This is a genomic window from Roseinatronobacter ekhonensis (genome assembly GCF_900499075.1).
Lineage (GTDB): Bacteria > Pseudomonadota > Alphaproteobacteria > Rhodobacterales > Rhodobacteraceae > Roseinatronobacter > Roseinatronobacter ekhonensis.
In genome coordinates this window covers 1-55010 of the sequence record NZ_UIHC01000012.1, presented here as the reverse complement: position 1 = coordinate 55010, position 55010 = coordinate 1, and the positions used below count along the sequence as shown (strand labels likewise).

Sequence of the window (55010 nt, the reverse complement as noted above, 5' to 3'; positions counted from 1 at the left end):
CGCAAACCTCGAAGCCCATCTCGTCACGCGCCACTTTCGCCGCGGCCATGACATGGGTGCCGTCGCCGAATATAAAGACACGCTTGCCGGTCAGATAGGTGGAGTCCACGCTTGCGGCCCACCACGGCTGGCGCAGGCGGCTTTCGTCCACCGGAAGGGTGGAGCCGGAAAGCGCGCGCACCTCGTCGATGAACGCCCGGGTTGCATTGGCACCGATGGGGATGGTTTTGGTGAACGGCTGCCCGTGTTCCTTTTCCAGCCAGCGCGCGGCGGACTCGGCGGTTTCCGGGTAAAGCAGCACGTTGAAATGCGCCGCCCCCATGCGTTTGATGTCCGAGGGTGCCGCGCCCATAGGAGCTGCGACATTCACCTCAATGCCCATTTCCGACAGAAGGCCAGTGATTTCGGCGACATCATCGCGGTGGCGAAAGCCAAGCGCGGTCGGCCCGAGGATGTTGCAGGTCACACGCTCGGAGCGGTCCATGGGCTTGGCGAGGGACCGGCAGATTTGCAAAAACGCCTCATCACAGCCGAAATTTTCCTTGCGCTGGTAGCTGGGCAGTTCCAGCGCAATCGCCGGCACGGGCAGACCCATCGTTTCGGCCAGACCGCCGGGATCATCCTGGATCAGTTCGGCGGTGCAGGACGCGGCCACGATCAGCGCTTCGGGCTGGAAGCGGTCATAGGCATCCTGACAGGCGGATTTGAACAGGCCCGCCGTGTCTGCGCCCAGATCGCGCGCCTGAAAGGTCGTGTAGCTGACGGGCGGGCGGTGGTTGCGCCGCTCTATCATGGTGAACAGAAGGTCGGCATAGGTGTCGCCCTGCGGCGCGTGCAGCACCATGTGCATGTTGTGCATGCCGGTGGCGACGCGCATCGCGCCGACATGGGGCGGGCCTTCATAGGTCCAGACGGCGAGCTTCATGGCCGACCTCGTGTCGTGAGTATTTGGGGCAAGATGAAAGGGCAGGTCATTCCGCAGCCTCCATCCGGGCCGGGTGTTGACGGGCGAGCAACTCGCGGCGGCGCAGCGGACGCGCGAAAAGCGAGGCGAGATCGCCCGCCTGCTCGTAGAAATGCACCGGCGTGAACACCAGTTCGATCGCCCATTTGGTGGCCAATCCCTCGGCCTCTAGCGGGTTGGCAAGGCCAAGTCCGCAGACGGTCAGATCGGGGCGCGTGGCATGCACGCGATCAAGTTGCAGGTCGACATCTTGCCCTTCGGAAATGACGGGGCCTTTGGCGATCAGGTCCAGTTCCGGCCCGTGCAGGTCCGCATGCAGGTAGGGGGTGGAGATTTCCACCGCTTCCATGCCGCATTCGCGGGTCAGAAAGCGCGCGAGCGGTAGCTCCAGCTGGCTGTCGGGCATGAAGAAGATGCGCTTGCCACGCAAGGTGGCTGCTGCGGCCGCGATTGCCTTTTCGGCGCGGGCACGGGGTGCGGCGACAACCTCATCGACCTTTTCGGGCGCGATACCAAATTCGGCGGCGACGGCTTTCAGCCAGAGCGTGGTGCCCTCTGCGCCGAAGGGGAAGGGGGCGGTGATGCGCTTGGCGCCACGGCGGGTCAGCGCGGCATGCGTCTCGCCCAGAAATGGTTGGGTCAGGGCGTAGACCGTGTTTGGCCCGATGGCGGGCATGTCTTCGGCACGCCGCGCCGGAAGGCACCGCACAGGGGCAATGCCGATCTGTTCCAGCAGGTTGAGCGCCTGATCCTCGACCACATCGGGAAGCGCGCCGACCAGCAGCAATTCGCGTGCCTGCGTTTGGGGCAGGGCAGGGACGAGCGCGGCGAGGCAGGCATCTTCGCCTTCGGTGAAGGTGGTTTCAATGCCAGAGCCGGAATAGTTCAGCACGCGCACATTGGGCCCGTGTTCCGCGGTCAACCGCTCTGCCGCGCGCGACAGGTCGAGCTTGATCACCTCTGACGGGCAGGAGCCGACAAGGAAAAGCTGGCGGATATCGGGGCGGCGCGCCAGAAGGCGGGCGACTTCGCGGTCCAGCTCTGTATTGGCATCGGCCATGCCGGCAAGGTCTTTTTCCTCGAGGATTGCCGTGCCGAAACGCGGTTCGGCAAAGATCATGACGCCCGCCGCCGATTGCAGCAGATGCGCGCAGGTGCGCGAGCCGACGACAAGGAAAAACGCGTCCTGCATCTTGCGGTGGAGCCAGATGATGCCGGTCAGCCCGCAAAACACTTCCCGTTGCCCGCGTTCGCGCAGGACCGGAGTGTCGCGGCAGCCGGTGGGGGCGGGGGTGTTCATGCTGCGGCCTCCAACGTGCCGCCCAGCCGTGCCATGCGCAGCTTCCACAGAAACTGGCCCGCATTCACGAAATAGGCAATATAGGCGATCAGTGCGAGGATCATCAGGTCTGTCGGGCCCATTGAGCCCGCGAAAAGAGCCACAATGTATATAGTATGCAGCGCGATCACGCCGAAGCTGATGACATCTTCCCAAAAGAAACTTTCGGCGAACAGGTATTGGCCGAACACTTCTTTTTCCCAGATCGCACCGGTGATCATGATGGTGTAAAGCGCGACGGTCTTTACCACGACAGAGGCCGTGGCCAGCCCGTAGCCGTCACCCGTGCTGAGGTAGCGGATGACCAGCACGGCAGAGACCAGGCAGATCAACAACTGCACCGGCGCCAGAATGCCTTGCACCAAGGTCCAGCGCGATGCGTCACGGCGCTTGCGCTGGTCTGCGGTGTATAGCGGTTTATGGGTCCGTGTCCCGCCCATCCGGCGTTCCCCTCTCGATTCCTTGGGATGATGTTACTGCCCTGTTTGGCAAAGTGTCAATTAAAACTTACAACTGTAGCCATGTGCTTTGGAAATAGACACTTGCCCGCATTTTGACGTGCTCAACGCCAAAACCCCTTTATTTATGTATGTTTTAAGAGGCTTGCCCCCGGTTTCGCGGAACGATCGGGATTTTGTGTAAGTTTCTTTTGACATTATGGGGGGCAACTGCGAGACTTGACAGAAGAAACTGCGCAGGCCTGCTCGTGTTGGCAAACGGCCTTCGGCGCAATGTGCGAGGGCGACGTGGACCATCAGGGCCAGACACAGCAGCGGATGCAAGGGGCACCAGATAGGATGCTGACGCAATTCGCGCTGCGGGTCGTGTCTGAACTGCGCTGCAATACCGCGATTGAAACTGGCGTACCGCAAGATGACGTGCTGGATCTGCTGCTGAGCCACACGACAACCGGCGCGACCGAGCCGCTGGGGCTGCTGTACACGGAAATGAAATACCGTGGCATCGGGGCCGAGCAGATCATCGACATCTATTTCCCGGCTGCGATCGGAAAGATCGGCACGGATTGGCATGAGGGCGATCTGGACATTCTGCAAGCGACATTGCGTTTGTCACGCCTGCAAGCGCTGCTGCGCGAATTGGGGCGTGCATGGGTGTCGGACAGTATCGGTAGCCCGATGGGGCCGCGTATATTGTTGGTCTTGCCTGGTGGCGAGCAGCATACCTTGGGCGCCATGCTGGCAGCAAACCAGATGCGGCGCATCGGGGTGTCTGTCTGCGTATGCCTTATTCCCAACGCCACGCTGCTGGCAGAAAAGCTGCAAAATCACCGCTTTGACGCGGTTTTTGTATCTGCCGCGAACCGTTCTTGCCTTGCGTCCTGTGTCGATTTGGTGAACACAATCCGTAGGTTGCCCGCCGGAGGGCTGCCGATAGTATTGGGCGGCGGTATATTGAGAGAATTGCAAAACGACATGGGCTTGAAGGCACTTGCCGACCATGTCGGTGCCGACTTGGCGACTTTGGACGTGACCAGGGCACTTGCGGTATGCGGCTTGAATAACAAGGCGCAGGCCGCCGAATAGGGCCTGGTGTCGGTCTGGGCTTGCAGTGTGCAAGCCGCGTAAAGGAGCAAGTCGCACGTGTCGAACGATGGTGCCAATTTTCAGTCGGATGGCGCGGTCCCTATCCTGAGGGACCCTGTTGTCACGTCTGTTGTGGCCACGCTTTCCGATGTATCGCTCGTCATTGCGCAAGATGGCAAAGTGCGGGCCGCAGTCGCCAAGCCGGATTCGGGTTTTGCCGGGGTGGTAAAGGGCTGGATCGGTCAGGATTTTACCAAGGTTCTGGATGGCGATTCGGGTGAGCGGTTTCGCGCCCGCTGCGAAGATCTGGCCAATCGGGCAAAGTCTGGCGATGCGTCGCCGTTCCGCTGGGTCGAGCTTGTGCACAAAGGCGTGGGTGGCGGCGGCGTGCCGGTGCGGTATGCGATGCACCTTGTCAGCCAAAGCGATGAAGTGTTGCTGCTGGGACAGGACCAGCGCCCCGTCATGGAGATGCAGCAACAGCTCATGAATGCCCAGATCGCGCTGGAGCAAGACTACGAAGCACAGCGCGAACTGGACACACGCTACCGGCTGTTGATGGATTTCACATCCGACGCGGTGGCGCTTGTATCGGCGACGACCGGCACCATCGTGGACCTGAACCACAACGCGGCCTCGCTCTTTGGCACGGCGCGCGCCGAATTGCTGGAAACCCCGTTTGCCGAACGGTTTACCGGGCGCAGGCGCGGAGAGTTGCTGTCGGCACTGTCATCGCCACTAGCCGTCGACTCTCCCAGCCCGATAGAGGTGGAGCTGAAAGCCTCTCAGCGCCAGCTTTTGCTGTCGTCCAAGCTGTTCCGCGCGGCGGGTGAGCAGCTTATTTTCGTCCGGCTCAGCGATCCCGAACTTGGCTCCGTGGCAGATGGCAAGCTGGTCGCAAACCTGCGCCAGTTGTTCTATCGTGGCCCCGATGCGATGGTATTCACCGACCGCGACGGCAATATCCTGTCTGCGAACGAAACCTTCCTGAACCTGACCGATGTGTCCAACCCGTCTGCGGTGCAGGGGCGGTCCGTTGCCGATTTCCTGGCGCGTGGCGTGGTGGACCTGAAAGTGCTGCTGGAAAACGCCCAACGCGCCGGCCAGTTGCGTATGTATGCCACCAAGCTGAAGACCGATTTCGATGCGATGGTCGCGGCGGAAATTTCGGCGACATGGCTGGATGACCGTCTGACGCCGGTTCTGGCGCTGGTGATCCGCAATGCCTCTAGCGCGGCGGCGCGGCGAGGCGAGGCGGGTGCGCAGGATGCCGATATGCGCGGCGTGATGGAATTGGTCGGGTCGAGCACGCTGAAAGACATCGTGGCCGAAACGACCAATGTGATCGAGAAGATCTGTATCGAAACCGCGATCGAGCTGACGCGCAACAACCGCGTTGCCGCCGCCGAGATGCTGGGTCTGTCGCGCCAATCGCTTTATGTGAAGCTGCGCAAATACGACATGCTGTCGCGCGAAGAGGATTGAGGCGCTTTTTGCGCCCAAAACCGTGCCCATCTTGATCTGTGTCAATTCGCATTGCCACCCCATGTGTAAACTTGTGCTTACATATAGGGGAGTCGTCACATGCGGATCGTTTTCATCCACCCGAACTATCATTCCGGCGGCGCCGAGATTGCAGGCAATTGGCCGCCAGCTTGGGTTGCCTATCTGACCGGGGCGCTGAAAAACAACGGCTTTGACGACATCCATTTCATCGACGCGATGACCAACCATGTTGGCCCCGATGAGCTACGCGCCAAGCTGGCGGAGTTGCAGCCCGATGTGGTGGGTGCGACCGCGATCACGCCCTCGATCTATGAGGCCGAGGAATGCCTGCGCATTTCCCGAGAGGTCTGCCCAAACGCCCGCACCATCCTTGGCGGCATCCACGCCACCTTCATGTTCCGGCAGGTGCTGTCGGAAGCGCCGTGGATCGACATCATCGTGCGCGGCGAGGGCGAAGAGATTATTGTCGCCTTGATGAACACGATTGCAGAGGGGCGTTGGCCCGAAGATCGTCACAAGATCAAGGGCTTGGCCTTTGTTGATGATGGCGAGATCGTTGCCACTGAAGCCGCGCCCACGGTCAAGGATCTGGACGGGATCAAGCCCGACTGGTCGATACTGGAATGGGACAAATACATTTACATCCCGCTGAACCGCAAGGTCGCCATCCCGAACATGGCGCGGGGCTGCCCCTTCACCTGTTCGTTCTGTAGCCAGTGGAAATTCTGGCGCGACTACCGCGTGCGCGACCCCAAAAAAGTGGTCGATGAGATCGAGGATCTGGTCGACAATCACGGCGTCGGCTTCTTTATCTTGGCCGACGAGGAACCCTCGATCAACAAGAAGAAATTCATCGAGTTTTGCGAAGAGCTTATCGCCCGCGGCCTGCCCGAGCGTATTCAATGGGGCATTAACACCCGCGTCACTGACATCATGCGTGACAAGGATCTGCTGGGCTTCTATCGCAAGGCCGGGCTTGTCCATGTGTCGCTAGGCACCGAAGCCGCCGCGCAGATGAAGCTTGATGTGTTCAACAAGGAAACCACGGTCGCCGAGAACAAGGAAGCCATCCGCCTGCTGCGCGAAGCCGACATCTTCGTGGAAGCGCAGTTCATCGTGGGCTTGGACAATGAAACCCCCGAAACGCTGGAAGAAACCTACCAGATGGCGTGGGATTGGCAGCCAGACCTTGCCAACTGGGCGATGTATACGCCCTGGCCCTTCACGCCGCTGTTTCAGGAACTCCGCGATCAGGTCGAGGTGTTCGACTATTCCAAATACAATTTCGTGACCCCCATCATGAAGCCAGCCGCCATGACGCGTGGCGCGCTGCTGGAAGGGGTGCTGAAGAATTACCGCCGCTTCTACATGAAAAAAGCACTGTTCCATTACCCGTGGCGCGGCACGGGATACCGGCGGAAATACCTCCTGGGGTGTCTGAAAGCGTTCCTGAAAGCCGGGGTGCAGCGCCAGTTCTACGATCTGGGCAAGACCGACTATTTCAGCATGAAATCTCGCGACGACGTAACGTTCGGCTTCGACATGACCCGCACCATTGCAGATGCGCAGATGTCGGATTGGGAAGATCACGCCGACAAGAAACGCAAGGCGCAGGAACGCCGCGACGCGCTGCGTGCCCAAGGCAAGGCCCGCGCGGTGGAACGCAACGCGGCCAAGGCTTGCGGTGGCGGGACCGAGCAGATGGAAGAGTCGCGCAGCTTCAAGATGCCAAATGGTGCCACGGCCACGCGCACGGAACCGGCGGAGTAACCGGCCATGTCCGCGCTTGCGGCAAATAGGGCAAGGATCGGGCCAAACGCGATTCTGCAACATTTGCCGGTGTTGGATGCGGCCATCGGCGAGGCCTTGCGCGGCGCGCTTTTGCAGCGCGCGGGCGTGGCAGAGCCCCCGCCCGATGCCGGTATGCTGCCCGAAGACGATGTCGCCCGCCTGCACCACGCGGTGCGGCTGTTCCTGCCAGACCGCGCCCCCGCGATCCAGCGGGCGGCGGGGTTGGCAACGGGGGATTACATTCTTGCTCACCGCATTCCCGCGCTTGCGCAACGCTTGATCCGGACGTTGCCCGCGCCTTTGGGCGCGCGGCTTCTGGCCATCGCAATCACCAAGCACGCCTGGACCTTTGCCGGGTCGGGGCGGTTCCGGGTGTTGGGCCACCGCCCCTTGCGTGTGGAAATTCAAGACAACCCATTGGCGTCCGGCCCGGCCGATGCGCCAATCTGCCACTGGCATGCCGCCGTGTTCGAGCGGTTGTTCGGCGCGCTGGTCTGGCCAAACGTGCATGTGGTCGAGGAAGCCTGCACCGCGATGGGCGATCCCGCCTGTATCTTCACCATCGCGCCAATTGGGCGAGTGGACCGCGCCGTCAGCTTGGGCTGACCGGCCAGCGCCGTTCCAGGTCGTTCAGGCCCGCACGGATCAGCTCTTCCAGCGCGGGCATATCCAGCTTGGACAGCGCGCCCAGATACAGACACGCCTTGCCGAGCTTGTGGGGGCCGAGCCGCGCCAGAACCTCGCCGAAATTGGCATAGCCCGGCATGATATACACCACCATCTTGGCCTTGCGCGGGGCAAAGCCGGTGGCCAGAGACACCCCGGAATGCCCGCTGTCATAGGTGTAGCGGTAGCTGCCGTAGCCCAGAATGCCCGCAGGCCACAGGCAAGGCTGCCAGCCTGTCGTCATCCGAAACAGGTCATCCAGCGTGCGTGCATCCGCGCTGCGACGGTCCGGCACAACGCCGTCCAGAAATGCCGCGATCTGTCTTGGGTCATGAACGGGAGGGGTGTCGGTCACGATGCGGCCCTGCACTGCAATCAACTGCGAGGGTAAGGACAGAGCGCCGCGTGTGTCAATCTGTCCCCGGTTGCCGCGCGCGATTTTCGATGTAAACTCAACTTTACACTTGCACGACTCAAGGTTGACAGGCAAGATTTACATATGAGTGTAAGCGATAGTATACAAGCGCGCCTGCCGCATCCTGCCGCCATGTTGGAGCTCATAAAGCCGATCACATGGTTCCCGCCGATGTGGGCGTATTTGTGCGGTATCATCTCGGTCGGGGTCTGGCCCGAAAGCTGGGCGCTTGTCGTCCTTGGTGTGCTGCTGGCCGGTCCTATCGTCTGCGGCATGTCGCAGGCTGCGAATGACTGGTGCGACCGCCATGTGGATGCCATCAACGAACCCGACCGCCCGATCCCGTCGGGCCGCATTCCGGGCCGTTGGGGTCTGTATATTGCACTGGCGATGAGCGTGCTGTCGCTGGGCGTCGGCTGGCTGCTTGGCCCTTGGGGCTTTGGCGCAACCGTGGTCGGCGTGCTTGCGGCTTGGGCCTATTCCGTCGAACCCATCCGCGCCAAGCGGTCGGGCTGGTGGGGGCCGGGGCTGGTGGGCCTCAGCTATGAAGCACTGCCCTGGTTCACCGGCGCCGCCGTGATCGCCGCAGGTGCGCCAAGGTTCGAGATTGTCGCCGTCGCCGTGCTATACGGTCTTGGCGCGCATGGCATCATGACAATCAACGATTTCAAAGCCATAGAGGGCGACCGCCAGATGGGGCTGAAATCCCTTCCGGTCACGCTGGGCCCTGTCAACGCGGCCACGGTCGCGGGCACCGTCATGGTGCTGGCGCAACTGGTGGTCGTCTGCCTGCTGGTGATCTGGGGCAAGCCTTTGCACGCCGCCGCGATCGCCGTGGGCATCGGCGTGCAGATCTGGGCGCTCGGCCGCTGGCGCACGGATCCCGCAAAACTGGCCCCATGGTTCAACGGCACCGGCGTCGGCCCCTATGTTCTGGGCATGATGGTGGCCGCCTTCGCACTTCAAGGACTGCCCGTATGACACTGAGTTGGTTGCAGATTTTCCGTCTTGGGTTGGTGCAGGCCTGCCTTGGCGCGATTGTCGTTCTGATGACATCCACCCTGAACCGCCTGATGGTTGTCGAACTGGCGCTGCCCGTGGTCTTGCCCGGCGCGCTGGTGGCCCTGCATTACGGCGTGCAGATCACCCGTCCGCAATGGGGCCATCTGGCCGACCAAGGCGGCAACCGCAGTCGCTGGATCATCGCGGGCATGGTGCTTCTGGCACTTGGCGGTGTGGGTGCGACCTTGGCCATTCCGCTGCTGGAGAGCAATCTGGCCTTGGGTCTGGCCGTGTCGGTTCTGGCATATGCGGTGATCGGCCTTGGCGTGGGCGCGTCCGGCACTTCGCTTCTGGCGCTGCTGGCGACTGCGACGGCAGAGCGCCGACGTCCGGCGGCTGCAACGATCACATGGCTGATGATGATCGCGGGCATTGCGATCACGGCTATCACGGCGGGCAAATTCCTTGACCCCTACAGCCATGCGCGGCTGCTGGTGGTCGTGGCAATTATTTGCGCCGGTGCCGTTGCGCTGACCATTCTGGCGGTTTGGGGCATAGAGCGGCGCGTCATCGCGCGTGCGGCCCCTGCGCCACAGAGCTTTCGCGATGGGCTCGCCGACATCTGGGCCGATACCCGCGCACGGCATTTCACCTTTTTCGTGTTCCTGTCCATGACCGCGTATTTCATGCAGGAACTGATACTGGAGCCCTATGCAGGGCTGGTCTTTGGCTTCACCCCCGGTCAATCGACATCTATGTCCGGCGCGCAAAACGGCGGCGTATTCCTCGGCATGGTGCTGGTCGGCGTGGCCGCGACAGGGTTTCGCCTTGGCAGCTTGCGGGTCTGGGTCATGTCCGGCTGCGCGGGTTCGGCGGCGATGCTGATCGGCATTGCAGGGGCCAGTTTCTGGGCGCTGCCTTTGGTGCCGCTGGTTGTGGCGCTTGGGTTCTTCAACGGCATGTTCGCGGTCGCGGCCATCGGGTCGATGATGCAGCTTGCAGGCGAGGGGGCGGATAAGCGCGAAGGCGCGCGTGTCGGGCTTTGGGGTGCGTCCCAAGCCATGGCGGCGGGGTTCGGCGGGCTGACAGGGGCCGCGCTTGTGGATGCCGCTCGTAGCCTGATGCCCGTGGCTGACGCGTTCGGTGCGGTGTTCCTGTTTCAAGCTACACTCTTCATCGCGTCGGCTGCCTTGGCCGCGCGCATCATGACACCGCGCGCAGTTGCCGCGCTGGTTCCGGGGGAATAAACCATGACATATGATGTTTTCATCGTGGGCGGCGGCCCTTCGGGTGCCACGGCAGCGACCGATCTTGCCCGCGCGGGCCACAAGGTGGCGCTGCTGGACCGCTCTGGCCGTATCAAACCCTGTGGCGGCGCGATCCCGCCGCGCGCGATTGCGGATTTCGATATTCCAATGTCTCAGGTGGTCGCGCAGATCACGACGGCGCGGATGATCTCTCCCACAGGGCGCGCGGTGGATATTCCCATTGAAAACGGCTTTGTCGGGATGGTCGACCGCGAGCATTTCGACGAATTCCTGCGCGAGCGTGCGGCAGAGCATGGTGCCGAGCGGCTGACCGGCACGTTCCTGCGGATTGAGCGCGACAAGGACGGCACCCATGTCGTCTGGCGCGACAAGGTGTCGAAAGACGAACGCCGCAGCCTGACCAAGCTGGTGATCGGGGCGGATGGTGCGCGCTCGAACGTGGCCCGCGCCGAAGTGCCGGGCGGCGACAAGATCCCGTATGTGATCGCTTATCACGAGATCATCAAAGCGCCACCCGCGAATGACCAATACAACCCCGACCGCTGCGACGTGATCTATGATGGCCGCATCTCGCCCGATTTTTACGGCTGGGTGTTCCCGCATGGCAAAAGCTGCTCTGTCGGCATGGGCACCGAAAAGCCGGAAGCGGACCTGAAAGCGGCTACCGCCGATCTGCGCGCCATGTCAGGGCTGACGGGCTGCGAAACCATCCGCCGCGAAGGCGCGCCCATCCCGTTGCACCCGATGGACCGTTGGGACAATGGCCGCGACGTGGTGCTGGCGGGTGATGCGGCAGGCGTTGTCGCGCCAAGCTCTGGCGAGGGGATTTACTACGCCATGGTCGGCGGGCGCGTGGCCGCCACGGCGGCGCAAGCGGCGCTGGCATCCGGCAAGCCCAAGGACCTGGCACTGGCGCGCAAGCTGTTCATGCGCGAGCATAAAACCGTGTTCAAGGTGTTGCGCTCGATGCAGGACGCTTATTATAAATCCGACGATCGGCGCGAGCGCTTTGTCAGCCTGTGCCATGACATCGACGTGCAGCGCCTGACGTTCGAGGCTTATATGAACAAGAAACTGGTTGCCGCGCGTCCCATGGCCCATCTGCGCATCGGTGTGAAAAACCTGTTGCACCTGAGCGGGCTTGTGCGCCCGAACTTCACATGAGCTGGCTGATCCCCGCATGGGAAGACGGTGTCTTGCGTCCGATTGACAAGCTGGAGGTGCACAGGCGCGGTCTGAAGCACAAGGCGATTTCCGTCTTTGTGACCGAAGGCGACCGCGTGCTGCTGCAACGCCGTGCCGCGCATAAATACCACACGCCGGGACTGTGGACGAATACCTGCTGCACCCACCCGCATTGGGGCGAATCCGATCTGGACTGCGCCAACCGGCGGCTGGACGAAGAGATGGGCATCACGGGACTGCACCTGCGCCATGTGGCACAGATCGAATACCGCGCCGATGTCGGCGGAGATTTGATTGAGCACGAACTGGTACAGGTCTACACCGCGCGGGCCATGCGTGATCTGACGATCGCACCCAACCCGGATGAAGTGTCCGACACCGATTGGATCAATCTGCCCGCGCTGAATGCCGTGATCGAGCGCAACCCGGAGCGGTTCACGCCATGGCTGCGCATCTATCTGCGCGACCACGCGGCGCAGATATTCGGGACAGACCGCGCCGCTGAAATGGCAGACGCCGTGCGATAGGCGCGATCAGGCGAATTGCGGGTTGCGCCGCCAGACAGACAGGTTCAGCGCGCCCGCAATCGTGACCCAAAGCAGGTATGGCGCGATCAGCGCGCCTGCAAGCGGGTCGGTCAGGTAGAAACTGACCATGGTCAAGGCCACCGCAGTCCAAAGGCAGCTAAGGATGACCATTGCCGCGCGCATCCGCCGCAAGCCGAATAATACCGGCGACCAAAGCGTGTTGAACGCGATCTGCACCGCCCAGAACGCCAGGGCCTGTTGCGACCCGTCGATCAGCGCCACGCGCATCGCGGCGTAGGACATCGCGATATAGAGCGTGACCCATACCAAGGGAAACACAAAGCCCGGCGGGGTCCAGACCGGTTTGTCGAGCTTGTCATACCATGTCCCCGGCTCGAACATCGCGCCTGTGGCCCCAGCCGCACCGCAGGCGGCGAGGAAGGTCAAAAACAGCATCCAGTCCATACGCGCACCTTTTCTGGCCAAGTGGAACTGACCTAATAGTGCCCCCTAGCGGGGGCAAGCCTTTACTGGGGCGCCCTTGCGGGCGCGGTGTGTCTGCTTGGTTGTTGCTCAGAAATAGGTCAAGCGCTGCGCTGGTCCATGCCGATCTGTGCATTGCGGCGCGCTATGTCTTGGGCACGCAGCCGCGTGAGTGCGTCGATCAACGTGTCGGACCGGCTGACGGGTGAGATGCCGGCGGCGGCATCGACCAGAAAAGCGACCTCTGTGGCAGGGGCTGCATATAGCGTGGCCATGCGCGGCTGGATCGTGCTGAGGCCCGCGCGCAGGCCCGACAGCGCCAGCCAGCCCAGCTTGCGGGTTTTGCCCGTATGGGCGCGGCCCGTGACGCTGTCGCATCCGCGCGCGCGCACCGCGCTGCCAATGCCCGCATAAATATGCCGCGCGGCGAAAATGCCGGGGCGGCAGGCCATTGGCAGATCTGCAATGCCGGGTTCGGCGCGCAGGTAGAGCCGGTCAGCTTCGCGCAAGAGCCGGTCGGTCATGGCGCGGATCTCGGGGCTTGCTGAGGGATTGTGTAGGAACGCGTCCGCGTCGACCCCGGCTTCGGCAAACCAGTCACGCGGCAGGTAGATGCGGCCAAGCGCAGCATCCGCCCCGACATCTCGCGCGATATTGGTCAGTTGCATGGCCAGCCCCAGATCGCAGGCGCGCGCCAGCCGGTGACGGTCGCGCACACCCATCAGCACGCACATCATGACGCCGACCACGGCCGCCACGCGCGCGGAATAGTCGCGCACGCCCGAAAGCGTCGCATATGTGCGTTCCTCTGCATCCCAGGCCAACCCCTCCAGCAGAGCATCGGGCAGGGCGCGGGGCAGGGCGTGTGTTTCGATCAGTCGGGCAAAAGCGCGGTCGATGGGGGCATCGAATGGCTGCTCGGCATAAGCGCGGTCAAGCCTGTCTTGCAGGTGCAGCACCGCTTGCACAGGGGCCGCGCCTTCGTCCACCGCGTCATCGGCCAGTCGGCAAAAGGCATAGAGCACCAATGCCGGGTCGCGCACCCGCGCGGGCAACAGCTTGGACGCCGCGTGAAACGACAAAGACCCGGTGCGGATCGCCGCGCGGCATTCGGCCATATCTGCGGCGGCGCTCATTCGGCGGCCATGGGCAAAGGAGGGGCCATGGGGCGGGGCGCATCAGGGACAAGCTGGCCCATCACCTCTGCGGTGCCGATCACGCCAGGCACGCCCGCGCCGGGATGGGTGCCAGCACCGGCCAGATACAGGCCCGGCAGTTCTTCGGACACGTTATGCGGGCGGAAATAGGCGCTTTGCAGGATGCGCGGCTCGATCGAGAAGCCCGAACCCAGCGGCGAGAGATACCGGTCGCGGAAGGTTTCGGGCGTGAAAACAAGGCTTTCGGTCACGCGGTCGGACAGGCCGGGCAGCAGGCGCTCTTCCAGCATGGCCAGCATCTTCTGACGGTAAGGGTCTTCCTCGACAGCCCAATCCACCCCGTTGTCAAAGCCCAGATGCGGCACGGGCGACAGCACATAGAAGGTATCATCACCATCCGGGGCAACCGACGGATCGGTGACGGAGGGGCGGTGGACATACAGGCTCATATCATCGGCCAGCTTGCCGCGAATGAAAATGTCCTTGATATGCTCGCGGTAGCGCGGGCCGACAACGATGGTGTGATGGCCGACATCGGACCACATCTTCGCCGTGCCGCGGGTGCCGAAATACCACACGAACAGACCCATGGACCAACGCTGGCGCTTGACCTTGGCATCTGTCCAGCGTTTGCGCGACCGGTTTCGCAACAGCCGCGTATAGGTATGGCCCGCATCGGCGTTCGAGATGGTGACATCGGCCTTGATCTGCGTGCCGCCCACCAAGCGAACGCCCGCCGCGCGACCCTTTTCCACAAGTATTTCATCGACTTCCGTGGACATCTTCAACTGGCCACCCTGATCGCGGATGACATTCGCCATGGCCTCTGCAATCGCCTGCACACCGCCCATTGCGTAATGCACGCCGAAGGCGGATTCCAAGTGGCTGACAAGGATATACATTGATGTCACGCGGAACGGGTCGCCGCCGATGAACAGCGGGTGGAAGGACAGCGCAAAGCGCAAGCGGGGGTCGCGCACCCGCCGTGCGGCATGGGCATAGACGGACCGGTCCGCGCGCAGCCAGACAAAGCGCGGCAGCACCTTCACGAGCTCCCACAGCTCGTTCATGGGGCGTCGGCCAAGGTCCTCGTAGCCGAACCAGTAGCGGTCCTCGGCATCCGACAGGAATTTGCGAAAGCCGGGCAGGTCGTCTGGCGACAGCGCCTCTACCTCGGCCTCCGTCGCGGATTTGTCGGCATGCAGCCGAAAGCTGGACCCGTCGGGCCAGCGGATTTCATAGAACGGTTTCATGGGCTTGAGCGTGACATCACGGTCGAAATCGCGCCCGCAAGCTGCCCACAGATCGCGCAGGCCCTGCGGCACGGTCACGATGGTCGGACCAAGGTCGAAGCGGTGCCCGCCCTGCGTTATGGACGACCCGCGCCCACCAACACGGTCCAGCTTGTCGATAACCGTGACAGCATATCCCTTGGCCCCAAGGCGCATGGCGCTGGCCAAACCGCCAAGTCCCGCCCCTATGACAATTGCCTGCGACGGCGCGTGAGAATCAGTCATCATCGGGTCCCGTGCCTTTTCATTAGTGTCAGCCTACACCGGCCCGATGTGTCAATCAAGGTTTACATTTGTTTCTTTACTATGTCTATTTGCTATGACAGACTTTATCCGAAGTCTCAGGATGGAATCGACCCATGCAGACAGTCACGCTCAGCCTGTTCCGGTTTGACAGCCCGCTCACGCGCCTGTGGGTGCTGGGGCAGATGGGGGCTGCGCGGCTGGTCTTGCCACGCGTGCCCGGCTTGGCATTCTGGAAGCTGTGCGGCTCTGGCACTGGCGAAGGGTTCACACCGCGCCCGAACTGGGGTGTCTGGGCGATCCTCTCGGCCTGGGATAACATGAAGGTCGCGCGCCAAGGGCTTGCACATAAACCTTTTTTGGCATGGCAGGCCCGCGCGGATGAAGCCTATACCATTTTCATGGAACCGGCCTCCGTGCGCGGCCATTGGGCCGGTGTCAGGCCGTTTCAGCCACATGGCGACGTGACAGGCCCGATCGCTGCCATGACCCGTGCCACCGTAAAACCCGCCCGCGCGCTGCGCTTCTGGGGGCGGGTGCCGGATATTTCCGCCAAGGTCGGGGCCGACCCCAATGTTATGTTCAAGATCGGCATCGGAGAGGTGCCGCTTTTGCATCAGGTCACGTTCTCGGTCTGGCCCGACACGGCCAGCATGGCGGCCTTTGCCCGTCGTGGACCCCACGCAGAGGCCATTCGCGCCGTGCGGGACGAGGGCTGGTTCAACGAGGAACTTTATGCCCGTTTTCGCCTGACCGGCACGGCGGGCACGTGGCAGGGGCGCGACCCTCTGGCACGATCACTTCAGCAGGAGGCCGCATGACGCCTTTTCCCTTCGCCGCCATCGTTGGCCAGGATGAGATGAAAACCGCGATGGTGTTGACCGCCATCGACCCGAAAATCGGCGGCGTGCTGGTGTTTGGCGACCGTGGCACCGGCAAATCTACCGCTGTGCGTGCGCTGGCCGCACTTTTGCCGCCAATTCAATCTGTTGCGGGGTGTCCTTGCAATTCTGCCACGCCGGATGATTGCCCCGATTGGGCGCAAGTTACCGACACCGCTTTGGTCGAGCGCCCCACGCCGGTCGTGGACCTGCCCTTGGGCGTGTCCGAAGACCGCGTGACGGGTGCCTTGGACATAGAACGCGCGCTGACCCGTGGCGAAAAGGCGTTCGAGGCGGGGCTTCTGGCCCGCGCGAACCGCGGCTACCTTTATATCGACGAGGTCAATTTGCTGGAAGACCACATCGTCGATCTGCTGCTGGACGTGGCGCAATCGGGCGAGAACGTGGTTGAACGTGAAGGGCTGTCGATACGCCATCCTGCGCGCTTTGTGCTGGTCGGTTCTGGCAACCCGGAAGAGGGCGAGCTGCGCCCGCAGCTTCTGGACCGCTTCGGCCTGTCGGTCGAGGTGACAAGCCCCAAAGAGATCGACACCCGCATAGAGGTTATCCGCCGCCGCGACGCGTATGAGAACGACCATGCCGCTTTCATGGCGCAGTGGCAGCCCGAAGATGCCGCCCTGCGCGACCGTATCCTGACCGCGCGCGCCGCTTTGCCCGATCTGAAAACGAGCAATGTGGTGCTGCATGACGTTGCGTCTGTCTGTCTTGCGCTTGGCTCCGACGGGTTGCGCGGTGAGTTGACGCTGCTGCGCGCCGCCCGTGCGCTGGCGGCCTATGAGGGCGCCCCCGACGTGACCCGCGACCATATCCGCCGCGCCGCGCCCATGGCGCTGCGCCACCGCCTGCGCCGCGACCCGCTGGATGATGCGGGCTCTACTGCGCGTGTCGCCCGCCAACTGGCCGAGGTCTTGCCATGACCTGTGTTTTCATCTTGCCTCAAATACTCACGTCGCGCCGCTTGCAAGCCACGCAACTTGCATGACCCCGTTCGACGACACCAGCGGCCCGAACCGTCCCACGCCGCCGCCCGATCCTTGGGCGCAGGTCGGGCTTGCGTTGGTGCTGCTGGCGGTGGACCCGGCAGGATTGCGCGGGTTGTGGTTGCGCGGGCGTGCGGGGCCGGTGCGCGACAGGGTGCTGGCGGCCCTTGCGCCTTTGGCCCCCCGCAAGCTGCACCCGTTCATGGCCGAGGATGCCCTGTCCGGCGGCCTAGACCTGTCGGCGACGCTCGCGCTCAACACTCTGCAACGGCATGAGGGCTTGCTGAACCGTGACGGGGTTCTGACGCTGACCATGGCGGAACGCTGCCCGCCGGGCCTGTCGGTGCGGCTGGGGCAGGCACTCGATGCGCGGCCCGGTCTGGCGCTGGTCGCGTTGGATGAGGCCGCCGAAGAGGGCGAGGGCTTGCCGCAAGCCCTGTCCGACCGGCTGGCGTTGTTTCTGGACATCGACGCGTTCGGCTGGTCCGGCAGCACCGATCTGGCGCTGGACATGCCTTGCATCGCGAAAGCGCGCGCGCGGCTGGCGACCATTCCCCTGACCGCAGAGGCGTTGGAGCAACTGACCCGTGTGGCCCACGGGCTTGCTATCGACAGCTTGCGCGCACCTTGGCTGGCGCTGATGGCCGCGCGGGCGCATGCCGCATGGCGCGGGGTGACAGAGCTTTCAGAGGACGACCTGCGCGTGGCCGTTGAACTGGTGCTGGCGCAGCGTGCGCGCGCGCTGCCGCAAGAGGCCCCGCCGGATGACACGCCGCCCCCGCCAGAGCCGCCAGAGGATGATCCCGAAGAAGGGCGCGACCGCGACAGCCAGGAACCTCAGATTCCGGACGATCTGCTGATTGATGCTGCGTTTTCGGCGCTGCCCCCCGGCCTGCTGGCGCGGTTGCAAGCGGCCAAAGCCGCGCGGGCCGGGGCTGGTAACAGCGGCGCCGGCGCGCGCCGCAAATCGCTGGCACGGGGCCGGCCCATCCCGTCGCGCCCCGGCAAGCCCGGATCTGGCGCGCGCGTCGATGTGATCGCCACCCTGCGGCAGGCCGCGCCGTGGCAGGCCGTGCGCCGGTCCGCGCGCCCCGACGCGCAGCCGGGCCGGTTGCTGCTGATGCCCGATGATATCCGGATCAAACGCTATCAGGACCCCACCGACCGTGTGCTGATCTTCGTGGTCGATGCGTCGGGCTCCGCCGCCGTGGCGCGGTTGGCAGAGGCCAAGGGCGCGGTCGAGATTATGCTGGCAGAGGCCTATTCCGCCCGCGATCATGTGGCACTCGTGACCTTTCGCGGTGAGACGGCGGAACTGGCGCTGCCGCCGACACGCTCGCTTGTTCAGGCCAAGCGCCGTCTGGCGGGCTTGCCCGGTGGTGGGGCCACGCCGTTGGCGGGGGCGATGCAGGTCGCGCTGAACGCCGCGTTGCAGGCGCGTGCGCGCGGCATGTCGCCGACATTGGCCTTTTTGACGGACGGGCGTGGCAATATTGCGCTGGACGGCAGCGCCAACCGCGCGCAGGCCGGAGAGGATGCGACCACGCTGGCCCGTGCCATTGCCGCGCGCGCGATCCCGTCGCTGGTGATCGACACAAGCCTGCGGCCCAAGCCGTTGTTGTCCGAGCTGTCCGCCGCGATGGGCGCGACACGGATTGCCTTGCCGCGCGCCGATGCGCGCGCCATGGCGCAAACACTCGGGGCCGCATTGGGGGGGTAGGCGATGAACGAGCTACCCGCCGATTGGCCAATGCGCGACCGCTCGCGGATGATCCGCTGTCGGCCGCATGTCTGGCATGTGCAGAGCATGGGGCAGGGACCGGATGTGCTGTTATTGCACGGGGCCGCGGCCTCTGGCCACAGCTTTCACCGGCTGATGGCGCACTTGCCCGGCTACCGGCTGATCGCGCCGGACCTGCCGGGGCAGGGTTACACCCGCGCGGGCGGGCATTTGCGCATGGGGCTGGATGCGATGGCCGACGATCTGGGCGCGTTATGTGCCGATCAGGACTGGCGGCCGGTCGCGATTATCGGGCATTCGGCGGGCGCGGCAGTGGCGTTGCGCATGGCCGAAATCATGCCCCGTCCCCCCCGCGCTGTGGTGGGCATAAACGCGGCCCTTGGACCGTTCGACGGGTTCGCGGGCTGGCTCTTTCCGAAACTGGCGCGGGCAATGGCCACCGGTCCGTTCGCGGCGGCGGTGGTCACAAAACTCTCGTCATCGCGCCCGCAGGTGGCGCAGCTGTTGACCGGCATGGGATCGCCGCTCGATGCCGAAGGCGTCGAGATGTATCGCCGTCTTGTCAGCCGCACCCGTCATATAGAGGGCACGCTGGGCATGATGGCGCAATGGCAGTTGGAACCGCTCTTGGAACGCCTGCCGCAAATCACCGTGCCGACATTGCTGATTACTGCGGCGGGCGACAAGGCGGTGCCGCCGCGCGTCTCGGTCGAGGCGACCGAGCGTCTGCCCCGCGCCCGCCATGTCGCGTTGCCGCGATGGGGTCATCTTGTGCATGAAGAGGCCCCCGAAGATGTGGCCGCGCAAATCCTGCCATTCTTGCAGTCGCATCAGGGCGCGGTTTCGTTGGTCTGATCCCGCGGCGCGGCGCGTATCTCGCTCGCATGGCAAAATGCCGCCCTTGCATTGGCGGCATCCTGGTTCGGCTGTCTGCGAAGATCAGCCTTTGTCGTCATCGTCGTCGTCTTCATAATCTTCAAGGCCGGTCGGCAGGGTGGCAATGTAATTCATGACATTGATCCGATCCTCGACCGAGAAGGCGCGCAGGTTGATCATGGCCGCACCAGGATGCGCGTTCGAGATCTTGTTCATCACTTCGTCCGGCAATTCGACGGCCTCTGTTCCGACGAAATTGTGCTCGTCGCCAGATCCCCAATCCAATGCGCGTCCATCGAAGCCGTGGCAAGCTGCGCAGGTGGTCTGGAAAATCTCGCGCCCGCGATCAAGATCGCCTGACCCGCGGATCACCGAGCGGGTGTCGTAGTCGATGAACCCGCGCATATCGACCAGCCCCTTGGACAGGAAGGTGGCAAGGCGCAGAATTTCGTCATCCGTAATCATGTCCTTGGTGTAGGGGTGGTTGGCGTCGCGCAGCATGGGCATGATCTGCTCGGCCGGCATCCCCGACACACCCATCACACCCTTGATGCCGGTGAAATGGCTGCCTTTGCTGTAAATGCCGTCGGCCCCTTGGTAGTCCCATCCGTGGCATTCCTTGCACCGATACGTGCCGGGGCCGCTTTGTTCGGCACTGGCCGGGTATACGGGGTTCGTGCCCTCGGGGTCCTCTCGGTCAAGGGCTTCCCACCAATTGTCGTAAATTCGTCCCCCGGCGGCGATGGTCCAGCCTTCGGATTGAACTTGTGGCGCGCCGTGGACGAAATATTGCTGGTTGGGCCCATGCTCTTGCGGCGGCGCGGATACTTGCGCCAGCGCACCCTGTGCGAAGGCAAGCGCGCCAAATGTCGCCAACGCCGCGACCTGTGGTATACAGTTGAACCTTGTCATCAATTCCTCCCTAGTTTGAAATCGCCACCCAAGTGTCACAAGCCGTGACCTGCGGCGCGATGTCTCATTCAGCAGGGACGATGAAATCACTTGCGTCAAAGCAATTATCAGGCGGATACTTGCTGATATGGGGAAATGAGACTTTCGTTTAGGTGTAGCGGGTAGGGAGGGGTATGGCCATGAACGCAGTTCAACCGGTGCGAGTGTCGGCGCAGGCGCAGCGATTGGGCGGAATTCGGCGCATGTTATGGGTTCTGATGCTTGTGCAGCTTCTCTGCGCGGCGGGCCTTGCGATCGACCTTTACTCGGAATTTCCCGATCCGCGCCTTTGGCCGGGGTTGCCCGCGATCGACCTGCATCATCTGATGGCGGAAATCGTTATGGTCGCGCTTGTGTTGACCGGGCTGGCCGTGACCCGCCATGTCATGCGCAAGCTGAACGCGGAACGCCACGCGCTGCGTGCGCAGCTTGGTTCCTTGCGCGGTGCCTTCGACACTATCATTCAGGAGCAGTTCGCGCAGTGGAAACTGACCCCTGCGCAATGCGATGTTGCGCTGCTGACTTTGCGCGGGTTGCGTCTGTCCGAGATTGCGGCGGCGCGCAACTGCGCCGAAGGCACGGTCAAGGCCCATGTCAGCGCCATTTTCCGCGCAGCCAAGGTTGGCACCCGCAGCGAGTTGATCGGTCTGTTCATGGATGAATTGCTGGATTTCGGCGCGACGCAGGCCTGACGGGCTCAGGCGCTGATCCGCCATTCGCGCGCGCCGCTGGCCCATGCGCGGGCGGCTTGTCCAAACGCCTCGAACAAGGGGCGCGACACAGGGTCGTCGCCCGCACGCCATTCGGGGTGCCATTGCACCGACAGGGTGAAGCCCGGCGCGCCCTCGACATACAACGCCTCTGGCGTGTCATCGGGGGCGTGCCCGTCAATCACGATGCGTGCGCCCGCGCGTTTTATGCCTTGTCCGTGCAGCGTGTTGGTCATCACCTCTGGCGCGCCCATCAGCCGGTGGAACACGCCCCCTTCGGCAAAGCGCACGCTGTGGCGCAGGGCGAATTTCTCTTCCAGTGTGCCATCGGGTGGCATGCGGTGGTTCATCCGCCCCGGCAAATCACGGATCTCTGGGTGCAGCGAGCCGCCCATTGCGACATTCACCTCTTGAAAGCCACGGCAGACCCCAAGGAAGGGCTGGCCGCGTTCGACGCAGGCGCGCACCAGCGGCAAGGTGATCGCGTCGCGCGCGCGGTCGAAGGCACCATGCGCGGGAGTTTCTGCCTCTCCGTATTCGGCGGGGTGAACATTGGGCCGACCGCCGGTCAGCAAAAACCCGTCGCAGGTTTCGAGCAGTTCCTCGACCGATACCAGCGCAGGGTCGGGTGGCACCAGCAACGGAATACCGCCAGAGACATGCGACACGGCTTCGGAATTCATCGAACCGCCAGCATGCGCGGGGTATTCATCATTGATAAGATGAGAATTGCCGATAATGCCGATGACGGGTCTGCGCATGGTTCATCCTGTTGTTACACCCATAACCTAACAAGTCCTGCCCAAAGGTCGAGAGGGTGCGCAGGTCTTTGACGGGTCAAACCGTGTTTCGCCGGTGCTTTGGGCGCACAAGCGCCAGCCCGGCGAAGATCAGCACCATTGCGGCCCAGATTGTCGGGGCAGGGCGTTCGCCCAGAAGCAGCACGGCCCATAGCATGGCCGATAGCGTGACTATATAGGCCACCTGCGTGGCAAACAGGCTGCCCGCGCGGCGCAACAGCGTGACATAGAGCGCATAGGCCAGTGCACCCCCCGCGCCCGACAGGGCAACCGCGCCAAGCCGCAGGTCGACGCTGTCAGGCAAAAGCGGCTGGCCCGCAGCCCATGTCGTGACCAAGCACAGCGCAACAGCAATGATCGAGCCGCCGAAGAGCGCCTGCATCGCCCCGGCGGATGCGGTGCTGATATGCGCGACATAGGCCGATTCCAGTGCGTAGCACAAAGGTGCCAGCGCGCTGACCAGCACGAAGCCGATGGCCACGCCTTGGGGCAGGCTGGCCTCTGGCAGGACGATCAGCGCGATCGCCCCAGCCCCCAGTGCCAGCCCCAGCGCGCGCACGGGGCGGAACCGTTCGATGCGCAGCGCCAGCGCCACGGCCAGCGCGAAAATCGGCACCAGCGATGTCAGCAATGCATGGACCCCCGCGGGCACCCAGCCAAGCGCCCAGTACCCCGCGATATGCGGCGCGAAAATGCCAAGCACGCCGACCGCCAGATACAACCGCAGCGAGGCCGCGTCGCGCGGGATGGCCAGCCGCCCGCGCAGTGCCAGAATGGCGCCGATCACGACCAGCCCGACGAAGCTATGCCACAACACAAGGCTGAACGCCTCCATCCCGCCAAGCCGGGCATAGCGCACGAAGGGCGCGCCCAACCCCCATAGCACACCTGCCGCGATCAGAACCGCAGAGGCCAGCGGGCGTGGCCAAGACCTGTCCTCAGGCATCGGTGCGGCGCAGGTCCGGCAGGTCTACCGGCGCAGGCCCCGATTGTGCCAGCCGCCCGCCCGCGCGCACCATCTCGACACGGGTGGCGCGGCCCGTTGCGTCGTCGGTTTCCACATACAGCCCGCAGAGCGTGGGTGCGCCCATGGCTGGCTCAAAACGGGCGCGCGCCATTCCGGTGATGAACCGGCGCATGGGCTCGTCTTTTTTCATGCCAATGACCGAATCGTAATCGCCTGACATGCCCGCATCGGACTGGTAGGCCGTGCCAGCGGGCAGGATTTGTGCATCCGCCGTCGGAATATGGGTATGGGTGCCGACAACGACGCTGGCGCGCCCGTCGCACCAATGGCCCATGGCGGTCTTTTCCGAGGTCGCCTCGCAGTGGATGTCGATCAGGCTGGCCTGCACCCTGCCGCCGGGCGGATGCGCGCGCAGCACCGGTTCCACGGCTGAAAACGGGTCTGAATAGGGTTGTTTCATGAACACTTGGCCCAAGGCTTGTGCGACCAGAACCCGCCGCCCGCGCCCGGCATCGAACACATGCGCTCCATGCCCCGGCGCCCCTGCCTTGGCAATGTTCAGGGGCCGGATGATACGCGGTTCCTGCGCGCAGAATTCGCGCATGGTGCGTTGGTCGAAGGCATGATCGCCCAAGGTCACGCAATCTGCACCGGCTGCCAGCAGCGCCTTGGCGTGATCGGGTGATAGCCCCGCACCGCCGGTCGCGTTCTCGCCATTGACGACGACGAAGTCGAGCGCCCATGCCGCGCGCAGCACCGGCAGCCAACCGGTGATCGCATTCCGGCCCGCGCGGCCCATTACATCGCCAAGGAACAGCAGTTTCATGGGCTACGGCTTAGGGCGCATCCATGCGCGGGGCAAGAGCGAAGCTGTCGCGTGTCGGAACATGTCGCGCAAGCTGCTTCAAATGCTTGGTATTTTTGGCCCGACGCGCGGCATTCAAACCCCTATATTGAGTGCTGGGTGAATGGGTTACACATGACGGAGCATTTCACGCAGCCGCCCAGACCTGACGCAAGTTGGGCAGGGCCATTGGCGTTGAACCGGGCCGGCGCGCCGCGCCGCAGCCTGGCTGCGCCGGTTGGTCGGGTCGTGCCGCATGCGGATGTCGATATGCTGTTGTTGTATGACACGCCCCGCCCGCATTCCGACATAGAGGCGTTCCAGTTTTTGTTGCGCGCCATGTGCGCCAGCCAGCACCGCGTGGACCGCGCCGGGTTGCAGGACGGCCAAATCAGCATGGATGTGGACGGGGTCGCGCTGGCTTTCGGGGCTGACCGGTTGCCTGATCGGCGCAGCGGCGTGTTCTACCGGCCCAAGGCCACACGAAAACCGCATGGTGCGGGACGGCTGGGGTTTTTCCTGTATCGCCATCAAGGTTGCTTGCGATTGCGGGTGAGCCACGGCGCCTCGCAGGCGGTTTTGTCAGACATTGTCGGACATGTCATGCGTTGCATGCCGCCAAAGGCGGTTGTGTTGTCTCGCAGTCGAATCGTGCTCACCCCGGCGGAACTGCTGGCACAGGCCCCTGCCCAGTGGACAGAGCAGGTTCCCGGCGCGATTGTGCCGCGCCCGGTGGCGCGTTACGCACGACCGGGCGCAACCGGCGGGGCCGCACGTCCTTCTGCGTTCGCCCCAAGCAGGACGCGGTCGCGCGCACTGTCTCTGGAGGTGTTGATCGCGAGCGATGCCGCACTGCGCGAACAGGCCCGATTGCGCGCGGCGCTTGGCCTGCGCGCTGGTCGCGGTCAAGCGCGTCGCAGCGGCCAGCGCATGGCCGTGGCTGTGGCATTCGCGGTCGCGGTCATGATCTGGGTCTGACGCCGTTGGCATTGCGCCGGCGCGCCTAGTTTGCAAACACCCGCAAAGTGACAAGCTGGGTGAGCGGCACGTCGAGCGCGCGGAAGGCCGCCAGTGACAACTGGCTTCCCGCGCCGGGGGCCGCGCCCGATGGGCGCAATTCGACGCGCACCGCGCCGCCCCCATCTTCCTGTTCCACCCTGCCTTGCTGCACGCGTGTCACAAGACCGGTGCGCAACCAGAGCCCTTGTTCGGTGGGGCTGCCAAGGCTGGCGAGCGTTTCGCCCAATGCCCCGCCCGCATTCTGCGGCGTGGTTCCGTTCAGCCCCCCGACGCTTTGCCCGTCTTCACCCAGTTCCAAGCCGCGCCCATCGCCGGGCCGGGCGGGGGGGCGCAATGTCTCTGAGCCGGGGCGCTGCACCACGACATTCTGCGCGGGGGCAGGGCCCGTCCCGAACCCGAACGGAACGTCCCCGCACCCGGCAAGCGCAAGCCCGACAATCGGCAATAGCAAACAAGTTTGTTTCATGGTGCCGACCCTAATACCAATGTCGCGTCGCGACAATCGGTTATGGCCTTGCCGTAGGCCCCGTCGCTGACTAGGTTCTTCGCATGTCCGCACCCTTGATCGACCCGTTCGCCCGTCCGATTTCTTACCTGCGTGTCTCTGTCACGGACCGCTGCGATTTTCGTTGCGTGTATTGTATGGCGGAAAACATGACCTTTCTGCCCAAAAAAGAGCTTCTGACGCTGGAGGAACTGGACCGGATGTGTTCCACCTTCATCCGGCTGGGGGTGGAAAAGCTGCGCATAACCGGCGGGGAACCTTTGGTGCGCAAGGGTATCATGACGTTCTTTCAGAATATGCGCCGCCATCTGGACACCGGCGCGCTGAAGGAACTGACCCTGACCACCAATGGCAGCCAGTTGCGCAAATTCGCGGGGGAGTTGGCGGAGTGCGGCGTGCGGCGCATCAACGTGTCGCTGGACACGCTTGATGATCAGAAATTCGCCGATGTCACGCGCTGGGGCAAGCTGGCGCAAGTGCTTGACGGGATTGACGCCGCACAAGACGCGGGGATGCGCGTGAAACTGAACGCGGTTGCGTTGAAAGGCTTTAACGAGGAAGAACTGTTCACCCTGACAGAATTCTGCGCCGCCCGCGACATGGACCTGACCTGGATAGAGGTCATGCCAATGGGCGATTTGGGCAACGAGGACAGGCTGGACCAGTATTGGCCGCTGTCGAACCTGCGCGAACGTCTGGCCGAGCGCTATACGCTGACCGACCTGACCGAGCGTTCCGGTGGCCCTGCGCGCTATGTGCGACTTGAAGAAACGGGGCAGAAGATCGGCTTTATCACGCCGCTGACGCATAATTTCTGCGAAAGCTGCAATCGCGTGCGCCTGACCTGCACCGGCGAGTTGTATATGTGCCTTGGGCAAGAGGATATGGCCGACCTGCGCGCACCGCTGCGGGCCTCTGAGAGCGATGCGCCGCTGGAAGACGCCATCCGCGCCGCGATCGGACGCAAGCCCAAGGGACATGATTTCGACTATTCGCGGCAGGCGGTCGACGGGCAGATGACCCGCCACATGAGCCATACGGGCGGCTAGTTCGATGGCGCGATGATGGCCCGCGCCGCCTGCAAGAATTCCGGGCGCAGCAGATCGGTCACTCGATTGCGGTCAAGATACGCCATGAAATGGGCCAGATTGGCGGGGAAGGCGGCTTCAAAGGCGCTGTAATCCGTCTGTACAGACAACTCCGCCAGCGTAGTGTTCGGTCCGATATCGGCATGGGCGATCTTGGGCAGGGACAGATGTTCGCACAATTCTTGCGTGCGCATGTCATGGACAAGCCAAAGCGCCGGCACACCGGCATGAAACGCGATCATGTTGCCATGAAACCGCGTGCCGAACGCGAAATCATACCGTTCAAGATGGGCCATCCATGTTTCGACATCGTAAAAAATATGGAACCGCTCGCGGATGAAGGCATGATAACTACGCGCCGAGTCTGGGCCATTTGCAAGCAAGGTCCGCACTTCGGGCCACGCCCCGAATTCATGCGCACCGCGCGTGAAATCTACTGAAGACAGCTGCCCGCCCGCAATCGCCTGTTCCAAAGGGTTGCCTTGGCTGATGATATCGGCACCCTCGCGCATGATCAGATCCAGCACATGGCGTTCATCCGGCCCGTAGGATAGATGGCCCACTGCGGCGCTTGGGCGTTGCGCGACCTTGGGCATGCGTTTCCAGTTCGCCATTCCTGCGGCATAGGCGGACTGGCATCCGACCACCTCGACATTCGTAACCCCGTATTTGCGGCACAGATCGGCGGTAAAGGCGCCGCGCACCGCGATGGACTGCGACAGGTCAGCGATCACCCGCAACAAGCGCACAGAGCGGGGGTCCACTTCTGCATTGGCCAGCGATTGCCCCAGTGCTGCATGACACCCGAAACCGAAGGTCACGACAGGCAAGCCGGTCTTTTCAAGAAAATCCGCCATGCGGTCGTGGCTCTCGATATAGCCGGGAACTTTGTTGACATGCAGCATCGTCGCGGCAACGAAGGCCAGATGGCTGTAATTCTGCCGCGCGTGCGCTGCAGTCTCGGGGTCGTCGAGCTTGCTGAGGGGCTGCGGCTTGCGAAAGATCGACCGGGCGGCGTGGCCATGCACGATATTGCCGGTATTATCCTTGGACCCGGGTTTCAACCGTGCCGGGTTCCCCAGAAAACCGATTGTCGTCATTGCCGCAGCTTTCGTGAAAAGGCGTTGTGGCACGAAGCGGTATACAATCGCGATGGGTATTTCAATGCTGCTTGGATTCTGGTCATTTCAGGCATTGCAACAGGTGCCGCGCCTGCGATAACGAACAAGACCAGAACAGCAGGAAAGTCCCGACAGTCATGCACTTCACGGTTGCAATAGATGGTCCCGCCGCAGCTGGCAAAGGCACGATCAGCCGGGCAGTGTCGCGCGAATTCGGCTTTGCGCATCTCGACACAGGTTTGTTGTATCGGGCCGTGGGCATGAAGGGCGGTGATCCCATCTTGGCCGCGCGCAGCCTGTCGTCGGATGATCTGGCACGCGATGGTCTGCGCAGCCTCGATGCCGGCGAAGCGGCGAGCCGGGTTGCCGCCTTGCCGGATGTGCGCGCGGCCCTCGTGGCTTTCCAGCGCGAGTTTGCCCGTCGCGAGGGCGGCGCAGTGCTGGACGGGCGCGACATCGGCACCGTCATCTGCCCGGACGCAGAGGTGAAGCTGTTCGTCACCGCCAGTGCCGAGACGCGTGCCCGGCGCCGGTGGCTGGAAGCCGGAGAGGATTGCAGCTACGAAGACGTACTGGCGCAGGTCCGCGCCCGCGATCTGCGCGATGCGGGCCGCGCGGATGCGCCAATGCTGGCGGCAGAGGACGCAATCACGCTGGACACGACCGAGATGACGGTGACACAAGCAATCGAAGCGGCGAAAGTCTTTATCGCCCAACGTCTTGCGGAGCGCGGCTGATGTGGCGCGCGATCTGTCTGCTCGTGGTGCTGGCCGTTCCGGCACAGGCGCAAGGCACCGTCACCGCGGCGCGATATGTCGATCTGAGTACAGAATACGGTCACGGGGCGCTGCCGGATGGTGAGTATTCCGGCCTTGAAGTGACCAGCACCAGCGGCACCCACCGCGTGCGGCTGGAAGGACAGGTGTTCGAGGATACCGCACCGCGCCTGGCCGATCTGGATGGCAATGGCGCCCCAGAGGTGGTGACGGTGGTCTCGCAGTTCGACAAAGGCGCGCAGATCATGATCTGGACATTGCGCGGCGGCACGCTGACTCCCGTTGCTTGGAACCCGCCTATCGGCACGCGCCACCGCTGGCTGGCGATTGCGGGGATCGCCGATCTGGACGGCGACGGGCGTCTGGAAATCGCCTATGTGGACCGCCCGCATCTCGCGCGGGTGCTGCGGGTCGTCACGGTCTGGCGCGCGGGCGATGACTGGATTGTCGCACCAGTAGCCAGTGCCGAAGGGCATACCAACCACCGCTACGGCGCGCCTGACATAGAGGGCGGCATCTATGATTGCGGCCAAGGGCCGGAAATCGTGACTGCCGACCGCGCTTGGCGGCGCAGTCTGGCAACCCGGTTGGTCGATGGACGGTTGCAGTCGCGCGATCTGGGCGCTTATTCGGGCGCGGCCAGCCTGCGCTGCGACTAACCCATGCTGTCCTATCAACACGGGTTTCACGCGGGCAATCTGGCTGATGTGCACAAGCACGCGCTGCTGGCGTGGCTTTTGGACTACATGACCACCAAGGACAAACCGCTAAGCTACATAGAGACCCATGCAGGGCGGGGCCTGTATGATCTTGGCGCGCCAGAGGCGCTGAAAACGGGTGAGGCAGCGGCCGGTATCGCCCGCGCCGCAGACCTGTTTGCCCCTGATCATCCCTATCGCCGCGCGCTGGCGGCGGCGCAGGTCGCGCACGGGCTGTCAGCCTATCCCGGATCGCCCTTGATTGCCGCGCATCTGCTACGATCGGGCCATGACCGTGTGTCGCTGGCAGAGCTGCACCCGGCAGAGCATGACGCGCTGGGCCGCGCCATGGCGGGGCAGGGCGCGCGGGTTTACAAACGCGACGGGCTGGAGATGGCGCAGGCGCTTTGCCCCCCGACACCCCGGCGCGGCGTTCTGATGGTCGACCCGTCCTATGAGGTGAAAACCGACTACGCCACATTGCCGCGCGCGCTGGGCCAGATTGCGCGCAAATGGAATGTGGGTATCCTGGTGCTATGGTATCCGATCTTGCAGGACGGCCCGCACGATGCCCTCAAAGCGGGCCTGCTTGCAGAGATGCCGGATATTACCTGCTTTGAAGCGCGCTTTTCGCCCGCGCGCCCCGGCCACCGGATGGTTGGGTCGGGCATGGCGGTGCTGCGCGCGCCTTGGGGCATGGCCGAGCACGCGGCGCATGTGGCCCATTTGCTGGAAAACCTATAGCCCGCGCGCGATCTTTGCGCCATCTCCGGCCCCAAAACCCTTGCCATAGCGTCCTTGACCCCTTATGGACACGCCCAATCAGAGGGGCTGCAGTGCCTTTCGCGTAACTGGAACAGGGCCGGGCCTATGGCGTGGCCTTTTGTGTGTTTTCGTGTTCCCCGCGCGGCCTGCATTTAGCCTCTGGTGCCAACCCAAGACCGGCGGAGTCAACCGTCTGGCCAGCAACATGAACAAAGGAACCTGATCTGTATGTGCGCTAAAGCAACCATGGAAGACTTCGAGGCAATGCTCAACGAGAGCCTCGAAATGGACACACCCTCTGAGGGCAGTGTCGTGACCGGCAAGGTCATCGCAATCGAGGCTGGACAAGCCATCATCGACGTCGGCTACAAGATGGAAGGCCGCGTTGAACTGAAAGAATTCGCTAATCCCGGAGAAGCCCCCTCTGTCGCCGTGGGCGACGCTGTCGAGGTGTTCCTGGAGCGTGTCGAGAACTCGCGCGGGGAAGCCGTTGTCAGCCGTGACAAGGCCCGCCGCGAAGCTGCTTGGGACAAGCTGGAAAAAGCCTATGCCGACGAGGCTCGCGTCGAAGGTGCGATCTTCGGCCGCGTCAAGGGTGGCTTTACCGTCGATCTGGGCGGTGCCGTGGCCTTCCTGCCCGGCTCTCAGGTCGATGTGCGCCCCGTGCGCGACGCAGGCCCGCTGATGGGGCTGAAGCAGCCGTTCCAGATTTTGAAAATGGACCGTCGCCGTGGCAACATCGTCGTGTCGCGCCGTGCCATTCTGGAAGAAAGCCGCGCCGAACAGCGCGCCGAAGTCATCGCCAAACTGGCCGAAGGTCAGACGGTCGATGGTGTGGTCAAGAACATCACCGAATACGGTGCGTTCGTTGACCTTGGCGGCGTTGACGGCCTGCTGCACGTCACCGACATGGCATGGCGCCGGGTCAACCACCCGTCCGAGGTTGTCACCATCGGTGAAACTATCAAGGTGCAGGTCATCAAGATCAACAAGGAAACCCACCGCATTTCGCTGGGCATCAAGCAACTGCAAGCCGATCCGTGGGATTCGGTCGAGCGTGATTACCCGCTGGAATCCGTCCACAAGGGCCGCGTGACCAACATCACCGATTACGGCGCATTCGTAGAGCTGGAAGCCGGTGTCGAAGGTCTGGTCCACGTTTCGGAAATGAGCTGGACCAAGAAGAACGTGCACCCCGGCAAGATCGTCTCCACCTCGCAGGAAGTGGAAGTCATGGTGCTGGAGATCGACAGCGCCAAGCGCCGCGTGTCGCTGGGCCTGAAACAGACCCTGCGCAACCCGTGGGAGCAGTTCGCAGAGAACTTCCCGACCGGCACCCAGATCGAGGGCGAGGTCAAGAACATCACCGAATTCGGTCTGTTCGTGGGTCTGGACGGCGATATCGACGGCATGGTGCACCTGTCCGACCTGAGCTGGGACCAGCGCGGCGAGGATGCCATCCAGGAATACCGCAAGGGCGATATCGTTCAGGCGGTGGTCTCCGAGGTTGATGTCGAGAAAGAGCGCATTTCGCTGTCGATCAAGGCGCTGGCCAATGACAACTTCTCGGAAGCTGTCGAAGGCGTGAAGCGCGGCTCGATCGTGACCTGCGAAGTCACCTCGATCGAGGATGGCGGCATCGAGGTCATCTATAACGACATGAAGGCCTTTATCCGCCGCTCCGATCTGGCCCGCGACCGGGCCGACCAGCGCCCCGAGCGTTTTCAGGTTGGCGACAAGGTCGACGCGCGTGTCACCTCGGTCGATGCCAAATCCCGCCGTCTGGGCCTGTCGATCAAGGCCCGCGAGATCGCGGAAGAGAAAGAGGCCGTGGAACAGTTCGGCTCGTCGGACGCAGGCGCAAGCTTGGGCGACATCCTTGGCGCCGCGCTCAAGGACCGCGACTGATCATATCGGTGGATAGGAATGAGAAAGGCCGCAGCGAAAGCTGCGGCCTTTTTCTTTGGAGCGGAACATATGGCGTTCCCTGCATTGCTGCGGTTGCACGTCAAATCCTACCCGAGCCCGGTTAACAGCCGCGCTTGCGCGGCCCGGGCAGCGCCCGACCGCCCCGAGGGCGGGCGCTTTGGTAGCGGTTGAGCAGGGCTTGGCGTGGGGAGAGATTTCGCCATAAAGCGCTGACCACAAGTGTCAGAGAGCGCCCACCCGCGGTCGGGAGCTGCCCTCACGGCGTGAAACGACGCGCTCTCAAGCCGCCTTCGTCGCCGCCTCGCTCGACAAGATCTCGATAAACTTCGCAGGCTCGTCGTTGGCGCGCAGTTTCTCGCAGATGGCGGGGTTGCGCAGGGTGCGTGACACAAATGCCAGCGCTTTCAGGTGGTCCACCCCGGCATCGCGCGGCGCAAACAGCGCAAAGACCAGATCGACCGGGCTTTTGTCGACCGACCCGTAATCCAGCGGGCGGTCCAGTTTCAGGAACACGCCCAGCACGCGGTCCACGCCGTCCAGCCGCGCATGCGGCAGCGCCACGCCGTGCCCCACGCCGGTCGGCCCAAGGCTCTCGCGCTCCTGCAACGCCTCTACCACGGCGCTGCCCGACAGCCCGTAGACCGATTGCGCCATTTCGCCCAAGGTTTGGAACAGCCGTTTCTTGCTGGTGGCCGACCTGATGACCCGCAAGGCATCTGCATCCAGAAGCTGTGACATCTGCATAGGCTGTCTCCGATCGGGTGAAATGAATTGCCGCGCCGGGGCGCAAGGCCCATGGCGCGGCGGGGTCTTGCGGGTCAGTTATTGCTGCGGGTCGATCCAGCTGACATTGCCGTCATCGCGGCGATAGACCACATTCAGGCCGCCATGGCGCTCGTTGCGGAAAACCAGAACGGGTGCATGGCTCAATTCCATCTGCATCACGGCTTCTCCGGCAGAGAGGGAGGGGATCTTGGTCTCCATCTCGGCGATGATTATGGGTTGCAACGTCTCGGGCTCTTCCGCCGACTCGTGCTCGTTTGACGCCAGCACATACGATGATGCGCCGCCGAACTCAACCGGGGTGGTGCGGTCGCGATGGTGGTCTTTCAGGCGGCGCTTGTAGCGGCGCAATTGCTTGTCCAGTTTCTCTCGGCACGATTCGAAGGCGGCATAAATCTCGCCAGCCTGCCCGCGCGCCTGTGCGGTCAGACCCGTCGACAGGTGCAGCGTGGCTTCGCAGACCATGTTATGCGCATCGCGGGAAAACACCACCACAGCCTCGGTCGGGCGCTGCTGGTATTTCTCGACCAACTCGCCGAATTCGGCTTTCACATGGGTTTGCAGCGCATCTCCAATGTCGATTTGCTTGCCGCTGATCTGGTAGCGCATGGGCCACTCCTTCGTGTTATGGGGGCGGGCCGGAGCTGCCCCTCTTGGGTCATTCTGCTCTGTCTGGGCAACTGGGCGGTTCTGCGCTGCCCGTCTGCCATGGACCTTGTGGGGTATTTGGCGACAGATGGGGGGGCTTTGTCAACGTATGGGTGATGCGAAGGGCCGAAAACTCAGTCCGCGTCCTGCGCCTCATTCAGCTGAAAATCGCGCCCCAGATAGACGCGGCGTACATCGGCATCCGCCACCACTTCGGCAGGTGTGCCCGCGCGCAACACGGTGCCGTCATGCAGAATATAGGCGCGGTCCACGATGGCGAGGGTTTCGCGCACATTGTGGTCGGTGATCAGCACGCCAAGGCCACGGGTTTTCAGATCGGCCACCAGCGCCCGGATTTCGCCCACTGCAATCGGGTCCACGCCCGCGAAGGGTTCGTCCAGCAGGACATAACGGGGGTTGGCGGCAAGTGCGCGCGCAATCTCGACCCGGCGCCGCTCGCCGCCTGACAGCGCAAGGGCGGGCGAATTGCGCAGATGCCCAATGGAGAATTCGTCCAGAAGCTGGTCCAGAAGGCGCGCGCGTTCAGCGCGGTCTTGCAGGCGTATTTCCAGCACGGCCAGAATGTTCTGTGCCACGCTCAGACCGCGAAAGATGCTCATTTCCTGTGGTAAATAGCCCAGCCCCATGCGGGCGCGGCGAAACAGCGGCAGCCCTGTCGCGTCTTCGCCGTTCAGGTAAACGGTGCCGCCTTCGTGTTTGACGATGCCCGCGATGCAATAGAAACAGGTGGTCTTGCCGCAGCCGTTCGGCCCCAGCAGTGCGACCACTTCGCCCGGTTCGACATGCAGCGACACATCGCGCAGGATGACGCGCTTGCCATAGCTTTTTTGCAGGTTGGATACGTCCAGCGCATCGTGCTCGGCCAGCTCTGTCATGCGTGCCTAGCGGTCGGTCTGGATAATGGTGCGCACCTGCCCCTGAAGGCGACCTTGCCCGCTGCGCAAATTGACCGTCAGCCGGTCGCCCGACAGCACGTTCGGGCCTTGGGTCAGGATGACAGACCCGCTCATCTGCACGGTGCCGCCGTCAAGATCATACACTGCGTTTGCAGCTTCGGCGGCTTCGACCGCGGTCACAAGCGTGACGCCGCCAGACGCTTCCATCCGGGTGATGCGCGTGCTGTCGCCGGGTGTATAGACCACGGTGATCGTTTGGGCGGCAAGCCGCATATCGCCCTGTCCCAGAACGGCATTGCCTGAAAACGTGGTTTCGCCGGTGCTGTTATCCACGGTCAGGTTGTCGGAGCGCACTTCGACGGGTTCGCCGCGCACCGCGTTCAGCCCCGAAAACGACAGGCTGGTGCCCTGTGCAAAGGCCGATGACGTGCCGGCGACCAGTGTCACTACCGCGACGATATGTGCAAATTTGTGCAACGCTGCTCCTCCGGTCATTGCGGGATGTATAACAGCCTGACATTGCCCGTAAAGGCAAGCAAATATCCGCCATCCGCCCCGCCCGAGCGGGTCAGTTCCAACGCATCGGCGCGAATATCACCCGCCGGAGCCTGCCCCTGCACGCCACCGGTGCCGACAAGTCGGGTCTGGTCCAAGGCCACCTCCATTCCGCCCATTTGCAGAATGTATCCATCCGAGTTTTCAAGCGTTACCGGACCTTCGGCGGTCAATCGCCCCGCGCGCTGGTCAAGCCGCGCGGTGTCGGCACGAAAGCTGGCATGACTGGCATTCGGGAACTGCAACTCTCCGTCGGGCGCCGCAAAGGACAGATCCAGCGGTGCCTCTTCCTCGGCGGCGCCCAAGGATCGCACGGCATCCGCAGAGACGGTGATCGTGGTCGCATCGTCCATGACGCCCGCAAAACGGGCGGTGGCGATGCGCGGCTCTCGGGTTATCTGGGCAAGGTCCAGGTCGGACAGCGCGGCGGCCCTGTTGGGGTCAACATTGCGCGACACAAGGAAAATGGTCGAGAGTAGCACAAGCGCGCTAAGCGGCAGACCAAGGCGCAACAGGCGCGAGGCTGTCTGGCGCAAGCTGCTCATGTATGCGCGAAAATATCGGTATCGGGCCAGCCCGCAATGTCCAGCTTGGCGCGTGTGGGCAGAAAATCGAAACAGGCTTGCGCCAGATCAAGTCGGCCCTCGCGGGCTAGCATTGCGTCCAGAGCATCGCGCAGCCGGTGCAGATGCAGCACATCCGACGCGGCATAGGTCTGCTGCGCGTCTGTCAGGGTGTCCGCGCCCCAGTCAGAGCTTTGCTGCTGTTTGGAAATATCCACCCCGAGCAATTCCGTCAGCAGATGTTTCAGCCCATGGCGGTCGGTATAGGTGCGCACCAGTTTGGATGCGATCTTGGTGCAATAGACCGGTGCACAGGTCACACCGTAGCTATGCGCCAGCAGCGCAATGTCGAAGCGCCCGAAATGGAACAGCTTGACCACGTTCGGATCGGCCAGCAGGCGGCACAAGTTGGGTGCGGGTTTCAGCGGCAAGGAGACCTGCACCAGATGGGCGTTGCCATCCCCGCCCGACAGTTGCACCACGCACAGACGGTCACGATGCGGGTTCAGCCCCATCGCCTCGCAATCAATGGCGACGGTCGCGCCCAGGTCCAGCCCGTCGGGCAGATCGTCCTTGTAAAGATGTATCGTCATTGACCCTGCGTATCCTTTGCGTGCGCCTGCTTTACCCCGCTATGGGGAATTGCGGCCAAAATCAAGGCACACCCGCCGCCGCGCCTGCCTTGCCGGGGTCATGGTCAGGACATGTTTGCGCGCTAGCCTGTATGTAGAAGGGAATGCCCATGCGCTGGATGCTGGATCATCGCGACAGTTATTCGCCCGCCGAATACCGGCTGGACGCAACGATCCATGTTGCAGGGCTGGTCTTGGTGGGTCTTGGGGTTCCGGCGCTTGTTGTGCTTGCACTCATGGTCGCGCGGCAAGGCGGGGATATGCGCCTTTTATGGGCGACTGCCGTTTACGGCGTGGCGCTTGCGGCCATGATCGGGGCGTCGGCACTTTTCAACCTGTGGCGTGGCGCGCGGCTTGAATGGCTATTTCAGCGTCTGGATCACAGCGCGATCTTTCTGAAAATTGCGGGCAGCTACACGCCGCTGACGCTGATTCCCGGACAGGGGCTGGGCTTTGTGACGGCACTTTGGCTGACCGCTTGCGCGGGCGTTGTGCTGAAGCTGTATTCGCCCGTGCGGTTCCGCGCGCTTGGAATCGCCCTCTATCTGGGTATGGGCTGGGCTGGCGTGGCCATCCTGCCGCAGCTTTGGGGCAGCCTGCCGCCCGCCAGTCTGGCGCTGATTCTGGCCGCTGGTGCCGTCTATACGCTGGGCGTGGTGTTTTATCTGGCCACGCGCCTGCGCTATCACTACGCGATCTGGCATGTCTGCGTGCTGCTGGCCAGCCTGATGATCTACGCCGCGATTCTGGGGCTGCTGGTCGCGCGGTGGGGGCAGTTGATCGAAATTTGATTCAGATCACCCACAAGAGGTGATTCTCGTGTTAGGGTCGGCGTTACTGTTCTGCACGGGAGGGCGGCCAATGTTCGATGACACCAGCTTTGATCGTCTGTATGGCGACCCGGCCTTGTCCCATAATGCTGTGATCGCGGCCTTGGCCTGCAAGGCGCTTTCGCGCATCTGCCACGATAACGAGGAAGCCTGCGAAACCCGCCGTGTCAGCCGCTGCGCGACGCGCAAGGCCGCCCGCATCCTGCGCCGGACCCTTCCCGAAGGGCGCTAGCATTTCCTTCGCACTTAGGGCGAATGTCCTACTGGCGCCGCGTGACGCAATGGTCCAGTCTGCTGCAAAGCACCGGAGGGGGGCATGAGCATCACCGATCACGACACCATTCCCGAAATCGCATTGGCTTGGGAACAGGCGGGTGCGCGGGTTGCACTTGCGACCGTGGTGCAGACATGGGGTTCCGCGCCGCGCCAGCCGGGCGCGCAACTGGCCATTCGCGAGGATGGCACGATGATGGGCTCTGTCTCTGGCGGTTGTGTCGAGGGCGCAGTGGTGTTCGAGGCGATGGAGGCGCTGGAAAGCGGCAAGCCGCGCCTGCTGACCTATGGCGTGGCCGACGAGACCGCGTTCGAGGTGGGGCTGGCCTGCGGCGGCACGATCCGGATTCTGGTGGACCCGATTGGCCCGCAAGCGCCCGCGCTGCACCCTGACATGCTGGCCGAATTGGTCGCCGCGCGGGCCGCACGCCACCCCATAGCGCTGCTAACCGATCTTGACAGTTTCGCACGCCGCTTGGCCGGGACAGACGCGCCCGATCTGGCCGACCGCTTCCGCGCCGACCGCTCCGGCCCGGACGAGGCGGGGCAGATGGTCACGCTCTACAACCCGCCATTGCGCTTGGTGATCGTTGGTGCTGTGCATATTGCCCAAGCCTTGGTGCCGATGGCGCGCTTGGCGGGGTATGATGCGGTCGTAGTCGACCCGCGTGACGCGTTCGCGTCAGAGACGCGCTTTCCCGACACGCGACTGTTGCACGACTGGCCGGACGACGCGTTGCTCGCGCTCGGTCTGGATGCCCGCACCGCGGTCGTGACGCTGACGCATGACAGCAAGCTCGATGATCCCGCGATCATCGCCGCGCTGCGTTCAGACGTGTTCTATTTGGGCTGCCTTGGGTCCACCCGCACACATGCCAAACGGTTGGAGCGACTGCACGCCGAAGGGCTGACAGAGACCGATGTCTCCCGCATCCATGCCCCCGTGGGGCTGAATATCGGCGCGCGCAGCCCGTCAGAGATTGCGGTGGCAACGCTGGCGCAGATCACGCTGGCGCTGCGGGGCGCGAAGTGAGGTTCGGGCCGGTGCCACTGGACCAAGCCCATGGCGCGGTGCTGGCGCATTCGATGGCGCTGCCTGACGGGCGCTTGCGCAAGGGCTGCGTCTTGGGTCCGACAGAAGTGGCACGCCTGCGCGCGGGCGGTGTGGCAGACGTGGTTGTGGCCCAGCCGGAACAAGGCGACATAGCCGAGGATGACGCGGCGCGCGCCGTGGCAGAAGCTTTGGTTCCGTCGGATGCGGGACTGTCATTGCGCCCGGTCGGCACCGGACGGGTGAATATCGTGGCCGAATGCGCAGGGTTGGTGGACCTTGACGCCACCGCGATCCATGCGCTCAACGCCGTGGACCCCGCGATTACGCTGGCCACGCTGCCGCCGCTGATGCGTGTGGAACGCGGCACCATGGTCGCGACGGTCAAGATCATCCCCTATGCGGTGGTCGGTGCGGCGGTCACGCGTGCCACGGCGGCCGCGCAAGGCGCGTTGCGGCTGCACAGGCCGGTCATGGACAAAGCGGTGCTGCTCATGACCCGCGCAGGCGGCACCGATCCGGGAGAGAAGGGCGCTCGCGTGACCGCCGACCGGCTGGCGCGGTTGGGCGTGACGATGCAGCCCCCCGTGGTGGTCGATCATACGGCGCACGCACTCGCCCAAGCCCTGCGCCAGACCACGGCACCGCTGGTGCTGATCCTGACCGGCTCTGCCACGTCCGACCTGCATGACACGGCACCTGAAGCCCTGCGCGCGGCGGGCGGGCAGGTTGATCATTTCGGTATGCCGGTGGACCCCGGCAACCTGCTGTTTCTGGGCGAAATGAATGGTCGCCCGGTCATCGGGCTGCCCGGTTGCGCCAAAAGCCCCGCGCTGAACGGGGCCGATTGGGTGATGGAAAGGATCATCTGCGGCCTGCCGGTGCGCGGCACCGACATCATGGCAATGGGCGTGGGCGGATTGCTGACTGAAATCCCCTCGCGCCCGCGTCCTCGCCGCCAAGGCGAAAAGGGCGCGCCAGATTAGGCGCGCCCCCGTGGTTTCGTCGAATGCCAAGCCTTAAAGGCCCATGCAATTCGCGTAATAGGTGGTCGTTGCCGGCCAGTCGCTGAACACGCCAACCACGCCTGCTTCTTCGTGCAGGGCGTTCAGGATGGTGAAGTAATCGCCATCCGTATCGGTCGCGCCCGCCACGCTCTGGAAATACCAGCCGCCGCCCGTGGTCAGCGGGCCAGAGCGTTCCAGCGTCCATGTGATGATGCCAAGATCAGCCTCTTGCGCGGCTTTGGTGTATTCGCTGGCAACCATGTTGCCGCTGTCGTCCAGCGTCAGCAGCATCCACATCGGCGGTGCGATGTAGCGCACGCCCATATTGGCCAGTTCCTGCATCGTGGGCTTGAAGGTGGCAGGATCGTTGGGGTCAATCAGGCCCTCATCGTCATCAGATGCCTCGTAGCGGTCATCCAGGTAAACCGCCTGCGCGCCGAATTCGGGCGTGTTCTCTACCCAGTATTTCACGTCATCCAGATTGAAGCTTTGCAGCCAGACGCGCGACGGGTCGATTCCGGCGGCGACATATTCGTCGACCAGCTTTTGCGCATAATCGGCCTGAGAGAACCCGTTGAACGGCATATCGACAGAGGCCGATTTCAGTTCTGGCGTGAAATCTGCACCCAGCGCGTCGAACAATGCGATCGATTCGGCATGGGTCATCAACTGGCCGTCCTGAACCGAATACAGGTCGGTGCGCCAGTTGGCGGTGCCGTCCATATACTCTGCAACGGTTGTGCCACGGGTGTTGGCCGCGTCCATCTTGCCCGTCAGGGTGCGGAATTCGGCCAAGGTGATGTCGCTGGTGCGGCATTCAGCAGCGGCGTTGGTGTCGCCATCCGCCGGGCTGAAAGGCGCGGTGCACTTGCCCGCCAGATCGCTGGCCAGAATATCGGTGGTGGTGTGCAGATCGTTCTGAGCGTGGCGGCAGACCAGTTCCAGATCGGATGTGAAGGTCACATCGCATTCCAGAATACCGGCGCCCATGCGCGCAGCCGCGATATTCGATTCGCGGGTATGCTCGGGGAATTGCAGTGGCGCGCCACGGTGGCCGATGGAAAACTTCGTCGCGCTGGGCGTCTGGGCCATACACGAGGCCAGTTTCTCTTTCAGCGGGCCGTCGGCCATGCGGTCGATCAGGTAGAAGGGGCGTGGCCCGTAGGTGACGCCGCCAACCATGTCTTGCGCGATTGCGCCGGTTGCGGTGCTGGCAGCTAGTCCTGCCACGATCAGGGTTGCTTTCAAGGTCATGTCCAAACTCCCGTGTTATGGATGACCGCGACCTAACCGCTTGCGGTAACAGAGCCGTGACGACCTTGGCGGCATCCTGCCGCAACCGGCCTTCGCGAAGGCTCGGGGCTTGCTTTCCTTGATGAGAGGCGTAGCTTGTCGCCCTCAAGGAGGGTGTATCAATGCCAAAGCTCATCAAAGTCTATCTGCAACAAATCGCAATCGGGTTCGGCCTGTCCGCCGTGTTCACCGCGATCCTGTTGTATATGAATGTGGGCAATCTGGGGCATCTGGTGTTCAACTCCAGCGACGGGCTGCTGGGGCTGTTCCTGATCTTCTTTTTCAACGGTCTGGTATTTGCGGGGGTGCAATTCGCCATCCGAATCATGCGCATGGGCTATGAAGACGATGACGATGACGACGATGATCGTGGCACACCCATCCGGGCCTATGACCCGATTCCAATCAAGATCTCTGACGGGCCCGCACGGCGCGGATAGCAGGGTGGCAGGCCCGCAGCGACCGTGGTGGCGTGAGTTTCCGAGAGCCTGAGAATCAGGTGGGCGCCAGATAACAAGGCCAGGACCCTGCCAGAGCCAGCTCCCTCGGATGTGCGTATAGGCCACTGGAAAAGGGCCACGCACGCGAAGAGCAGAACCTGCCTACACCTCAGGTAATGTGCTTGCCCGCCGCAATCAAGCGCCAACGTATGCTTGACCTGCGTTCATCATTTGTTCATGATTGGCGCCATGGTGGAACAGGGTGCATTTGAACAGGGCACGGCACCGGGCGTCTTGCTGGCGCGCGGCGTGTGTCGTGCGCTGGACGGTTTGGGCTTTGTGTCTGTCTGCGAATATCCGGTCACGCGCAATTTGCGGGTGGATGTGCTGGCACTGGGGCCGCGCGGCGAGGTTTGGATTGTGGAGTGCAAATCCAGCCTGGCCGATTTCCGGGCCGATCAGAAGTGGCAGGGATATCTGCCTTGGTGCGACCGGTTTTTCTGGGCCGTGGGCACGGATTTTCCGCGCGCGGTGCTGCCCGAAGGTTCCGGGTTGTTTCTGGCTGACAGCTACGGTGCCGAACTGGTGCAAACTGCACCGGAAGACAAGCTGGGCGCGGCTCGCCGCAAGGCGCTTGTGCTGGGAGTCGCACAAACGGCAGCGCGGCGGTTGCGTCGGTTCAGCGATCCGAGCGCGCAAATTTAGACATTGACTTGGCAGTGCGGGCGGGGCGCGTATCCCGCGCCCCAGCCTGGCTTATTGCAGGTCTTCGGTCAGATCGGTGAACGCGGCGGTAAAGCCAATCAACGACATGTTCAGGTCAACGGTCTGGTCTGGCGCTGCGACCGGAACCAGCCGCCATGTCGCGGTTGCGCCGCCGCGAAACGCGTCCACTTCGGCAGCGGTAAACCCGACACGCGCGATGCAGCCGATCGCGGTGCAGAATGTGAACGGATAGCGTTTGGCCGCACCGTCATCGACCTGCATGACAAGCTGCGCCGTCAGCAGCGTTTCAAGCGGGGTCAGGATGGTGGCACCGGCGACCGCTTCTTCGCCCGGCGGCAGCGGGAACATCGTGATTTCGGCAGTGGCGTTGCCGTCGGCATCGCGCAAAAGCTGATACATCTGACAAGGGTCTTCGCCTTCCTCCGCGCGCATGCAGACCAGTTCCCAATCACCATGGGTCGCGCCGGTGTAGCTTTCGTCGCCGCCGGCACCGATCACTTCCCCGGTGGACAGGCCAAGCGCGTCGCCATTTCCGGCCTCTTCCGCGCCGGTCGTGTCCTGAGCATAGGCGGACACACCCAGCATCATCACGGCCCCGATCACTGCGGAGCCAAAAGCGTAGGCGGAACTTGTGTTCATGGTCTTCCTCAACATCCAGCGAATTTGCGGGCGGAATAACACGGGGATGCGTACCTGTCAGGCAAAAAAATCAAGGGTCTGCCCGGTTGGCGGGGACTGGCCGATGCCGCCTTGCACACCATTGCCGCGGCTGGCCCAAACGTAAAATAAGGGCCCGAAGGCCCTTATTCCGTAATTTTTTTATTCTCTCCCTGTCGGACCGGCCGACTATTGCGACGAAGCCTATGGCTAAAAAATTGACCCGTCAACACCTAAGATTTCTGCGTTTTTCGGGATTACAGCCGTGCTTTGACCAAAATTTACCGTGCTTGGAGCGTTGCATGGAAAAAGACCGCACCCAACGGGTGTGGCCAGTCTGACAGGGAGGAAAACGCGTATCCGCGACCGGGTCACAACGGGCCGAAACGGGACGCGCCTAGGTATCTTGGCATGAAATGGTAAAGAAGCTCTTTCCATTGTCTGCGTGGCTGGCATAGTTTCTTCACGCAAGCGTGTCGGTAGCAAGGGTGGGACGGAATGGGCGAGCAAAATCAGGGTGTTTTCGTGGGCGGTGGCGGTCCAGAGCAGCACACGCCCCAAGAACTGGCCTTCAAATTCGGCAATCGCCACGGATTGATCGCAGGCGCGACCGGCACCGGCAAGACGATCACCATGCAAATTCTGGCCGAAGAGTTCTCGCGCGCGGGCGTTCCGGTCTTTCTGACCGACATCAAAGGCGATGTCAGCGGCATAGCGGTGGCGGGCGAAGCAAAGGATTTCCTGTTCAAACGCGCCGACCATATCGGGCTGGAAGGCTATCACTTTGCCGGCAACCCGACCATCTTGTGGGATTTCTTTGGCGAACACGGTCACCCGGTGCGCGCAACGATTTCCGAGCTGGGACCGCTTTTGCTGTCGCGCATGCTGGACCTGACCGACGCCCAAGAGGGCGTGATCAACGTCGCCTTCCGGATATCGGATGACGAGGGGCTGCCGATCCTTGATCTGGATGACCTGCGCGCGCTTCTGGCGTTTCTGGGGGAACATCGCGCCGAGGTGTCGGCGCGCTACGGCAATGTCACGACCGCCAGCATCGGCGCCATACAACGCAAGCTTCTGGTGCTGGAAAACCAAGGGGTGCGCCATTTCTTCTCGGAACCCGCGCTGGACCTTGCGGACCTGATGCGCACCACTCAGGACGGGCGCGGGGTGATCAGCATTTTGCACGCCGCGCGGCTAATGCGCAGCCCCAAGCTTTACGCGACCTTCCTGCTCTGGCTGTTGTCAGAACTGTTCGAAGAACTGCCCGAGGTCGGCAATCCTCACAAACCCAAACTGGTGTTCTTCTTTGACGAGGCGCATCTGCTGTTCGACGGCGCACCCAAAGCATTGGTTGACAAGGTCGAACAGGTCGCGCGGTTGATCCGCTCCAAAGGGGTGGGGGTGTATTTCGTCACACAAAACCCTGATGACGTGCCCGATGACGTTCTGGGCCAGTTGGGCAACCGCGTGCAACACGCTTTGCGCGCTTTCACCGCGCGTGACCAGCAAGCCTTGAAGCGGGCCGCGCAAACCTACCGCCCGAACCCGCGTTTTGATATTGCAGCTACGATCCGCGACGTGGGTGTGGGCGAGGCGGTCACATCCTTTCTGGAAGGCAAAGGCGTACCCGGCATAGCCGAACGCACGCTCATCCGCCCGCCCAGCAGCCAGATGGGGCCGGTCGATGCAGCAACACGCGCGCGGCTTATGGCATCGTCACCGGTGGCGGGGAAATATGACCGTGCCATCAACCGCGACAGCGCGCATGAAATGCTGGCGCGGCGCGCGAAGACCGCAGCCGATGCGGCCGTGCAGGTGCAAGATGAACCGGAATTCACCTCCGCGCGGCGCTATGATCCGAAAATGCCCAAACCACGCGCCAAACGTGTGTCGCGCCGCGACTCGCCCGTGGATGCCTTCGCCAAGTCGTTGGCCCGCCAGCTTGGCACCCGGACCGGCAAAGCGATCATGCGCGGGGTTCTGGGCGGGCTGTTCAAGGGGCGGTAACAGGCGGGCCGCGCGCGCGGGACAGGCCCCACCCACCCGCCCGCCTGACCCGCGCGCGCGGCCACGCGGCCCCTTTCGTTTGCGCAAAAGCTGCGCTAAAGGCTGCGGCCTACGACAACGGAGCACGCGCCATGAAATTCCTTGATCTTGCACGGGTCGCGATCCGCTCTGGCGGCGGTGGGTCCGGCTGCGTGTCGTTCCGGCGCGAGAAATTCATCGAATATGGCGGTCCCGACGGCGGCGATGGTGGGCGCGGCGGCGATGTCTGGGTCGAATGTGTCGACGGGCTGAACACGTTGATCGACTTTCGCTACCAGCAGCACTTTTTTGCAAAATCGGGTCAGGGCGGCATGGGCAAGGGCCGCACCGGGCGCGACGGTGACAGCGTTGTGCTGCGCGTGCCCGAGGGGACCGAGATCCTCGACGAGGATCAGGACACTGTCATCGCCGACCTGACAGAGGTCGGACAGCGCGTATTGCTTGCCAAGGGTGGCAATGGCGGTTGGGGCAACCTGCAATTCAAATCCGCCACCAACCAGTCGCCGCGCCGCGCCAATTCCGGCCAGCCGGGGGTGGAGCGCGAAATCTGGCTGCGGCTGAAGCTGATTGCGGATGCCGGGCTTGCGGGCCTGCCCAATGCTGGCAAATCGACCTTTCTGGCCGCGACATCGAACGCTCGCCCCAAGATTGCGGATTATCCGTTCACCACGCTGCACCCCAATCTGGGTGTGGTCGGCGTGGATGCGCGTGAATTCGTCATGGCCGATATTCCGGGCCTGATCGAGGGCGCATCTGAGGGGCGCGGCCTTGGCGACCAGTTTCTGGGCCATGTCGAGCGTTGCGCGGTGCTGTTGCAACTGGTCGATGGCACGGCGGAGGACGTGGCCGAGGATTGGCGCATCATTGACGGTGAACTCCACGCCTATTCCCCCGACGTGGCGCTGAAGCCGCGCATTGTTGCGATGAACAAGATCGACGCGCTGGATGACGAGGAACGCGCCGAAAAGCTTGCCGCCTTGGAAGCGGCCAGCCACCGCAAGGTCATGATGCTGTCGGCCGTGTCGGGCGAGGGTGTGCAGGACGTGCTCCGCGCCCTGATCCGCCAGATCGACAAGGGCCGCGAGATCCCCGAGGATGAGGGCGCATGGCAACCCTGACGCCTGCCCGTGCCTTGCAGGCCGCGCGCCGCGTGGTGGTCAAGATCGGCTCTGCGCTGCTGGTCGAACAGGGCCGGTTGCGCAGTGACTGGCTGCATGCACTGGCCGCGGATGTGGCGGGCTTGCGCGCGCGCGGGGCAGAGGTCGTGATCGTGTCATCCGGCTCGATTGCCTTGGGCCGCGCGGTGCTGGGCCTGCCACACGGCGCACTGGCGCTAGAGCAAAGCCAGGCCGCCGCCGCCGTGGGCCAGATTCAGCTTGCCCGCGCCTATGAAGAGGTGTTGGCCCCCCATGGCATTAGCGCGGGGCAGGTGCTGCTGACGCTGGACGACACCCATGACCGCCGCCGCTACTTGAACAGCCGGGCCACGCTGGCCACGCTGCTTGGGCTTGGGGTGCTGCCGATTGTCAACGAAAACGACACAATCGCCACGGACGAGATCCGCTATGGCGACAATGACCGCTTGGCCGCGCAAGTGGCCGTCACCGTTGGCGCCGACCTGCTGGTGCTGTTGTCGGATGTCGACGGGCTCTATACCGGCAACCCGCAATCGGACCCGTCCGCGCGGCATCTGCCCGTGATCGATGCCATAACGGCAGAGATCGAGGGCATGGCGGGCGATCCCTTGTCGCCGTTCAGCAAGGGCGGGATGAAGACCAAGATCATGGCCGCAAAAACCGCTACATCGGGCGGTTGCGCCATGTTGATCGGGGCAGGGCAGGCGCTCAACCCACTGGCGGCGCTTGAAAACGGTGCGCGCGCGACCCTGTTCGCGGCGCAGGGCGACCCGCGCTCTGCCCGCAAGGGCTGGATTGCCGCGATGAAGCCCAAAGGCGCCGTGCATGTCGATGCGGGTGCGGCGCGCGCCTTGGCATCCGGCAAGTCTCTGCTGCCCGCAGGTGTGTTGCATGTGGACGGTCAGTTCCAGCGCGGCGACCCGGTCAGCATTGTCGGGCCAGAGGGGCCGTTGGGCCTTGGTCTGGCGGGGTATGACGCGGTTGAAGCCCGCGCCATTGCCGGGCATCATTCCACCGAAGTGGAAACAATCCTGAACCATCCGGGGCGTGTAGCCCTGATTCACAGAGACGAGATGGCCTTATGACCGAGATCAGCCAAGACATGCTGGACATGGGCGCGCGCGCCCGCGCCGCCGCAAGCGTTCTGGCCAGTGCCACGCCGGGGGCCAAGACACAGGCGCTAATGGCCGCCGCCGACGCCTTGGATGCCACGCGCGCCGATGTGCTGGCCGCGAATGCGCAGGATATGGATGCCGGGCGCGACAAGGGGCTAAGCCCGGCCATGCTGGACCGTCTGCTGTTGGACGACGCGCGCATTGATGGCATTTGTGGCGCCTTGCGCGCGATTGCCGCACAGGCTGACCCTGTTGGGGCCGTGATGGCCGAATGGGACCGGCCCACGGGCCTGCACATTCAGCGCGTGCGCACGCCCTTGGGGGTGATCGGGGTGATCTACGAGTCGCGCCCCAATGTGACCGCCGATGCAGGTGCCTTGTGCCTGAAGGCCGGCAATGCCGTTATCCTGCGCGGTGGGTCGGAAAGTGCGCAGTCTTCGCGCGCCATTCATTCGGCACTTGTGGCGGGGCTGCGTGTGGCGGGCTTGCCCGAGGACGCGATCCAGCTTGTCCAGACCACTGACCGCGCTGCCGTGTCGGATATGTTGCGCATGGTCGCGCATATCGACGTGATCGTACCGCGTGGCGGCAAAGGGCTGGTCGGGCTTGTGCAGCGCGAAGCCCGCGTGCCGGTATTCGCGCATCTGGAGGGCATCTGCCATATATATGTCGACGCCGCCGCCGACCCCGCCAAGGCCCGCGCCGTGGTGTTGAACGCGAAAACCCGCCGCACCGGGATTTGCGGCTCTGCCGAATGCCTGCTGTTGCACCGTGATATCGTGAACACGCTCGGCGCAGATATTCTGGCCGATCTGGCCGCCGCCGGTGTCGAATTGCGCGTGGGCGAAGGCTTGCAGCACTTGCCCGGCACCGTCCCTGCCAAGCCCGATGATTTCGGGCGCGAATTCCTCGACATGATCTTGGCGGTCGCGATAGTCGATGACGTGGCGGGTGCGATTGCGCATATCCAGCGCTATGGCTCCAGTCACACCGAAGCGATCCTGACCGAGGATGACGGCGCGGCGGCCGAATTCTTCGCGCGGCTTGATAGTGCGATCCTGATGCGCAACGCCTCGACCCAGTTCGCCGATGGCGGCGAATTCGGGCTGGGTGGCGAGATCGGCATCGCCACCGGAAAGATGCACGCGCGCGGGCCAGTGGGGGCAGAGCAACTGACCAGCTTCAAATATCTGGTCACGGGTGATGGAACGGTGCGCGCTTAACCGCGCAACACCGCCATCGCTTCGGCCAGGTCCAGCTTGCCGTCATACAAAGCGCGGCCCGAAATCGCGCCATCCAGCTTGGCCCCGCAATCGCGCAGCGCGACCAGATCGGCCAGCCGCGACACGCCGCCGGATGCGATGACCGGGATCGACACGGCCCGCGCCAGCGCGGCCGTCGCCTCGACATTCGGGCCTTGCATGGCGCCGTCGCGGTTGATGTCGGTGTAGATGATCGCCGCCACGCCCGCGTCCTCGAACTGGCGGGCGAGCTCTGTCACCTCTATATCGGTTTCCTCGGCCCAGCCCTTTGTTGCCACGCGTCCGTTGCGGGCGTCGATCCCCACGGCCACTTGTCCGGGAAACGCCCGCGCGGCCTGCCGCACCAGATCGGGGTTTTCCACGGCGACGGTGCCAAGGATCACGCGGGCCAGCCCTTTGGCCAGCCAGCCCTCGATCGTTGCCATATCGCGAATGCCGCCGCCCAGTTGCGCGGGCACGTCCACCGCCGCAAGGATTGCATCGACCGCGCCGCCATTGACGGGCGCGCCCGCAAATGCGCCGTTCAGGTCCACAAGGTGCAACCACTCTGCGCCTTTCTCTACGAAAGCGCGCGCCTGCTCTGCCGGATCATCGCCGAACACGGTCGCCTTCGCCATGTCGCCTTTATACAGGCGCACGCATTGCCCATCTTTCAGGTCAATCGCGGGATAGAGAATCATGACGCGGCCCTTTCCTTGCAGCTTGGTTGGTGCATAGCGAATGCCGGGGCAGGGGAAAACCACTGCCATCTTCATCTTGCCCCAAATACTCAAAATCCGGCGTGTGCCGCATGCACGGGCCCTACCCGGATTGCGCCTTCTTGGCCCAAGCACCGCCGTCCTGTGACCAGTATTCCGCCTGAACCCCGGCGGCTGTCATCGCTGTCCATTGCGTGCGGGCATGGGCGACCGCGGCGTCATCCTGCCCGTCGAACAATATCCACAGCCGTTCCAGCCCCGCCACTTCTGCGGCGTCCACCTCTGCGCGCTCCACGGCCATCACACAGGCGGGGCGATTGGGCGCGGTCGCGGCGGCCGTCAGCAAAATTGGCTGGTCGGCATCATGCGGGCCACCTGCCAGACCATGCGGCAAAAAGCTGTCCTTCGCGCCCAGCCAGAGTTGCGCATCCAGCCGCTCCAGCACCGCCATGTCCCCGCCGCGCAGCGCAACGCGCCAGCCCGTAGCCAGTGCGCGGGTCAGAAGCGTGGCCGCCGTCACCTCCACAGGGTCGCGCGTCAGGTGGTAGAACATGGCCTTGCCCATGGTTCAGCCCTCGAACCGCACGCGGACCAGCGCATCCAGCGTCAACACGCCCCAGCCGGATGCCCCCTTGGGTGCATGGGCGCTGTCGCTTTTGGTGAGGGCCGCGCCGGCAATGTCCAGATGCGCCCAAGGCATCCCATCGGGCACGAAGCGTTCCAGAAACGCGGCGGCGGTGCAGGACCCGGCGGGCCGTCCGCCGGTGTTTTTCACATCGCCAAGGCGCGAGTCGATCTGGCGTTGGTATTCCGCACCCAAGGGCATCCGCCATGCGCCTTCGCCCGCGTCGCGCGCGGCCCCAAGAATAGCATCGGCCAGCGTGTCGTCATTGCAGAACACCCCCGCGCGGTCATGCCCCAGCGCGATGATGATCGCGCCGGTCAGGGTTGCAAGGTCGATCATGGCGCGCGGCTGGAACCGCTCGGCGGCGTAGTGCAACATATCGGCCAGCACCAGACGGCCTTCGGCATCGGTGTTGATCACCTCGATCATGTCGCCCTTCATGGAGCGCACGATGTCGCCGGGGCGCTGCGCACGCGCGTCGGGCATGTTTTCCACCAGCCCGACCAGTCCGACCACATGCGCGGGCGCTTTGCGCAGCGCCAAAGCCTGCATCAGCCCGACGGTGACAGCCGCGCCGCCCATATCCATCGTCATCTCTTCCATGCCCGCGCCGGGCTTCAGTGAGATGCCGCCGGTGTCGAACATCACGCCTTTGCCCAGCACACAAAGCGGCGGCCCTTCCGCACCCTTCCAATGCATGATCGCCAGTTTCGGCGGGTTGTCCGACGCTTGCCCCACCGCCAGCAGCGCGCGCATGCCAAGGGCGTCCATCTCGTCGCGGTCAAGGATCTCGACCGTCAGGCCCAGATCGGCGAGACCGGCGATCTGCGCCGCAAAGCTCTCGGTGTTCAGTACATTGGCAGGCGCGTGGACCAGATCGCGCGTCAGGTGCACCGATTGCGCAAGCGCGCTTGCGTCGTCCAGCGCGGCCTTGGCTGCATCCGGGTCTTTGACCGCGCAGAGAAGGCCGCCCAGAGGGCCTTTCGGCGCGGCTTTCATCGCCTCGTAGCGGTAGGCGCGCAGCAGCGCGTGCAGCGCGATGTCGCGCAGGGGCAGCGTGTCGAGCGCGACAAGTGCCGCATCTTCGCCTTGCGCGCGGCCAATGCTGTTGCCGGCGCGGCGCGCCTCGTCCGGCGCGGGGCGACGGGGCAGGCGGATGATCTGAAGACTGCGCGCCGTCATGCCTGCGGGGTAGCCAAGCGACAGGCCCTTGCCCGCAGCAAGCCCCGCGAACTCTGCACTGTTCACCGCGCGCGCAACCGCGCCACGGGTCAGCTTGTCACAGCGTTTGGCCGCACGCGGCAGGGGCGCGTCGGTGTCGGCAAAGATGACAACACGGCCGGAATGGCTGGCAAGCTGGTCCAGATCGAAGGGCAGGGCGGTGGGCGTGTTCATGGCTACTCCGGGTGTTGTTTTTGCGAAAGCTAGTCCAGCGGCGCGGCGATGACCACTACCCTTGCGAAATTGCCTGCCCTGCGCTAAGGCTGTTACCGCTAACGGTCCCTGCAAGGAGCATCCCCCATGACCCCCGCCCAACAAAGTGACCGCGCGCTGGAATTGTGTCGTTTGGCGCCAGTTATTCCCGTGATCGTGGTGGATGATCTTGCCCATGCGCGCCCCTTGGCAGAGGCGTTGGTCGCCGGTGGCCTTCCGGTGCTGGAAGTGACCCTGCGCACCGACTGCGCCTTGCAGGCGATTGCCGCAATGGCAGAAGTGCCGGGCGCTGTGGTCGGCGCGGGCACGGTGCTGAGTGCCGCGCATATGAAAGCCGCAAAGGACGCGGGCGCGCAATTCGCGGTGTCCCCCGGTGCAACGCCTGCCTTGATAGATGCGGCCCGTGTCGAAGCCGTGCCGCTGCTGCCCGGTGCGCAAACCTGTTCCGAGGTTATGGCGCTGCTGGAGCAGGGGTTCCATGTGCAGAAGTTCTTCCCCGCAGAATCCATTGGCGGGGCAGGGGCGCTCAAATCCATCGGCGGGCCGTTGCCGCAGGTCACGTTCTGCCCCACGGGCGGGATCACGCCGGACCTTGCACCGCATTATCTGGGCTTGGCCAATGTCGAATGTGTGGGCGGGTCATGGGTGGCCCCCAAAACCCTGATGCAAGCGGGCGACTGGGACCAGATCACCGAACTGGCCCGCGCGGCGGCGGGGTTGTCGCGCTAGATCGGACCTTGTGTCTTGTGCGTGGCGGCGTAACGGCGGCGGCACGCTTCGGCATTTTCTTGCGCCGGTCACTCCTTGCGATACCGCGCCAGGGAATGTTGCATCTCGAGCAATGGCAGCACATCGGGCAGGGCAAGCGCCGCGTCCGACATCAGCAGGATGTTGAACTGGTGCCTGCGTTCGAAATCGCGGGCGATGTGCACCAGCCCGCGCGCCATCAGATGTGCCAGAACGTCATGCACCAGCCATTGCCCTTGCCAGAACGCAGCGCTTTCCACCTCAATCATCATCAGCGCCGTTTTGTCCAGCAACGCCCCTGCGCCGCCCAGAACCTTCTCGGACGCGCCCTCGACATCGACCCAGAGCGCGGCGCGCGTGCCCGCTTCGGCCAAACTATCCAACCGCACCCCTGGCACGGTGACGGTCTCGTATTCCGCTTTCGGGTCTTCGCGCAGCATCAACGACGAGCGTCCCGAATAGACGCCTTGCGCCGAATGCTGGTCGGCGGTCAGCACCTTGAAGGTAACGGGGCCGTCGCAATCTGACAGGGCCGACAGGATGTAATCCACACCCAAGCCCTTGAAATCATGCCGGGCGGCAAATCGCGCGTGGTTGTGGGGATTGCCCTCAAACGCGACAACGCGAGCTTCGGGCAGCAGGCGCTTGGCACGCCGTGCCCCGGACCCGTCATGCGCCCCTGCCTCTACAAACAGGTCGGGGCCAACCACCGGCAGCAGCGCAAAGAACATCTTGCGCAGATCGGCGGCGGAACGTTGCCGCGCCGCGCGGTCGCGCAGGTCGTAAAGCGATGCGCGCGCGCTTAGCTGCGCAAGGGCCTGTCCGGGTGTCATGGTGTATCCTTCGCTGCTCGCGCGCCAGATTGAGCAGGTGCGCGGGTGCGGTCAACCCCTCTTGCACCCCGTGCGTAAACCGTCTAAGGCAAGCGCACTTCACAGGTGGGGGTCGGGCCCTGCGGGCAGAAAAATCCGCAACGGTCCACCGGTTGAGGCATTTGCCTTGAAACCCCCCACTCAGGCGCAAACCGGAAAGGAACACGTTATGGCGCTTCCCGATTTCTCGATGCGGCAGCTTTTGGAAGCTGGCGTTCACTTTGGCCACCAGACGCAGCGCTGGAACCCGCGCATGTCGCCGTTCATCTATGGCGAGCGTAATGGTATCCACATCATGGATCTGACGCAGACCGTCCCCATGCTGGACGCAGCGCTGAATGTCATCCGCGAAACCGTCGCAAAGGGCGGCCGCGTGCTGTTCGTCGGCACCAAGCGTCAGGCCTCCAAGGCCGTGGCCGATGCAGCCGACCGTTCCGCACAGTTCTACATGAACCACCGCTGGTTGGGCGGCACGCTGACCAACTGGAAAACCGTGTCGCAGTCGATCCAGCGCCTGAAAGCACTGGACGAAAAGCTGGAAAGCGGCGCCGAGGGCCTGACCAAGAAAGAGCGTCTGGGCATGGAGCGCGAGCAGGCGAAACTGCAAGCCTCGCTTGGTGGCATCCGCGAAATGGGCGGCCTGCCGAACCTGCTGTTCGTCATCGACGTGAACAAGGAAGACCTGGCCATTCTGGAAGCCAAGAAGCTGGGCATTCCCGTCGTCGCCGTGGTCGATACCAACTGTTCGCCCGATGGCGTGGATTATGTGATCCCCGGCAATGACGACGCAGCACGCGCCATCGCGCTGTATTGCGATCTGGTCAGCCGCGCCGCGCTGGACGGCATGACCGCGCAGATGGGCGCGGCGGGCATTGACCTTGGCGAGCTGGAAGAGGCCCCGACCGAGGAAGTTCTGGCCGAAGAGACCCCCTCTGAAGCGCCTGCCGAGGGCTGATCGCCCGGTTTGTCAGGATTTGACATGAAACTGTGACAGGGGTGCCGCTTGCCCCCTGTCACATCCTACAGATTCAGGAGTTAGAGACATGGCAATCACCGCAGCAATGGTGAAAGAACTGCGCGAATCGACCGGCGCAGGCATGATGGATGCCAAAAAGGCACTGACCGAAACCGATGGTGACATGGACGCCGCGACTGACTGGCTGCGCACCAAGGGCCTGGCGAAAGCCGCCAAGAAATCCGGCCGCACCGCCGCAGAGGGCCTTGTGGCCGTTGCCGTCAATGGCGGCAAGGGCGTCGCGGTCGAGGTGAACTCGGAAACCGATTTCGTCGCCAAGAACGCCGAATTCCAATCCATGGTTGGCGGCATCGCGACCACGGCCCTTGGCGTGGCCGACACCGACGCGCTGGCCGAGGCCGATATGGGCGGCAAGCCCGTTGCCACCGTCATCACCGATGCCATCGCCAAGATCGGCGAGAACATGGCGCTGCGCCGCATGGCCGCAATCGAAGGGGACACCGTGGTGTCCTATGTCCACAACGCCGCGACGGACGGTATGGGCAAGATCGGCGTGCTGGTTGCGTTGAACGGCGGCGATGCCGCGTTCGGCAAGCAGGTCGCGATGCATATCGCCGCGACCAACCCGGCGTCCCTCGACGAAGCCTCGCTCGACCCGGCCATTGTCGAAAAGGAAAAGCAGGTCCAGATCGACATCGCGCGCGAATCGGGCAAGCCGGAGAACATCATCGAGAACATGATCAAGGGCCGCATGAAGAAATTCATGGCCGAGATCACGCTGGTGAACCAAGCCTTCGTCATCAACCCCGACCTGACCGTGGGCGAAGCCGCGAAAGAGGCGGGTGCCACGATCACCGGCTTCATCCGCATGGAAGTCGGCGAAGGGATCGAGAAGAAAGAAGAAAACTTCGCCGAGGAAGTGGTGAAGATGCAGGGCTAAGGCTCTGGGTTTTTTGAAGATTGGCGGCGCTCCGAGGGATCGGGGCGCCGTTTTGTTTTGTGTATAGCTTTCACTGATGTTTTTCGTCACCCAAAGTCGGTAACAAACCACCGTGTCCCGTTCGGCTAGGTCAGTGTGCAACTTTTCAAAGTTGCGGATTCAGCATTAAAATCAAGTTTTACTCAATGCGTCGAAAAGGGATCCCCGAATCCGAGTTCCTTTAGGCGCCGCTGACAATCGCAGAATGGCCTTTAGTGAAAGGTAGAACCCCAGTCTGACTATATCTGATTAAATGAGGCAGGTTATCTTTAAGAATAGCTGATCCCATATTTGCAAGATACCAACGCCTCACCGCCGCGTCCATGCCATCCACAAATAAATCGAGATCAAACATTGCTGCTTTTTTGTCTCCAGATACAATAGAAAAATCGTGCAAACCTGTCTTCGTTTCGGGTACCGTGAAAATGACGTGAGTAGCATCAAAATGAGCATGGCCACGCATGTCACCTCTATGAATAAGGCCACCTCTAAGCCTATAAATCCCAACACCATCGCCACCAAGCGCCTGACGCGAGGAATAGGTATCAATAAATTTTATATATACTCCGAGTCCTGCAGAAGCCGAATTTGTTGACTTGACTGCTGGGTTTGGAACGATTCAGCTATTGCTTATGATCCGCCCTGACTTTCTTTCCTCACCAGCCCGCCTCGAGCTTGAGGCTTGCG

Annotated in this window: 58 protein-coding genes (1 of these 58 running past the window's edge); 32 read left to right on the top strand and 26 right to left on the bottom strand. The window is 63.3% G+C overall.

The window, feature by feature from the left end; genetic code table 11:
* The 3 genes in view from bchB to bchF are tightly spaced (at most 46 nt apart) and all read right to left on the bottom strand, a layout consistent with a single transcriptional unit that may run on beyond the window.
* Window positions 1-925, bottom strand: the 5' portion of a protein-coding gene (bchB, locus tag ROE7235_RS08075) for a ferredoxin:protochlorophyllide reductase (ATP-dependent) subunit B (protein ID WP_121094445.1). It extends 653 nt beyond the left edge of the window; the window shows 925 of its 1578 coding nt (coding positions 1-925); its start codon is at window positions 923-925; its stop codon lies off the left edge, out of view.
* 46 nt (window positions 926-971) lie between these two features.
* Window positions 972-2264: a ferredoxin:protochlorophyllide reductase (ATP-dependent) subunit N gene (locus ROE7235_RS08070; RefSeq protein ID WP_121094443.1), complete on the bottom strand. Its 1293-nt coding sequence runs from the start codon at window positions 2262-2264 to the stop codon at window positions 972-974.
* Window positions 2261-2743, bottom strand: coding sequence for a 2-vinyl bacteriochlorophyllide hydratase (gene bchF / locus ROE7235_RS08065; protein ID WP_121094441.1), 483 nt, complete (start codon window positions 2741-2743; stop codon window positions 2261-2263). The genes ROE7235_RS08070 and bchF overlap by 4 nt, the downstream gene beginning before the upstream one ends.
* 357 nt (window positions 2744-3100) lie before the next feature.
* On the opposite strand from bchF, the gene ROE7235_RS08060 reads away from it, so the two are divergent.
* The 4 genes from ROE7235_RS08060 (at window position 3101) to bchJ (ending at window position 7750) form a co-directional block, all read left to right on the top strand.
* Window positions 3101-3847: a cobalamin B12-binding domain-containing protein gene (locus ROE7235_RS08060; protein ID WP_147434185.1), complete on the top strand. Its 747-nt coding sequence runs from the start codon at window positions 3101-3103 to the stop codon at window positions 3845-3847.
* Window positions 3848-3904: 57 nt separating this feature from the next.
* Window positions 3905-5332, top strand: a complete 1428-nt coding sequence (ppsR, locus tag ROE7235_RS08055) for a transcriptional regulator PpsR (RefSeq protein WP_245963909.1) — start codon at window positions 3905-3907, stop codon at window positions 5330-5332.
* 99 nt (window positions 5333-5431) lie between these two features.
* Window positions 5432-7123, top strand: coding sequence for a magnesium-protoporphyrin IX monomethyl ester anaerobic oxidative cyclase (gene bchE / locus ROE7235_RS08050; protein ID WP_121094437.1), 1692 nt, complete (start codon window positions 5432-5434; stop codon window positions 7121-7123).
* Window positions 7124-7129: 6 nt separating this feature from the next.
* A complete protein-coding gene (bchJ, locus tag ROE7235_RS08045; protein ID WP_121094435.1) occupies window positions 7130-7750 on the top strand; it encodes a bacteriochlorophyll 4-vinyl reductase in 621 nt (206 codons plus the stop codon).
* Here the strand turns inward: bchJ and ROE7235_RS08040 are convergent.
* The gene (locus ROE7235_RS08040) at window positions 7737-8165 is read right to left on the bottom strand and encodes a DUF1801 domain-containing protein (protein WP_121094511.1); all 429 of its coding nucleotides are present in this window, start codon (window positions 8163-8165) and stop codon (window positions 7737-7739) included. The two genes, bchJ and ROE7235_RS08040, sit on opposite strands and share 14 nt — an antisense overlap.
* Before the next feature lie 144 nt (window positions 8166-8309).
* Between ROE7235_RS08040 and chlG the strand changes: the two genes are divergently transcribed.
* From chlG to idi, 4 genes are read left to right on the top strand one after another with little or no spacing between them, the layout of a single operon-like run.
* Window positions 8310-9206 (top strand): chlorophyll synthase ChlG, encoded by an 897-nt coding sequence (gene chlG / locus ROE7235_RS08035; RefSeq protein ID WP_121094433.1) that lies wholly within the window; start codon window positions 8310-8312, stop codon window positions 9204-9206.
* Window positions 9203-10474: a BCD family MFS transporter gene (locus ROE7235_RS08030; RefSeq protein ID WP_121094431.1), complete on the top strand. Its 1272-nt coding sequence runs from the start codon at window positions 9203-9205 to the stop codon at window positions 10472-10474. The genes chlG and ROE7235_RS08030 overlap by 4 nt, the downstream gene beginning before the upstream one ends.
* Before the next feature lie 3 nt (window positions 10475-10477).
* Window positions 10478-11659, top strand: a complete 1182-nt coding sequence (locus ROE7235_RS08025) for a geranylgeranyl diphosphate reductase (RefSeq protein ID WP_121094429.1) — start codon at window positions 10478-10480, stop codon at window positions 11657-11659.
* Complete coding sequence (idi, locus tag ROE7235_RS08020) at window positions 11656-12207, top strand: isopentenyl-diphosphate Delta-isomerase (RefSeq protein WP_121094427.1); 552 nt, start codon at window positions 11656-11658, stop codon at window positions 12205-12207. The genes ROE7235_RS08025 and idi overlap by 4 nt, the downstream gene beginning before the upstream one ends.
* Before the next feature lie 6 nt (window positions 12208-12213).
* On the opposite strand, the gene tspO is transcribed toward idi, so the two are convergent.
* The 3 genes from tspO to ROE7235_RS08005 form a co-directional block, all read right to left on the bottom strand.
* Window positions 12214-12672: a tryptophan-rich sensory protein TspO gene (gene tspO, locus ROE7235_RS08015; protein ID WP_121094425.1), complete on the bottom strand. Its 459-nt coding sequence runs from the start codon at window positions 12670-12672 to the stop codon at window positions 12214-12216.
* Between the two features lie 119 nt (window positions 12673-12791).
* Window positions 12792-13826: a 15-cis-phytoene synthase gene (gene crtB, locus ROE7235_RS08010; RefSeq protein ID WP_121094423.1), complete on the bottom strand. Its 1035-nt coding sequence runs from the start codon at window positions 13824-13826 to the stop codon at window positions 12792-12794.
* Complete coding sequence (locus ROE7235_RS08005) at window positions 13823-15367, bottom strand: phytoene desaturase (protein ID WP_121094421.1); 1545 nt, start codon at window positions 15365-15367, stop codon at window positions 13823-13825. Before ROE7235_RS08005 ends, crtB begins: the two co-directional genes overlap by 4 nt.
* Window positions 15368-15498: 131 nt before the next feature.
* Here ROE7235_RS08005 and crtA point away from each other — a divergent pair, with 131 nt between their 5' ends.
* The 4 genes from crtA (at window position 15499) to bchO (ending at window position 19860) form a co-directional block, all read left to right on the top strand.
* Entirely contained in the window at window positions 15499-16203 is a 705-nt protein-coding gene (gene crtA / locus ROE7235_RS08000; protein WP_121094418.1) for a spheroidene monooxygenase, read from the top strand.
* Window positions 16200-17201, top strand: coding sequence for a magnesium chelatase ATPase subunit I (gene bchI / locus ROE7235_RS07995; protein WP_121094416.1), 1002 nt, complete (start codon window positions 16200-16202; stop codon window positions 17199-17201). The genes crtA and bchI overlap by 4 nt, the downstream gene beginning before the upstream one ends.
* A gap of 61 nt (window positions 17202-17262) precedes the next feature.
* The gene (locus ROE7235_RS07990; RefSeq protein WP_121094414.1) at window positions 17263-18984 is read left to right on the top strand and encodes a magnesium chelatase subunit D; all 1722 of its coding nucleotides are present in this window, start codon (window positions 17263-17265) and stop codon (window positions 18982-18984) included.
* 3 nt (window positions 18985-18987) lie between these two features.
* Complete coding sequence (gene bchO, locus ROE7235_RS07985) at window positions 18988-19860, top strand: alpha/beta fold hydrolase BchO (RefSeq protein WP_121094412.1); 873 nt, start codon at window positions 18988-18990, stop codon at window positions 19858-19860.
* A gap of 84 nt (window positions 19861-19944) precedes the next feature.
* Here bchO and ROE7235_RS07980 read toward each other — a convergent pair whose 3' ends face one another.
* Window positions 19945-20793: a cytochrome c gene (locus ROE7235_RS07980; protein WP_121094410.1), complete on the bottom strand. Its 849-nt coding sequence runs from the start codon at window positions 20791-20793 to the stop codon at window positions 19945-19947.
* A 179-nt stretch (window positions 20794-20972) separates the two neighbouring features.
* Between ROE7235_RS07980 and ROE7235_RS07975 the strand changes: the two genes are divergently transcribed.
* Window positions 20973-21524: a helix-turn-helix transcriptional regulator gene (locus ROE7235_RS07975; RefSeq protein WP_183073403.1), complete on the top strand. Its 552-nt coding sequence runs from the start codon at window positions 20973-20975 to the stop codon at window positions 21522-21524.
* 5 nt (window positions 21525-21529) lie between these two features.
* Here ROE7235_RS07975 and ROE7235_RS07970 read toward each other — a convergent pair whose 3' ends face one another.
* From ROE7235_RS07970 to ROE7235_RS07960, 3 genes are all read right to left on the bottom strand, one after another.
* Window positions 21530-22303, bottom strand: a complete 774-nt coding sequence (locus tag ROE7235_RS07970; protein ID WP_121094406.1) for a gamma-glutamyl-gamma-aminobutyrate hydrolase family protein — start codon at window positions 22301-22303, stop codon at window positions 21530-21532.
* A gap of 76 nt (window positions 22304-22379) precedes the next feature.
* A complete protein-coding gene (locus ROE7235_RS07965) occupies window positions 22380-23288 on the bottom strand; it encodes a DMT family transporter (RefSeq protein ID WP_121094404.1) in 909 nt (302 codons plus the stop codon).
* On the bottom strand, window positions 23281-24135 hold the full coding sequence (locus ROE7235_RS07960; protein ID WP_121094402.1) for a TIGR00282 family metallophosphoesterase: 855 nt from the start codon (window positions 24133-24135) through the stop codon (window positions 23281-23283). Before ROE7235_RS07960 ends, ROE7235_RS07965 begins: the two co-directional genes overlap by 8 nt.
* 153 nt (window positions 24136-24288) lie before the next feature.
* Between ROE7235_RS07960 and ROE7235_RS07955 the strand changes: the two genes are divergently transcribed.
* Window positions 24289-25131, top strand: a complete 843-nt coding sequence (locus ROE7235_RS07955) for a hypothetical protein (protein WP_121094400.1) — start codon at window positions 24289-24291, stop codon at window positions 25129-25131.
* A gap of 25 nt (window positions 25132-25156) precedes the next feature.
* On the opposite strand, the gene ROE7235_RS07950 is transcribed toward ROE7235_RS07955, so the two are convergent.
* The gene (locus tag ROE7235_RS07950) at window positions 25157-25639 is read right to left on the bottom strand and encodes a D-galactarate dehydratase (RefSeq protein WP_121094398.1); all 483 of its coding nucleotides are present in this window, start codon (window positions 25637-25639) and stop codon (window positions 25157-25159) included.
* 83 nt (window positions 25640-25722) lie between these two features.
* Between ROE7235_RS07950 and moaA the strand changes: the two genes are divergently transcribed.
* A complete protein-coding gene (moaA, locus tag ROE7235_RS07945; RefSeq protein WP_121094390.1) occupies window positions 25723-26727 on the top strand; it encodes a GTP 3',8-cyclase MoaA in 1005 nt (334 codons plus the stop codon).
* On the opposite strand, the gene ROE7235_RS07940 is transcribed toward moaA, so the two are convergent.
* A complete protein-coding gene (locus tag ROE7235_RS07940; RefSeq protein ID WP_121094388.1) occupies window positions 26724-27866 on the bottom strand; it encodes a polysaccharide pyruvyl transferase family protein in 1143 nt (380 codons plus the stop codon). The two genes, moaA and ROE7235_RS07940, sit on opposite strands and share 4 nt — an antisense overlap.
* Before the next feature lie 158 nt (window positions 27867-28024).
* On the opposite strand from ROE7235_RS07940, the gene ROE7235_RS07935 reads away from it, so the two are divergent.
* The 4 genes from ROE7235_RS07935 (at window position 28025) to rpsA (ending at window position 32034) form a co-directional block, all read left to right on the top strand.
* A complete protein-coding gene (locus ROE7235_RS07935) occupies window positions 28025-28624 on the top strand; it encodes a (d)CMP kinase (RefSeq protein WP_121094386.1) in 600 nt (199 codons plus the stop codon).
* Window positions 28624-29322, top strand: a complete 699-nt coding sequence (locus ROE7235_RS07930; protein WP_121094384.1) for an FG-GAP repeat domain-containing protein — start codon at window positions 28624-28626, stop codon at window positions 29320-29322. The genes ROE7235_RS07935 and ROE7235_RS07930 overlap by 1 nt, the downstream gene beginning before the upstream one ends.
* Before the next feature lie 3 nt (window positions 29323-29325).
* Window positions 29326-30105 (top strand): 23S rRNA (adenine(2030)-N(6))-methyltransferase RlmJ, encoded by a 780-nt coding sequence (gene rlmJ, locus ROE7235_RS07925; protein ID WP_121094382.1) that lies wholly within the window; start codon window positions 29326-29328, stop codon window positions 30103-30105.
* A 249-nt stretch (window positions 30106-30354) separates the two neighbouring features.
* A complete protein-coding gene (rpsA, locus tag ROE7235_RS07920) occupies window positions 30355-32034 on the top strand; it encodes a 30S ribosomal protein S1 (protein ID WP_121094380.1) in 1680 nt (559 codons plus the stop codon).
* Between the two features lie 300 nt (window positions 32035-32334).
* On the opposite strand, the gene ROE7235_RS07915 is transcribed toward rpsA, so the two are convergent.
* The 6 genes from ROE7235_RS07915 to ROE7235_RS07890 form a co-directional block, all read right to left on the bottom strand.
* A complete protein-coding gene (locus ROE7235_RS07915; protein ID WP_121094378.1) occupies window positions 32335-32799 on the bottom strand; it encodes a PTS sugar transporter subunit IIA in 465 nt (154 codons plus the stop codon).
* A gap of 78 nt (window positions 32800-32877) precedes the next feature.
* The gene (gene hpf / locus ROE7235_RS07910; protein ID WP_121094376.1) at window positions 32878-33447 is read right to left on the bottom strand and encodes a ribosome hibernation-promoting factor, HPF/YfiA family; all 570 of its coding nucleotides are present in this window, start codon (window positions 33445-33447) and stop codon (window positions 32878-32880) included.
* 173 nt (window positions 33448-33620) lie between these two features.
* Window positions 33621-34382, bottom strand: a complete 762-nt coding sequence (lptB, locus tag ROE7235_RS07905) for an LPS export ABC transporter ATP-binding protein (RefSeq protein WP_121094374.1) — start codon at window positions 34380-34382, stop codon at window positions 33621-33623.
* Between the two features lie 6 nt (window positions 34383-34388).
* Window positions 34389-34880: an LptA/OstA family protein gene (locus ROE7235_RS07900; protein ID WP_245963908.1), complete on the bottom strand. Its 492-nt coding sequence runs from the start codon at window positions 34878-34880 to the stop codon at window positions 34389-34391.
* 14 nt (window positions 34881-34894) lie between these two features.
* The gene (locus ROE7235_RS07895) at window positions 34895-35494 is read right to left on the bottom strand and encodes a hypothetical protein (protein ID WP_147434184.1); all 600 of its coding nucleotides are present in this window, start codon (window positions 35492-35494) and stop codon (window positions 34895-34897) included.
* Between the two features lie 5 nt (window positions 35495-35499).
* The gene (locus tag ROE7235_RS07890) at window positions 35500-36114 is read right to left on the bottom strand and encodes a ribonuclease D (protein ID WP_121094368.1); all 615 of its coding nucleotides are present in this window, start codon (window positions 36112-36114) and stop codon (window positions 35500-35502) included.
* A gap of 149 nt (window positions 36115-36263) precedes the next feature.
* On the opposite strand from ROE7235_RS07890, the gene trhA reads away from it, so the two are divergent.
* The 4 genes from trhA (at window position 36264) to ROE7235_RS07870 (ending at window position 39293) form a co-directional block, all read left to right on the top strand.
* Window positions 36264-36944, top strand: a complete 681-nt coding sequence (gene trhA, locus ROE7235_RS07885; protein WP_183073401.1) for a PAQR family membrane homeostasis protein TrhA — start codon at window positions 36264-36266, stop codon at window positions 36942-36944.
* Window positions 36945-37014: 70 nt separating this feature from the next.
* A complete protein-coding gene (locus tag ROE7235_RS07880; RefSeq protein ID WP_121094363.1) occupies window positions 37015-37215 on the top strand; it encodes a hypothetical protein in 201 nt (66 codons plus the stop codon).
* An 84-nt stretch (window positions 37216-37299) separates the two neighbouring features.
* Window positions 37300-38289 (top strand): XdhC family protein, encoded by a 990-nt coding sequence (locus ROE7235_RS07875; RefSeq protein WP_121094361.1) that lies wholly within the window; start codon window positions 37300-37302, stop codon window positions 38287-38289.
* Window positions 38286-39293, top strand: coding sequence for a molybdopterin-binding protein (locus tag ROE7235_RS07870; protein ID WP_121094359.1), 1008 nt, complete (start codon window positions 38286-38288; stop codon window positions 39291-39293). Before ROE7235_RS07875 ends, ROE7235_RS07870 begins: the two co-directional genes overlap by 4 nt.
* A 33-nt stretch (window positions 39294-39326) precedes the next feature.
* Here the strand turns inward: ROE7235_RS07870 and ROE7235_RS07865 are convergent, their stop codons facing one another.
* On the bottom strand, window positions 39327-40568 hold the full coding sequence (locus ROE7235_RS07865; RefSeq protein ID WP_121094357.1) for a glycerophosphodiester phosphodiesterase family protein: 1242 nt from the start codon (window positions 40566-40568) through the stop codon (window positions 39327-39329).
* 161 nt (window positions 40569-40729) lie between these two features.
* On the opposite strand from ROE7235_RS07865, the gene ROE7235_RS07860 reads away from it, so the two are divergent.
* Window positions 40730-41047: a hypothetical protein gene (locus ROE7235_RS07860; protein WP_121094355.1), complete on the top strand. Its 318-nt coding sequence runs from the start codon at window positions 40730-40732 to the stop codon at window positions 41045-41047.
* Window positions 41048-41284: 237 nt separating this feature from the next.
* The gene (locus tag ROE7235_RS07855) at window positions 41285-41752 is read left to right on the top strand and encodes an MmcB family DNA repair protein (protein WP_245963907.1); all 468 of its coding nucleotides are present in this window, start codon (window positions 41285-41287) and stop codon (window positions 41750-41752) included.
* 51 nt (window positions 41753-41803) lie between these two features.
* On the opposite strand, the gene ROE7235_RS07850 is transcribed toward ROE7235_RS07855, so the two are convergent.
* Window positions 41804-42412: an invasion associated locus B family protein gene (locus tag ROE7235_RS07850; RefSeq protein ID WP_245963906.1), complete on the bottom strand. Its 609-nt coding sequence runs from the start codon at window positions 42410-42412 to the stop codon at window positions 41804-41806.
* Between the two features lie 516 nt (window positions 42413-42928).
* Here ROE7235_RS07850 and ROE7235_RS07845 point away from each other — a divergent pair.
* The 4 genes from ROE7235_RS07845 to ROE7235_RS07830 all read left to right on the top strand — a co-directional run bounded on the left by ROE7235_RS07845 (window position 42929) and on the right by ROE7235_RS07830 (window position 47953).
* Window positions 42929-44440 (top strand): helicase HerA-like domain-containing protein, encoded by a 1512-nt coding sequence (locus ROE7235_RS07845; protein WP_121094353.1) that lies wholly within the window; start codon window positions 42929-42931, stop codon window positions 44438-44440.
* Window positions 44441-44571: 131 nt separating this feature from the next.
* Window positions 44572-45597 carry a GTPase ObgE gene (gene obgE, locus ROE7235_RS07840; RefSeq protein WP_121094351.1) on the top strand — a complete coding sequence of 342 codons (1026 nt, stop codon included), beginning with the start codon at window positions 44572-44574 and terminating at the stop codon, window positions 45595-45597.
* Entirely contained in the window at window positions 45585-46700 is a 1116-nt protein-coding gene (gene proB, locus ROE7235_RS07835; RefSeq protein WP_121094350.1) for a glutamate 5-kinase, read from the top strand. The genes obgE and proB overlap by 13 nt, the downstream gene beginning before the upstream one ends.
* On the top strand, window positions 46697-47953 hold the full coding sequence (locus ROE7235_RS07830; protein ID WP_121094348.1) for a glutamate-5-semialdehyde dehydrogenase: 1257 nt from the start codon (window positions 46697-46699) through the stop codon (window positions 47951-47953). The genes proB and ROE7235_RS07830 overlap by 4 nt, the downstream gene beginning before the upstream one ends.
* Here the strand turns inward: ROE7235_RS07830 and hisA are convergent.
* The 3 genes from hisA to ROE7235_RS07815 form a co-directional block, all read right to left on the bottom strand.
* Window positions 47950-48672, bottom strand: coding sequence for a 1-(5-phosphoribosyl)-5-[(5-phosphoribosylamino)methylideneamino]imidazole-4-carboxamide isomerase (gene hisA, locus ROE7235_RS07825; protein WP_121094505.1), 723 nt, complete (start codon window positions 48670-48672; stop codon window positions 47950-47952). The genes ROE7235_RS07830 and hisA overlap by 4 nt on opposite strands.
* A gap of 121 nt (window positions 48673-48793) precedes the next feature.
* Complete coding sequence (locus ROE7235_RS07820; protein WP_121094346.1) at window positions 48794-49255, bottom strand: DNA polymerase III subunit chi; 462 nt, start codon at window positions 49253-49255, stop codon at window positions 48794-48796.
* 3 nt (window positions 49256-49258) lie between these two features.
* On the bottom strand, window positions 49259-50710 hold the full coding sequence (locus ROE7235_RS07815; protein WP_121094344.1) for a leucyl aminopeptidase: 1452 nt from the start codon (window positions 50708-50710) through the stop codon (window positions 49259-49261).
* Between the two features lie 126 nt (window positions 50711-50836).
* Between ROE7235_RS07815 and eda the strand changes: the two genes are divergently transcribed.
* Window positions 50837-51478 carry a bifunctional 4-hydroxy-2-oxoglutarate aldolase/2-dehydro-3-deoxy-phosphogluconate aldolase gene (gene eda / locus ROE7235_RS07810; protein WP_121094342.1) on the top strand — a complete coding sequence of 214 codons (642 nt, stop codon included), beginning with the start codon at window positions 50837-50839 and terminating at the stop codon, window positions 51476-51478.
* A 68-nt stretch (window positions 51479-51546) separates the two neighbouring features.
* On the opposite strand, the gene ROE7235_RS07805 is transcribed toward eda, so the two are convergent.
* Window positions 51547-52329: an FkbM family methyltransferase gene (locus ROE7235_RS07805; protein ID WP_121094340.1), complete on the bottom strand. Its 783-nt coding sequence runs from the start codon at window positions 52327-52329 to the stop codon at window positions 51547-51549.
* Between the two features lie 208 nt (window positions 52330-52537).
* Between ROE7235_RS07805 and rpsB the strand changes: the two genes are divergently transcribed.
* Entirely contained in the window at window positions 52538-53323 is a 786-nt protein-coding gene (gene rpsB / locus ROE7235_RS07800; RefSeq protein WP_121094338.1) for a 30S ribosomal protein S2, read from the top strand.
* A gap of 88 nt (window positions 53324-53411) precedes the next feature.
* On the top strand, window positions 53412-54284 hold the full coding sequence (tsf, locus tag ROE7235_RS07795) for a translation elongation factor Ts (RefSeq protein ID WP_121094337.1): 873 nt from the start codon (window positions 53412-53414) through the stop codon (window positions 54282-54284).
* A gap of 220 nt (window positions 54285-54504) precedes the next feature.
* On the opposite strand, the gene ROE7235_RS19860 is transcribed toward tsf, so the two are convergent.
* Window positions 54505-54786 (bottom strand): hypothetical protein, encoded by a 282-nt coding sequence (locus ROE7235_RS19860; RefSeq protein WP_147434183.1) that lies wholly within the window; start codon window positions 54784-54786, stop codon window positions 54505-54507.
* Window positions 54787-55010 lie beyond the last annotated feature (224 nt).

Excerpts from the sequence above, each read along its gene's own strand:
- ROE7235_RS08025 (WP_121094429.1), top strand. The coding sequence starts at position 10,478 with ATGACATATGATGTTTTCATCGTGGGCGGCGGCCCTTCGGGTGCCACG.
- ROE7235_RS07815 (WP_121094344.1), bottom strand. The coding sequence starts at position 50,710 with ATGAACACGCCCACCGCCCTGCCCTTCGATCTGGACCAGCTTGCCAGC.
- ROE7235_RS08005 (WP_121094421.1), bottom strand. The coding sequence starts at position 15,367 with ATGATGACTGATTCTCACGCGCCGTCGCAGGCAATTGTCATAGGGGCG.
- rlmJ (WP_121094382.1), top strand. The coding sequence starts at position 29,326 with ATGCTGTCCTATCAACACGGGTTTCACGCGGGCAATCTGGCTGATGTG.
- ROE7235_RS07935 (WP_121094386.1), top strand. The coding sequence starts at position 28,025 with ATGCACTTCACGGTTGCAATAGATGGTCCCGCCGCAGCTGGCAAAGGC.
- ROE7235_RS07950 (WP_121094398.1), bottom strand. The coding sequence starts at position 25,639 with ATGAAACAAACTTGTTTGCTATTGCCGATTGTCGGGCTTGCGCTTGCC.
- trhA (WP_183073401.1), top strand. The coding sequence starts at position 36,264 with ATGCGCTGGATGCTGGATCATCGCGACAGTTATTCGCCCGCCGAATAC.
- ROE7235_RS07830 (WP_121094348.1), top strand. The coding sequence starts at position 46,697 with ATGACCGAGATCAGCCAAGACATGCTGGACATGGGCGCGCGCGCCCGC.
- ROE7235_RS07855 (WP_245963907.1), top strand. The coding sequence starts at position 41,285 with ATGATTGGCGCCATGGTGGAACAGGGTGCATTTGAACAGGGCACGGCA.
- ROE7235_RS07850 (WP_245963906.1), bottom strand. The coding sequence starts at position 42,412 with ATGAACACAAGTTCCGCCTACGCTTTTGGCTCCGCAGTGATCGGGGCC.
- ROE7235_RS07880 (WP_121094363.1), top strand. The coding sequence starts at position 37,015 with ATGTTCGATGACACCAGCTTTGATCGTCTGTATGGCGACCCGGCCTTG.
- obgE (WP_121094351.1), top strand. The coding sequence starts at position 44,572 with ATGAAATTCCTTGATCTTGCACGGGTCGCGATCCGCTCTGGCGGCGGT.
- eda (WP_121094342.1), top strand. The coding sequence starts at position 50,837 with ATGACCCCCGCCCAACAAAGTGACCGCGCGCTGGAATTGTGTCGTTTG.
- crtA (WP_121094418.1), top strand. The coding sequence starts at position 15,499 with ATGCAGACAGTCACGCTCAGCCTGTTCCGGTTTGACAGCCCGCTCACG.
- ROE7235_RS07915 (WP_121094378.1), bottom strand. The coding sequence starts at position 32,799 with ATGCAGATGTCACAGCTTCTGGATGCAGATGCCTTGCGGGTCATCAGG.
- ROE7235_RS19860 (WP_147434183.1), bottom strand. The coding sequence starts at position 54,786 with ATGCGTGGCCATGCTCATTTTGATGCTACTCACGTCATTTTCACGGTA.
- ROE7235_RS07955 (WP_121094400.1), top strand. The coding sequence starts at position 24,289 with ATGACGGAGCATTTCACGCAGCCGCCCAGACCTGACGCAAGTTGGGCA.
- idi (WP_121094427.1), top strand. The coding sequence starts at position 11,656 with ATGAGCTGGCTGATCCCCGCATGGGAAGACGGTGTCTTGCGTCCGATT.
- hpf (WP_121094376.1), bottom strand. The coding sequence starts at position 33,447 with ATGCGCTACCAGATCAGCGGCAAGCAAATCGACATTGGAGATGCGCTG.
- rpsB (WP_121094338.1), top strand. The coding sequence starts at position 52,538 with ATGGCGCTTCCCGATTTCTCGATGCGGCAGCTTTTGGAAGCTGGCGTT.
- ROE7235_RS07845 (WP_121094353.1), top strand. The coding sequence starts at position 42,929 with ATGGGCGAGCAAAATCAGGGTGTTTTCGTGGGCGGTGGCGGTCCAGAG.
- ROE7235_RS07975 (WP_183073403.1), top strand. The coding sequence starts at position 20,973 with ATGAACGCAGTTCAACCGGTGCGAGTGTCGGCGCAGGCGCAGCGATTG.
- bchE (WP_121094437.1), top strand. The coding sequence starts at position 5,432 with ATGCGGATCGTTTTCATCCACCCGAACTATCATTCCGGCGGCGCCGAG.
- tsf (WP_121094337.1), top strand. The coding sequence starts at position 53,412 with ATGGCAATCACCGCAGCAATGGTGAAAGAACTGCGCGAATCGACCGGC.
- ROE7235_RS07865 (WP_121094357.1), bottom strand. The coding sequence starts at position 40,568 with ATGACCTTGAAAGCAACCCTGATCGTGGCAGGACTAGCTGCCAGCACC.
- ROE7235_RS07990 (WP_121094414.1), top strand. The coding sequence starts at position 17,263 with ATGACCCCGTTCGACGACACCAGCGGCCCGAACCGTCCCACGCCGCCG.
- chlG (WP_121094433.1), top strand. The coding sequence starts at position 8,310 with ATGAGTGTAAGCGATAGTATACAAGCGCGCCTGCCGCATCCTGCCGCC.
- ROE7235_RS07930 (WP_121094384.1), top strand. The coding sequence starts at position 28,624 with ATGTGGCGCGCGATCTGTCTGCTCGTGGTGCTGGCCGTTCCGGCACAG.
- ROE7235_RS07960 (WP_121094402.1), bottom strand. The coding sequence starts at position 24,135 with ATGAAACTGCTGTTCCTTGGCGATGTAATGGGCCGCGCGGGCCGGAAT.
- crtB (WP_121094423.1), bottom strand. The coding sequence starts at position 13,826 with ATGAGCGCCGCCGCAGATATGGCCGAATGCCGCGCGGCGATCCGCACC.
- ROE7235_RS07940 (WP_121094388.1), bottom strand. The coding sequence starts at position 27,866 with ATGACGACAATCGGTTTTCTGGGGAACCCGGCACGGTTGAAACCCGGG.
- hisA (WP_121094505.1), bottom strand. The coding sequence starts at position 48,672 with ATGATTCTCTATCCCGCGATTGACCTGAAAGATGGGCAATGCGTGCGC.
- ROE7235_RS07820 (WP_121094346.1), bottom strand. The coding sequence starts at position 49,255 with ATGGGCAAGGCCATGTTCTACCACCTGACGCGCGACCCTGTGGAGGTG.
- ROE7235_RS07805 (WP_121094340.1), bottom strand. The coding sequence starts at position 52,329 with ATGACACCCGGACAGGCCCTTGCGCAGCTAAGCGCGCGCGCATCGCTT.
- tspO (WP_121094425.1), bottom strand. The coding sequence starts at position 12,672 with ATGGACTGGATGCTGTTTTTGACCTTCCTCGCCGCCTGCGGTGCGGCT.
- lptB (WP_121094374.1), bottom strand. The coding sequence starts at position 34,382 with ATGACAGAGCTGGCCGAGCACGATGCGCTGGACGTATCCAACCTGCAA.
- proB (WP_121094350.1), top strand. The coding sequence starts at position 45,585 with ATGGCAACCCTGACGCCTGCCCGTGCCTTGCAGGCCGCGCGCCGCGTG.
- bchJ (WP_121094435.1), top strand. The coding sequence starts at position 7,130 with ATGTCCGCGCTTGCGGCAAATAGGGCAAGGATCGGGCCAAACGCGATT.
- bchF (WP_121094441.1), bottom strand. The coding sequence starts at position 2,743 with ATGGGCGGGACACGGACCCATAAACCGCTATACACCGCAGACCAGCGC.
- ROE7235_RS07860 (WP_121094355.1), top strand. The coding sequence starts at position 40,730 with ATGCCAAAGCTCATCAAAGTCTATCTGCAACAAATCGCAATCGGGTTC.
- bchI (WP_121094416.1), top strand. The coding sequence starts at position 16,200 with ATGACGCCTTTTCCCTTCGCCGCCATCGTTGGCCAGGATGAGATGAAA.
- ROE7235_RS08070 (WP_121094443.1), bottom strand. The coding sequence starts at position 2,264 with ATGAACACCCCCGCCCCCACCGGCTGCCGCGACACTCCGGTCCTGCGC.
- ROE7235_RS08030 (WP_121094431.1), top strand. The coding sequence starts at position 9,203 with ATGACACTGAGTTGGTTGCAGATTTTCCGTCTTGGGTTGGTGCAGGCC.
- rpsA (WP_121094380.1), top strand. The coding sequence starts at position 30,355 with ATGTGCGCTAAAGCAACCATGGAAGACTTCGAGGCAATGCTCAACGAG.
- ROE7235_RS08060 (WP_147434185.1), top strand. The coding sequence starts at position 3,101 with ATGCTGACGCAATTCGCGCTGCGGGTCGTGTCTGAACTGCGCTGCAAT.
- ROE7235_RS07890 (WP_121094368.1), bottom strand. The coding sequence starts at position 36,114 with ATGACGATACATCTTTACAAGGACGATCTGCCCGACGGGCTGGACCTG.
- ROE7235_RS07980 (WP_121094410.1), bottom strand. The coding sequence starts at position 20,793 with ATGACAAGGTTCAACTGTATACCACAGGTCGCGGCGTTGGCGACATTT.
- ROE7235_RS07875 (WP_121094361.1), top strand. The coding sequence starts at position 37,300 with ATGAGCATCACCGATCACGACACCATTCCCGAAATCGCATTGGCTTGG.
- ROE7235_RS07970 (WP_121094406.1), bottom strand. The coding sequence starts at position 22,303 with ATGCGCAGACCCGTCATCGGCATTATCGGCAATTCTCATCTTATCAAT.
- ROE7235_RS07965 (WP_121094404.1), bottom strand. The coding sequence starts at position 23,288 with ATGCCTGAGGACAGGTCTTGGCCACGCCCGCTGGCCTCTGCGGTTCTG.
- bchO (WP_121094412.1), top strand. The coding sequence starts at position 18,988 with ATGAACGAGCTACCCGCCGATTGGCCAATGCGCGACCGCTCGCGGATG.
- moaA (WP_121094390.1), top strand. The coding sequence starts at position 25,723 with ATGTCCGCACCCTTGATCGACCCGTTCGCCCGTCCGATTTCTTACCTG.